Genomic DNA, 57671 nt, shown 5'->3' on the forward strand with positions numbered 1-57671 from the left:
GGTCAAAAAAATCAAACAAAAATCTATAAGAGTTTCTAAATCAATTTTCAATGAATAGCTTATTTAAAATCTTTATTATTACATAATGTATTAAAAGCTTAAAAGAAAAATATTTTATTGGAATAAGGTGGCTTAGCTTTACGCACATGCTTGGAACCCTATATTATAAAAATGTATGTAGATGATTAAATTTAAAAAATTTGTATAAATTTTAAAGATTTTAAGCATAGTAAATACTTGATAGTATTATTGAATACATACCAAATAAAAGGACGGTGAAAAAAGAATACATGTGTATAACGGATTATATATTAAAGATGGTTGTAAAATATAAGCAACATAATATATCTGCATTAGCATCACAACTTGCTTATGATATGTTATTATCATTTTTCCCATTTTTAATATTTTTACTTACATTATTAGGTCATAGTTCTTTAGAGCCAACGGAGGTTTTGATAGCATTAAAAACAGTTATGCCAAATGAAGCATATATGCTAGTGGAAAACACTGTAAGGAGTGTTTTGCAAACTAGAAATAGCGAATTATTATCATTTTCATTAATATTTACATTGTACACAGCTTCAAGAGGTTTTAGAGCAATAATGTATGGTTTGAATAGAGCATATGAAACGAAAGAAAAAAGAAATTATATTAATATTATTTTAATGTCTATAGTATTTATGATTGGTCTTATAGGAGTTATTATGTTTGTTTTGGCATTTTTAGTATTTGGAGAGGCAATAAGTAATGGCTTAAAAAATTGGTTAGATTTAGAATGGGCACTATTTGATTATATTAATTTAATTAGGTATCCAGTGGCATTGTCGTCAATGATATTTGTTTTTGCTGCGATGTACCGTCTTATACCAGCAAGAAAGTTGAGTTGGGGTGAGGTAGTACCAGGAGCTGTATTTACAACGGTTGGATGGTTAGTGTCAAGTTATGTATTTTCTTTTTATGTAAATAATTTTAGTAATTATTCATCAGTATATGGAACAATAGGAGTTATAATAGTTTTAATGTTATGGCTATATATTACATCTATAATAATCTTATTAGGGGGAGAGTTAAATGCAATATTGCGCCATGAAAAAGAATTAAAGTGCGGATTCTATAGTGACAAGAATAAAAGAATAAAAAAAATTAAATATTATTAAATATTATTAAATATTATAAGTAATATACAGAAGAGACTATCAAACTTATGTGCATTGATGTGCATTTCATAAGATTTGATAGTCTTTTTTTTATATTTAAATATAAAAAATAGATATTACTCATAAATATATAATATATGGGATTTAAAATATAGGGATTCAAATTAATGTTCTAAGCTATTATTGTTATAAAAATTAGAGATTTTTAAGGTAACTAAAAAGTATATATGGTTAATGGTTTCAATTAAAATAAAAAAATTGATGTATAAATTTAAATGAGAATTTGTTTCCCTATATAATATTTTAAATATTAAATTCTTATAGTGATGGTTTGAGGAGGAGTATATGTATCCATTGAAATTTTTCCCTATATATTTTAATAAAATTTGGGGTGGAAGAGATATTGAAAGTATAAAAAAAGATGCTCCAGAAGGTAACATTGGTGAGTCTTGGGAATTGTCCTGTCATCCTAATGGTGAAAGTATAATAAGCAATGGAAAATATAAAGGAATAAAATTAAAAGAACTAATAAAAGAAAATAAAAAAAATATAATAGGTAAAGATATATCAGAAGATAAATTTCCCATATTAATCAAATTTATTACTGCTAATGATAATCTTTCTATTCAAGTTCATCCAGATGATGTATATGCTGAAAATTTTGAAAATGACAATGGAAAGTCAGAAGCATGGTATATATTAAAAGTTAAAAATAATGGAAAAATAATTACAGGATTAAATGATGTTGAAAAACATGATATTAAAGAAAAAATAGTTAATGGAAAATTAGAAAATCACTTAAATTATACACAACCTAAGGAAAATGAGCTTTATTATATAGAGGCAGGTTTAATACATGGAATAGGTAAAGGAATAACCCTTCTTGAAATACAAGAAAGTAGTGACTTAACTTATAGGGTGTATGACTATAATAGAGGTAGAGAACTACACATAAATAAAGCTACTAAAGTAATAAATGAAAAATTAAAATGTGAAAAGATTATTCCTAAGAAAAAAATAATTAAAAGTAATATTTGTTATGAATTTGGCGATTTTAAATCTTTTTCTATAAAAAGGTATGATATAAACAAGAACTTACTAAGAACAAGTAATAAAGATGGATTTAATGTATATATATGTGTTAGTGGCAAGGGAGTAATAACTTATATGGAGGGTACAGAAACTATAAATTTAGGTGAATTAGTAATGATTCCATCTTCTTTAGGTGAATATTGTATAATAGGGAACTTAAGCCTTATAGAAGTTAGTGTATGATGAGTAAGGAGAGATAAAAAGTGAAAATTACAAAGGCTGTTATACCAGCGGCAGGTCTTGGTACTAGATTTCTACCCGTTACCAAAGCTATAGCAAAAGAGATGCTACCTATATTAGATAAACCAACGATACAATATATAGTAGAAGAAATAGTAGATGCTGGAATTAAAGATATACTTATAATAACAGGTCATAATAAGAAGGCGATAGAAGATCATTTTGATAGAGCTTTGGAACTGGAGATAAATTTGAAAAAAAATAATAAAAGAATGTTATTGAATGAGATAAATGATATAACCAATATGGCTAATATACATTATATAAGGCAAAAAGAGCCTAAAGGATTAGGGCATGCAATATTATGTGCAAAGTCATTTATAAAAGATGAACCATTTGCAGTGCTGTTAGGAGATGATATTGTTTATAGTAAAGAACCTTGTATAAAACAACTAATAAATCAATTTAATGAAAAAAAATCTACAATTTTAGGTGTTCAAAATGTTGAAAAAGATGAAGTGTATAAGTATGGAATAGTAGATGGCGATATAGAAAATGATAGATTGTACAAAGTTAAAAGTTTAATAGAAAAGCCATGTATAGAAGTAGCTCCTAGCAATATTGCTATATTAGGAAGATATATCATAACGCCTGAAATTTTTAGTATATTAGAAAATATAAAACCTTCTAAAAATAATGAAATACAATTAACTGACGCATTAAATGAACTTTCTAAAAAAGAATCAGTTTATGCATATAAGTTTATTGGAAAAAGATATGATATTGGTGATAAATTAGGTTTTTTAAAAGCTAATATAGAATTTGCCCTAAGAAATAATGATATAAAAAATAGTTTGAAAGACTATTTAAGTGATTTAGATTTTAATAATTATAATATTTAATAATTATATAAAGAAATAAAAACTATGAAATTTTTAGAAAATCTCATAGTTTTTTATTTAGAATAAAGGATCTTTAGGTGTTGGTGTTATATCATTATATATATAGTCATGAATTTGTTTAGCCGTTTCAGCTTCATCAAAACTTAAATACCAAACACCATTGACTACCTTTCTATCGCAGTAGCCATCCAATGGGAAACGCTGTTCATCAAAAGAGGATATAGAATTTAATGCAGATTTACCTAAGGTAAGCATTTCGCTTTTAGATAGACTAGTAGTTACCATTTCTGCAAGAGAAGAAATAGCACCAGGAATATCTGTTAAGCCCATATTCAATGCTTTTTCTATCAATAATTCACAAACTTCTCTTTGACGTTCGGTTCTTTCAAAGTCTCCATTACCTATTTCTCTTATTCTTGTATATGAAAGTGCTTGGATACCAGTTAATGTTACTTCACCAGAAGAATTTAGTGGTTGGATAGGCTTTCCTGTTATTTCAGCAGCTTCATACTGATAATTATTTATTAAATTTCTCTCCTCTTCAGTGATAGTAAGATTTACACCACCAAAGTAATCAATTATATCTATAACAGATTCAAAATTAACAGTAATATAATTTTCTATATCTAAATTAAAAGTTTGATTTATAGTTTTTACAGCTAATAAAGGACCACCATATGCATATGCATGATTTAGTTTTTCGTAACCATGACCATCAATATTTACATAACTATCTCGCATAAGTGATGAAAGTTTAATTTTATTTCTAGTAGTATCAAGTGTAAGTATTAACATGGCGTCAGAACGTCCATTTTCATTGATAGATCTATTATCTATTCCAAAAACAGCAATATTCACTATTCCATTAGTTGCCTTTACATCATCTATTGATTTATCATCACTATCAGAAGTTGATATACCCAATTCTTTTTTATCTTTTGTAAATTCAACAGTTTTAATTTTATTTAGTAAAGAATATCCATAAACACTAGAAAAAATTATAAGAACACCTATGATGGATAATATAATTAGAGTTATGGTTTTTGTCTTTTTTTTCATTTCGTAATCCCTCGATTCTATGTAGTTTTGTAAGAACCATTAAAAATTATACATATCTTAATATTATACATAAGTTTTTTTCAATTAAGTTACAACTTAAGTTAAATTATTGTTAATTATGAATCAATAATAATTTGATTATATATTAAAGTCGATAAATACCATGAATTTTGTTGAAAAAAGTAGTAAAAAATTTATTAAAATATTAAGAAAATATTGTAAAATAATAATGGAGTTAGTTAATTATTAAAATACATATTTTAAGTATTGCTTTATTACTATATAAATATAAGCTAAATTTAAAATTAATTACTAAATAATTAATCTATTCATAATATTTTTATTTTCAAAAGAGTTCTTAAAAAATAAACTAAGAGAGAAATTTGTTACTATAGTAGTCTAAATGATTTTCAACTTATAGATAATTTGCTTTGTAAATTGTAATAGTATAGGAAGCTACTGTTTTTATGATAAGGTATATTTAATATTATTAGGAGAAAAGAGGATAGCAATTAACAGAAGTATACACTAATATGTGTTTTATTTAAACTAAAAAACTCTCACTTGATAAAAGTATAAGTTTGAATTAAAATTTTGAACTCTATAGATATACAACGAAAAACACTTAGAAATATATAGATTATAAGGTTAAGTATCAAGAGAATATAAAATGGTATAGGGGGGTAGGGGTTATAAGAAAACTTATTAAAATAAGAATGTTAAAAAATAAATATTATATATAAGAATTAATGGGGGGAAAAACATTTATTTTATAACTTATTTAAAGTTTTCTATAACCAAAAAGTATGATTATAAAAGATGAAGATATGTTCTTTTTAGAAAACTTAAATAATCCAATATGTATTTTATCTAAAAAAAACAATGTTTTATATAAAAATAAAAGTTTTAAAAAGTTAATGAATGAATTGAAAGAAAAAGATGAACTATACAATGAATATATAGAAATATTAAGCTATGAATATTTAAAGAATTTTAAAAATATGGGTGATTTTAAAATACAAGTTAAATCTAAAGATGAAAAAGAGTATTGCTTTAAAATTATTATTAATGATTCAATATACAATAAAAATCCAGTTTTACTGATTTCAGTTGAAAAAAAACCTATAGCAAATAAGTGCCATCTAAATGGATATGGTATGATTAAAGGGGAAGAATTTATTTCAGATTATTTTAAAATTCATAGAAGATGTATACAAAAAGAGTCTGATATAAATGCTGTTATTAATTCCGAAATGGTAAATAAAGTTCTATTATATTCACCCAATATAATAATGATAAAAAAGGATAAAAAAATCATATTTGCAAATAAGGCAGCACAGCATTTACTAAGTATAAGTGATGCATCAGAGATTATAGGAAAAGAATTTTATGAGGTAGTTAATCTTGAAGCTAAGGAAAAAAATTATAGTAAAAATATTTTTGAAAATGAATATTACTATTATAATGCATTACCAGTATCTCAGGTAAAGCTAAAAACTTTTAAAGGAAAACAAATTTATGTTGATGTTTGCTTTATGTCATTTTTTGAAGATGAAGATGAATTTAGTGTATTAATAGCAAAAGATATCAGTAAAAGAGTTAAAATTGAAGAAAGTTTAGTAAGAAATGAAGAGTATTATAAAAAGTTACTTGAATTTTTACCTTATGGGGTAGCAATAGTAAATAATAATAAAATTACCTTTTCAAATGATAGTTTTGCAACTATGTTGGGAGAAAAAACAATACAAGATACGTTAAATAATGATTTAGCACAATATATAAAAGATGAAGATAAAAAAATAATAAAAAATATGCAAAAGAATATATTTGGTGAATTAAAGCAAGTAGAATTTACAGAAATGAAACTGTTAAGAAAAGATGGAAAAGAACTAGATATAGAACTAGGCGCATCTCCGTTCTTATTTGAGAATAATTTGTCGGCTATATTAGTTATGTGTGATATAACTGAAAGAAAAAATGCAGAACGAGACAAATTTAAATTAAAACAAGCACTAAAATATGATAGGTTAAAAACAGAATTTATAGCTAATATATCACATGAATTAAAAACGCCACTAAATATAATACTTAGTATAGTTCAATTATTTGAATTAAAGAAGAGAGGCAATGAAAATATAGATTCCATTACAGGCAAAAGATACTTGCAAGTTGTAACGCAAAATTGTTACAGATTATTAAGATTAATAAATAATTTAATAGATATAAGTAGGATAGATGTAGGACATTTGAAAATGAACTTTGGAAATTATGATATTGTAAAAATAGTTGAAGATATAACAATGTCCACAGTAGAACATATTGAAAGTAAAAATTTAAAATTGATTTTTGATACAGAAATAGAAGAAAAAATAATCGGTGTTGATAGAGAAAACATGGAAAGGATAATGTTAAATTTACTCTCTAATGCAATTAAATGTTCAAATGAAAACGGAACTATTTGGGTTAATATATATGATAGTGGTGATTTTATAGAAATATCTGTTAAGGATAATGGAGTGGGAATTCCAGAAGAAATGCAGGAAAGAATTTTTGAAAGATTTGTTCAAAGTTCTCCACTGTTTACAAGAACTTATGAAGGTAGCGGAATAGGGTTATCATTGGTTAAAGCATTAGTCGATGCTCATGGCGGTAAAATTAGAGTTGAGAGTAAAGTAGGAGTTGGAAGTGAATTTGTGGTTAGTCTGCCTAATAGATTATCTAAAAAAGATCCTACATTTTTACAATCTAAATTAATAGAGGATAATAAAAGTAATAATGTAGAAAGAATAAAAATTGAATTTTCAGATATATACAACTAAAATTTAATACTATAAATTAATTACACCTTTGATTAAAAAATAAAATATTGGATAGAATTTTAAAAAGTTAAAGTTAAGTTTTATGAATGTCAGAACTTAAAAATTCTTAAAACAGGATATTGTTAAATGGAGGGTGTTTTATGAATAGGATTGTTTTAGTAGGAAGGTTAACTAAAAAACCAGAAATTAGAGTTGTTGATGAAAAAAACAATAAAGTTTTTACAAGAATAATGTTAGCAGTAGACAGACCATATAAAACAGCAAGTGGAGAAAAAAGTGTGGATTTTATTCCAGTAGTTTTATGGGGGAAAAAAGCAGAGATAATATGTGAATATTTAGATAAAAATAATCTTATAAGTGTTACTGGAAGATTGCAAACTAGAAGTTTTGAAAACAATGACGGTCAGAAAAAATATATATCTGAAGTTATTGCAGATGAGTTTCAATTTATGAACACTAAAAAAGTTGAAGAAAGTATAGTATAGAAAATAAATGTCTGTAGGTTCAACCTATAGACATTTATTTTTTATGTATAAATAAAGGGTTTTAAATACAGAAGATAAAATATATAATATTAGCATATAGTTTTAAAATATAAAATATTTAAATAAATGAATTATATAAAATTTAAAATTTCGTTAATTTTATTCATGAAATGGATTAAATATTTATATGTTAGAAAGATATGAATTAAATTAAAGTTAATTTCAATTAAACCAATTTATATAGTTCATTTATTTAAGATATGCAGCCTTGGGGGGAGTATTTATGGATATTAAAGTATTTGGAGAATTTAAAAAAAAAGTAAAAGAAAATGTAGGAAAGGTTATAGTTGGAAAAGAAGAAAATATAGATAAAATTATAGTAGCTTTTATAACTTCGGGGCATGTGCTTTTAGAAGATGTTCCTGGACTTGGAAAAACTAAACTTGCTAGAAGTTTATCTAAAACTATGGGATGTACATTTAAAAGAATACAATTTACGCCTGATTTATTGCCATCAGACTTAACAGGTATTTACTTCTATAACCAGAAGGATCAGGAGTTTGAATTTAGAAAGGGTCCTCTTTTAAGTCAGATAGTTTTAGCTGATGAGATAAATAGGGCAACACCAAGAACTCAGTCGGCTTTATTAGAGTGTATGGAAGAAAGACAAGTAACTGTTGAAGGAAATACAATAAAATTAGATGAGCCATTTTTTGTAATTGCAACTCAAAATCCAATAGAGCAATTTGGCACATTTCCACTACCAGAAGCCCAACTAGATAGATTTTTCATGAAAATTTCTATGGGATATCCGAATTATAATGAAGAAAAAAGTATGATGGAAAGATTTATGGAAAGTGATCCACTTGATACATTAAAATCTGTTATAACATTAGAAGAAATAAAATATGTTCAAAACAACTATTGTAAAGTTCATATAAGTGATGAAATTAAAGATTATATATTAAATATTGTAGTGGCAACTAGAAATAATACGGATATAGAATTGGGGTGTAGTCCTAGAGTTACTCTAGGATTGATGAAAGGATGTCAGGCTTATGCAGCAATAAGTGGAAGGGATTATGTGATTCCGGAAGACGTAAAGGCGTTAGCTGTATCGGTGATGGCTCATAGAATTGTTTTAAAAAGCGAAATAAATGTAGAAAAGGATAAAGCAAATAACGTAATAAACTTAATATTAAGTACAGTAAAAACTCCAATAGAAACTATTTAGGAGTTGATAAATATGATTTCATTATATGTATTTATGTTTTTATTTGCTACTGTGTGTGTTTATTTAGCATATATTACAAGACAAAATGGCTTTGAAAATTTAAATATTTTTAGAAAAGTACAGAAAAATAAAATAATAGAAGATGAAAAATTTAATATATCTATTATTATAGAAAATAATAAAAAATTACCGATTGCCTTTTTAAATATTGCAGAAAATATTCCAGAAGGTATTAATTACTATGGAGAGAACTTAAATTTTAAGGAAGGTCAAGTTTTATGGCATAACAGTAGTTATAGTATAGGATCTTATAAAAGAAAAGTTAGAACTTATACTTTGTGTGGTAAAAGAGGAACTTATTTAATAAAAAATATGAAGGTGACAATAGGAGACTTTTTTGGATTAAATACCAGTGTTAAAGAAATTGAGGACTATATAGAAATATTAATTTATCCTAGAATTAATCCATTAGGAGATTATAATTTTGATATAACCAATTTTAATGGAAATGATACTGTTAGAAGATGGATTCAAAAGGATCCATTATATATTAAAGGGATAAGAGAATATAATGTAGAAGATAGGATGAAAGATATACATTGGAAATCAAGTCTAAAAATGAGTAAGCTAATGGTTAAAGATTATGATTTTACATCTGAAAGAGAACTAGTCATAATATTTAATGTTCAATGTGCTGAAAAGGCTTGGCAGAATATACAAAAGAGCGTTATAGAAGAGGGGATAAGGTTGCTAGGAGCATTTTCTAATAAAGCATTAAAAGAAGGTATACCTACAGGAGCATGGACCAATGCACAATTATTATCCTATGTTGAAAATTATCCATCACAGATAAAACCAGAACTAAATAGTTTCGGAAAAATAATGGAAATGTGTGCACGAATTGATTACTCAGCGAAAAAAAAATTTGTAGACTATTTAAAGCAAAATATTAAAAACTTCTATAATAATTGTACTTACGTAATAATAACGCCCTATTTAGATGAGGAAAGTTGCAAAATACTATCTGATATAGTTAAGAAAAATGTAAACATAAAAATAATTGATATATCTCAATCAGCTAGTGTGTTAAATATACCAGGCATAGAAAGACTCTCATTTAAGGGGGGAAGAGTATGAGTTGGTTTAGACAGGTAAAATTATTATATATGGCCACATTAAACATTATGTATTTCTTATTAGGCAACTTAATTTCAAACATATTAATAGATAAAAACTTATCATATTATTTAATATTATTTACAATAGCAACAACTGTATGTGCATTAATATGTATTGATAGAAATTATAATAAAAAATTAGCTATATTTATTCCATTTTTAGTTACACTACTAATTTTAAGATTTTTAATTAATGATAGTAGCTATATAATTGTAGCTATATACTTTATAGTAATATATTTGTTTAACTTAGAAAAAATAGATGAGCCAATAACATATATTGATACTAGAAAAACATTTATTTATATTATGTTATTATCTTTATTAATTTTGTGGTTGGCAAATATTTTCTTGTGGAAAAATATAGTAGCATATTCATTTCGAGCATATATTTTTTATTTGGCATTAATGATTATCACATTTAGAGAACTTTTAAGGTATGAAAATAATATATTTAATGAAAAAGCTAAATATTTTAATTTATCTATTGTAGCAGTAATTATTATAATGAGTTTAGATCCTGTAATGAAGTTTATTAATATTACATTTTCTAAATTATTAAATGTAATTTGGTCATTAGTTATAGGTATAATAGGTTTCATTAGCAAAGTTGTAGGCGTTTTAGTTGAATTTGTGGTAAGAAATTTAAGAAATATAATACTGAAAAATGATGGTTCAATAGAAGATTTGAACTTGTTTCAGAATCAAAAGGTTTCTAATGAAATAAAAAATATATTTGATAATAATATACCAGTTAATAGTGGATTAGATATAGTAGTGAAATTTTTATTTGCAATTTTAACTATAGTAATTGTTTATAAAATGTTTAGTAAAATACACATACTTAAAAAGAAAGTAGATAAAAATTATATAGAATATGTAGAAAATATAAAAAAAGAAAATAGAAATAAAAAAAGTAAGTTAAAAAAAATAAAAGAGTTTTTAAAAATAAGAAAATCAGTAAAAGAAGAGATTTTTTATACTTATAAAAAATTTGAAAAAATTGCAAATAAAGTAGGTATTTTTAAAAATTACATGACAGCTACTCAATTAAAGAATGTAGTAAATTTAAAATTTGATAATATGGAGGGTTTAGAAGATATGACTAACATATATAATGAGGCTAAATTTTCCAATCATCATATACCAGAGGAGGAACTAAAAAAGATAAAAGAAGACTATGCAAATGTAAAGGAACAACTAGAAAAGTAATAAATTTACAAAAAGGTGTAAGGAGTTTACAAAAAGGTAGGGTGAAGCTTGTACAAAAAGGTAAATTTGATAGTACAAAAAAGTTTCTACAAAATTAGTCAATTTCGACAAAATAATCTAAAAAAGACTAAGAGTTAATCAATAAATATTATATCAGAGTTATAATATATATCAATAGAAACATTAATGTGTCAATTAAAAGGGAGAAAATAAAAATCTACACTACATTAAATGACATAATTTTTTTAACTTAAGTGATAAAATCATTTCATATAGAGCGTTAGTTTTTGAGGGGGTTGTATTCAGTGGTTATAGTTGAAAGTTTAAAAAATGTAGTTGAGATTGATAATGTAAAGTATGAGTATGTGTATAAACTTTTAGAAAGTGATTACAATTTTAAGAATAATGAAAAATGCAATTCATTAAAAGCATATGGAATAGAAGTGGAAAGAAAAGATATGATTAAGGGACAAGTTGTCTCAAATTATAAGGATTTTGTTAGATATGTAAGTCCTAAAAAAGAAAAAGTAACTGAAATAATAGAACTTTTAAATAACAATATAGTTTCACCTATTCACTTAATAGATGTTATAGGTGAATATGTAGACAATTATGTTAATGATTTTGACGAAGCTATAAAAAATAAAAATTTAAAAGTAGCAGTTTCATAAATAAAAGGCATATTAAATCAACTAATAGATGCATATTTTAATCTATTAGTTGATTTATATATGTTTAAACAAAAATAAGGGAGACTTCTCCCTTATTTTAGTATAAAAGTATGAATTTAAAATACTAAAATACATAAAATGTAATTTAAAATATAGAAGATATCTACTATAAAATTCAAATTTGTGATAATATAATAAAAAAAGTACAATTTTTGGTAGATAGAAAGGAGGGAAGAACTTGATTGTAGGCATTGGTGTAGATATAGTGGAAATAAGAAGAATTAAAAGTGCAATTGAAAGAAATAGCAATTTTATAAGAAAAATTTTAAGTGATGAAGAATTAGAATTTATAGCTAAAAAACCTATAAATTTTCAGTACATAGCAGGAAGATTTGCAGCAAAAGAAGCTATATCTAAAGCTTTAGGAACTGGATTTAGACAATTTGGATTAAAAGATTTAGTAATACTAAATGATGAGTTAGGTAAACCAATGGTTACATTAAAAGAAAAGGCTAATGAAGTTGCAAAAAAACATGGACAATACAAAATTCATTTAAGTATATCTCATGGAGAGGACAATGCAGTAGCCTATGCCATACTGGAGGTGAACTAAAGTGAGTGGTGGGTTAAAGGATATAAAAAACACGATAATATCCAATTTACATAGTATACATTTAAAATCTAAAAGATTAGATAGTAATCTTATTAGTGGTTGTTTTGTAGAACGAGAGATAGATGGTCATAAAGGGGATTATGGAAGGGTTTTAGTTATAGCTGGATCTAAAGGGTTTAGTGGGGCAGCATACCTTGCTACAGAAGCAGCAGTAAAAAGTGGTGCAGGTCTTGTAACATTATGTACGCATAAAGCAGTACAGGGGATTATGAGTATTAAGCTTACTGAAGCTATGACTATTAATTATGAACAAACTGACAAGATAAATAATTTAGTGGTAAAAAGTAATGTAATAGCGTTAGGTCCAGGTATGGGGAATAATAGTTTAACTTTTAATATATTAAAAGAAATTGTAACTAAAAGTGAATGTCCTTTAGTTATTGATGCAGATGGATTAAATGTATTACAAGGAAATCTTGAATTATTAGAGATGAAAAATAATGAAATCGTTTTAACGCCTCATCTTGGGGAAATGTCCAGATTGACAGGGTTAACAATAGATGAGATAAAAGAGGATAAAGTAAAAACATGCAAGGAATTTGCTAAAATACATAATATTATATTACTATTAAAGGGATATGAAACAATAATTACCAATGGTGATGAAGTGTATATAAACTCTACAGGAAATAGTGCTATGGCATCAGGGGGAATGGGGGATACACTGACGGGAATTATAGCATCTTTCATAGCTCAAGGCTATGAACCATTTAAGGCAACATATATGTCTGCTTACATTCATGGGTTTTGTGGAGATGTCTTATCAAAAGATATGTTTTGTGTAAATGCAACACATATAATTGAATTTTTACCTTATGGTATAAAAATGCTTTTAGAAAGTAAGGACGACTTTAGAGAAGAGATATTAAGCAATTAACATAAAAACATATAAAATTTATAAATAAGTTATAGTATTGGTAATTGCATAATAATATAGTAGTGTATTAATTTTAATAGGGGGTATTAAGTGAGGATTATAAAGAAAAATACACTATTAATGATTGTAGCATTTTTTATAATAGTAATAATATCTGTAATATTTTTTAAATTCAAGCCACAAAAGTCTTTAGGATACGAAGAAATGATTGAAAATTTGAAAAATATTAATGGATATACTGCAAATATAAAGATAGATATTAAAAATGCAAAGCAAAATATTACCTATGATGGAAATCAAATCTACATAAGAGAAAAAGGGGGACAAATTAAGCTAGGGGAAAATAGATGTTTTACATATGATGATAAGGGGATACATGTTAAAGATAATAATAATGGTAACAAATATGATTTACCAGACGGATTTGATGAAGTATTAAAAGGATTATTTGTAAATGAATTTATTGATCTTATTAATACAAGCAATGAAGTAGTCATAGAAAACAAGGAATTAAACGATAAGCAGTATTTAACTATTAGTTTATTATTACCTGGTTATAATAGAAATATATATAAAGGCGTAATGTATATAGATATTAAAAATGGTTTGCCACGAGAATATCACATTTTAGATGAAAAAGAAAATATAAGATTAGTATGTACTTATGACAAATTTTTAAAGCTAAAAGAAATTGAAAATTTCGAAATTAACTAAAGATAGTTACATTAAAGCCAACTAGAGGTATTATATAAGCTTAGAATAGTTAAATTTACTGTGAGGTGAAAAAAATGTTTAGGCATTTAAGACCAGTATGGGCAGAAATCAATTTAGATAAACTTGCTCATAATATGAGAGAGATAAAAAGAGTATCAAAAAGCAAAGGAATTATAGCTGTTGTAAAAGCAGATGCTTACGGTCATGGAGCTATTGATATAGCACCTATACTTTTAGAAAATGGTGCTGAAAGATTAGCTGTGGCAGTAATAAGTGAGGCGGTAGAACTTAGAAGGTCGGGGATAGACGCACCAATAATGATTCTTGGTTTTACTCCACCAAACTTAATAGATACATTATTAAAATATGATATTGAACAAACTGTTATAAATTATGAATTTGCAAAAGAGCTATCGAATATGGCTAAAAAGAAAAATAAAATAGCTAAGATTCATATAGGAATAGACACAGGCATGGGACGTATAGGTTTTTTACCTAATAAGCAAAGTATTGAGGATATAGTTAATATAAGTAAACTTCCTAATATAGAAATAGAAGGCATATTCTCACATTTTTCATCAGCAGATGAACAGTGTAAGGAGTATACAGAAAAACAACTAAGCCAGTTTAATGATTTTTATAAAGAGTTAGTGGATTTAGGTGTAAACATAAAAAGTAAACACATAAGCAATAGTGCAGCTGTTATGGATTTACCACAGTGTCATTTTGATTATGTAAGACCAGGTATAATTTTATATGGATATTATCCATCAGATGAAGTTATGAAAGAAAAGTTGGATTTAAAACCAGTTATGGCTTTAAAATCTAATATAGTACATTTAAAAAACTTACCAAAAGAAAAACACATAAGCTATGGTAGGAGGTTTACAACAGAAAGAGAGAGTGTAATAGCTACTTTACCAGTAGGATATGCAGATGGTTATACTAGATTACTTTTTAATAAAGCCAAGGTTATTGTAAATGGAAATTTTGCTCCGGTTGTGGGAAGTATATGCATGGACCAATGTATGATAGATGTTACTGACATTGAAGGTGTAAAAGTTGGAAATGAGGTTATACTAATAGGTGAAGACAACCATGGAAATAAATTTGATGCCGATGATATAGCAAAACTTTTAGGAACTATAAATTATGAAGTTATATGTGCAGTAAATAAAAGAGTTCCTAGAGTGTATGTAAAAGGTGGAAAAGTAATTAAGGTTAGAAACTATGTATAACAATATAACTGTCATATTTGGTAAAAAACTGTTGTATAAAGTAAAAAGAAACCAATAATTTCTTTGACATTATGACATTAATTCAATTATAATTAAAACGGTACATAATGGTTGTTATTAGTTATATTAGGAGGTATTGATTTCCATGTCAGATTCAAAGAAATTAAATGTTGATATTTCTAAAAGTTTACTAAGAAACATAAGTAGCAATTTAACCTCAGATTATGAAAAAAAAGAAGAAGCAATAGACGATTCAATCATATTATATATAGAAGACGATTTTTCAATAGAATTCATAGAAAGTATGAAGAATGGATATATTGAAATGGCTGATATAAATTTAGAGATGTCTGAATTGGGATTAGAACAAGATGTTTGTGATTTCATAGAATATGAATCAAGGCTTTAGGAGAGTGAATTGCCTAATGACAACTGTTGTGAAAAGAGGAGATATATTTTATGCAGATTTAAGTCCAGTTGTTGGATCGGAACAAGGAGGTGTGAGACCTGTTATAATTATTCAGAATGATATAGGGAATAGATATAGCCCTACTGTAATTGTAGCAGCAATTACCTCGCAAATTAATAAAGCTAAGCTTCCAACTCATGTTGAGATATCTTCAGAAGACTATGGATTAAATAAAGATTCTGTAGTTTTATTAGAACAAATAAGAACCTTAGATAAAAGAAGGTTAAAAGAAAAGATTGGTCATATGACTAAAGAGGATATGGAAAAGGTTGATATTTCATTAATGCTTAGTTTAGATTTGAAGCATAAAAATAAAAATAATTAAAGTTTATATAACATAAAAAGCAGTTAAGTATAGTAATTATATTCTATATTTTAACTGCTTTTTTATATAGGATTGGAAATTTGAAAAGATTTTTATCACAAAACTTGGATAATTCCAGAATGGTAAAAACTCTAATTAAAATTTATTAAGTGAGAAATATTAAGTATAGATTATGAAATGTATTTATTAAAAATTAAATGTGTAAAATAAATTGAAATAAACATGTCAGAGCCTTTATGTATAAGTTAAAATGTATTTTTGAAATCTTATTTTATAATTAAAGTGGTATTTTATATATTAAAATAAATTAATATGCAAATAATAAAAGGGTTAGTTTACTATTTGTAAATATAAATAGTTGTTAAAAGGTAGAAAATTGTTATAATATTTAATAGAAGATAATCTAGGAGGTATTGGTATGGAAAAAACACTAGACCAATTACAAAATATTGCTAAAGAAATAAGAAAAGACATAGTTACAATGTTAACTGAGTCAGCGTCAGGTCATCCAGGTGGATCATTATCATCAGTAGAAATTTTAACTACTTTATATTTTAATGAAATGAATATTGATCCTAAAAATATACATGACCCAAATAGGGATAGATTTGTTCTTTCAAAAGGTCATGCAGCTCCAGTACTATATAGTACGTTAGCAGAAAAAGGATTTTTTGAAAAAGAAGAATTAATGAGTTTAAGAAAAACAGGAGCAATGCTTCAAGGACATCCAAATATGAACTATGTTCCTGGTGTTGATATGTCAACAGGATCTTTAGGTCAAGGTGTATCAACAGCAGTTGGAATGGCTTTGGCAGGAAAAATAGATGAAAAAAGTTATAGAGTCTATACTGTTTTAGGTGATGGAGAGCTTCAAGAAGGTCAAGTGTGGGAAGCTGCAATGTGTGCTGCTCATTATAAATTAGATAATTTAACTGCATTTGTAGATTTTAATGGACTACAAATAGATGGGGATATATCTAAAGTTATGAATCCAAATCCAATAGCTGATAAATTTGAAGCTTTTGGATGGAATGTACTAGTTTTAGAAGATGGTCATGATTTAAAAGCTATAAAAGAAGCTATAGAAAAAGCAAAAACTGTTAAAGGACAGCCTACAATGATAGTATGCAAGACTGTAAAAGGTAAAGGCGTATCATTTATGGAAAACCAAGCAGGTTGGCATGGATCAGCTCCTAGTAAGGAACAATGCGATTTAGCATTAAAAGAAATAGGAGGGGAAGAGTAATGAGTAAAATAGCTACAAGAGAAGCATATGGAAAAACACTTGCAAAAATAGGTTTAGAAAATGAAAATATAGTTGTTTTAGATGCAGATTTATCAAAATCAACTAAAACAGCAGATTTTAAAAAAGTATGCGAAGAAAGATTCTTTAATATGGGTATAGCAGAAGGAAACATGATGTCAGTTGCAGCTGGATTAGCTAGTTGTGGCAAAATACCTTTTGTAAGTACATTTGCAATGTTTGCAGCAGGTAGAGGATTTGAACAAATAAGAAACTCTATATGCTATCCAAAGTTAAATGTTAAAGTTTGTGCAACACATGCTGGATTAACTGTTGGAGAAGATGGAGCGTCACATCAAGCTATTGAAGATATAGCACTTATGAGAAGTATACCTAATATGGTTGTTATAAGTCCTAGTGATGCAAAAGAAGCAGAAGCTGCTATAGAAGCAGTTGCTAAGTATAATGGTCCTTGTTATGTTAGACTTGGAAGAAGTGGTGTTCCACAAATAAATACAAAAGAAGATTACAAATTTGAAATAGGTAAAGCAATTAAATTAAGAGAAGGAAAAGAGGCAACTATAGTAGCAACAGGAATAATGGTTGATGCTGCTTTAGAAGCAGCTAACATCTTAAGTGAAGAAGGAATAAAAGCTAGTGTGTTAAACATACATACAATTAAACCTATAGATGTAGAAGCTATTTCAAATGCTGCAAAAGAAACAGGAGTAATTATTACAGCTGAAGAGCATAGTATTATTGGGGGATTAGGTTCTGCGGTTGCAGAAGTAGTTACTTCATCATATCCAGTTCCAGTTTTAAGAGTAGGTGTAAAAGATACATTTGGTGAAAGTGGTAAGCCTGTTGAATTATTAGAAAAATACGGATTGACAGCAAAAGAAATAGTTAAAGCTGTAAAAAAAGGATTAGAACTAAAATAAAAAATTTAAATAAAAAGAAATGCTACATAATATATGTAGCATTTCCTTTTTTATTAATAAAATAATATAGATTTTACTATGGCAAAAAATTCTCTTGTAAAATAGTTAGGTTTTAACAATATATTGCTGTCACTATTATAAAAAGTTACATTTTTATAATTATTTTTTTTGCTTAATATATAGGTTCTAAAACAGTGAAAGTCACTGGTCACTATTTTAATTTTTACCTTGGAAAAATTATTGTTATAATTTAGAATTTTAATTTTTGAATATTTTAGGTTTTCAAAAGTGTTTTTAGACTCTTCTTCTAAAATTAATCTCTTTTCATCAATTCCACTATTAATTAAATAAGTTTTCATTGCTAAGGATTCAGAAATGGTTTCATTGTAACCTACACCACCAGATAGGATTATTTTACATTCATTATTATAATTGTTAACATAGTAAATAGCAGAATCTAATCTATATTGTAATGTTTTGCTAGGTTTGTTATTTTTAAGACCAGCGCCAAGAATTAAGACATAATCGCAATGTAAAACATTTTTAGAAAGGCTAAAATAGATAATAAAAATTTCTAAAATAATAAATAGTATAAAAAGTAATATTAAAAAAGGATACAAAATCTTAAAAATAGTAGTATTAATTAAAAAATCTTTATTATAGTAATATAGAATTAGGATTAATCCTAAAATAAATAAATTTATACTAAAAGAAACTTTACCAAAATGCAAGTTTATTAATAGAAAATATATTATTAAAGTAATTCCTATTATTAAAGCAATTATAGACATGAATTTTATTCTCCTTATTATAAATATTTTAAGGTAATATAATAATATTCTATAATAATATTTTATTACTTTAAAGGATAAAGGTTATAAGATGAAAAATTTTAATATATTAAGTTAAATTACTATTCAATTAACAGAAAATAATGACTTTTACAAAACAATATGATAAAATAACTTAAAATTATAAAAAAGGTACGTTGAGAATTACTAGGAACGAAGTGAGTAGTAATAACCATAACTGTTAACTATTAACTCTTAACTAAAACAATCTGTTAGTTATTGATAAAATATTAATTTGAGTTTTCTCATTTGATAAATGAATAAGTTTAAAATTTAACTTGAAACCCTATAGTGAAACAAAAGTTTGAATTTTGGATTCTTATTTATCAATATTATGATAAAATTATTTATATATTAACAGTAAATTACAATTTGGGGGGACTAAGATGAATTATGAAAATAAATTATCAAAAACAAGATTAATACTTAAAGATCTTTTTAGAAGTTTTAAGATATCGATTATAGTTTATTTAATTATGGCTATATTAGGAGCTGTAATTGGGGTATTATATTGTTTATTAGGAGAGACACAGCTATCACTTAATGAAGTGTTTAAATTTATTATGTTTACTGGAATTTGGTGTTCGTGTTTTGGACTAGCCATATCAGCAATTGCTTTTATGAAACCAAGTACTATGGAACCATTAAATCATCAAAATAAATGGCGTGAGTATTATGGAAAGTTTAACCTAATAGGAGCTATATTGTCTACAAGTGTATATGTGTTAAGTTATTCATTAATATTAGATGTAATAATGCATAAGGTATAAAGGATATATAAATAGTGGAATATGATTTACATATTTGCCACTATTTTTTTTCCTATTTCTATTGCAATTCGATAAAATTTTTTCTATTATTAAACAATATAATAGAAAGTTGTGCTATAATGAAGTGAATAAAAGTCCAATGATTGTTATTTTCATTAAGATAGGAGTGTGAAGACTAGGAAATGATAGAATTTAAAAATGTTACGAAAGTGTATAACAATAATGTTTTAGCATTATCAAATTTAAATATAGAAATTAATAAAGGTGAGTTTGTTTTTTTAGTAGGACCAAGTGGATCGGGAAAATCAACTTTTATAAAAATGCTATTAAAAGAGGTTGATCCTACTGCAGGATCAGTAATGGTAGATGGAACTGATTTAACAGAAGTAACACGCAAGCAAATTCCTTTTTACAGAAGGAAGATAGGTGTTGTTTTCCAAGACTTTAGGCTAATACCAACTCTAAATGTTTATGAAAATGTTGCCTTTGCATTAAGAGTTATAGGTGCATCTGATAAAGAAATACATAAAAAAGTACCACTAGTATTATCTATGGTAGGGCTTTCTAAAAAATATAAATCATTCCCAAATGAATTATCTGGGGGAGAGCAACAAAGAATATCAATAGCTAGAGCTATTGTTAATAGTCCGGCACTTTTAATTGCGGACGAGCCTACTGGAAACTTAGATCCTGAGACTTCATTAGAAATAATGGATATTATAAGTGATATAAATAGAGCAGGAACTACAGTTGTTATGGCTACTCATGCTAAAGATATTGTTGATACAATGAAGAAAAGAGTTATAGCTATAGAAAAAGGAACTGTAGCAAGAGATGAGGAAAGGGGTAAATACGGATATGAAGCTTGATTCAGTTAAATATTTTTTTAAAGACTCATTTAAAAGTATTATTAGAAACAAAACATTAAGTATGGCATCCGTTGCCACTGTTGCAGCTACATTTTTTATATTTGGTATAGTATCTCTTGTAATAGTAAATGTAAATAAAGCTGTAGATGAATTAGGCTCTAAAGTAGAAGCTAGAGTTTACTTGAAAGATGATATAAAAAAAGAAGAACTAGAAAAGCTTGAAAAAACTTTAAAGGCTACACCTGGTGTAGTAGAAGTAAGACTTGAAAGTAAAGATCAGGCTTTAGATAATGTAAAAAATCAATTAGATGATACAGAAAAATCTTTAATGGCTGGATTTGATAAAAAGAATCCATTTCCAAGTTCATATATAGTTAGAGTTAAAAATCCAGAGGCTATAGATAATGTTGTAAAATCAATTGATAGTCTTTCTGGAATAGAAAAAGTTAAAGATGCTAGGGACTTAATAAGTCAAGTAACTAAGATAACCAATTCAGTTACTATAGCTGGGTTAATTGGGTCTGCTGTATTCATATTAGTGTCATTATTCCTTATAGGAAATACTATAAAAATAACAGTATTTTCTAGGAAACGTGAAATTGGAATAATGAAATATGTAGGAGCAACTGATTGGTTTATAAGATGGCCATTTATAATAGAAGGTGTAATACTCGGTGTAATAGGAGCATTATTATCAATTCTAATTGTATTTTGTGGATATGCTCTATTACAATCAAAATCCGCTAATGCATTTTTAGGATTTTCACTTATATCAAGTAGTTACATATTTAAAGTTCTAATATGGGAATTTATATTAGGAGGAATTTTAATAGGTTCTATAGGAAGTATATTATCTATGAGAAAATTCTTAAAAGTTTAGTTCGAAATTTTAGTTTTAAAGTGCTATCTAATTAAAGATAGCACTTTTTTTATAAATAAATAGTTAATAATAAATTATTTTCTATTTAAAACATATACTATACTAGTACTTTAAAAATAAGTAGTAGAAAATATATATAATGTAAAGATTAATAAAAAAATGTTATAATTATTAAGTATTTACATAAATAATATATATATGTGAATTTAAGGAGTGAAGAAAATGAGTGATGAAAAGAAAGAGTTAGCTCACATAGGGGAAAATAATAAGAAAAGTAATAGACGAAGTAAATCCATTACATATACGGTGCTATTATTAATTTTAACTAATATAATTACTGCATTTGTAGTTACAATGGGTTCAGTTAGATTACCTAATGGAAAAGTTGTAGTAAGTCAAAAGACCTTTCAAAATATCTTAGCTTTTGAAAAGTTATACACAGTTAAGGATAAAATAGATAAATATTATATAGGAGAAATAAATCAAGACAATTTAATAGAGGGTGCGGCTAAAGGAATGGCTGCTGCACTTGGCGATCCGTATACAACATATATGAATCAAAAAGAGTTCACTGAGTTTACAACTCAAACTGGAGGAAGCTATGTTGGGTTAGGGATACAAATAGGGGTTAAAGAAAATAATATAGTTGTAGTATCAACATTTGAAAATTCTCCTGCAAAAGAGGCGGGAGTTATGGCTGGTGATATTATAATGTCAGTAAATGACACACCAGTAACAGGTAATGAGGTAGATAAAGCGACATCTATGATGAAAGGTAAAGAAGGAGAAACTGTAAAATTAGTTGTTTCTAGAGCAGAAGAACAAATGAATATAGATGTAGTTAGAAAACAAATAGATTTAGTTACTGTAAATTATGAAATGATTGAAGATAAGGTAGGATATATACAAGTATCTATGTTTGATGAGCATACAGCTAAAAACTTTGAAAATGCTTTAGCTAATTTATCAAAAGATGGCATGAAAAGTTTAGTAATAGATTTAAGAGAAAATCCAGGTGGACTTTTAGACCAAACAGTTGAAATGAGTTCACAGTTCGTAGAACAAGGGAAAACAATAGTTTACACTGAAGATAAAAATGGAAATAGAAAAGATTATAATTCAGTAGGTGGAAATAGTATAGGAGTCCCTATTACTGTATTATGTGATGGAAATAGTGCTAGTGCATCAGAAATATTTATAGGAGCACTTAAAGATTATGGTGTTGCAACTATTGTGGGTGAGAAAACTTTTGGTAAAGGTGTAGTTCAAACTACATTTTATAGAGATCAAGATGGATTTGGAGATGGTACTGCATTAAAAGTTACTATTTCTAAATACTTTACTCCAAATGGAAAAAACATTCATGGTTTAGGAATAGAACCAGATGTTAATGTTAAATATCCAGATGAGCTAAAAGAAAAAGCTTATTCTAGAGAGAATGATCCACAACTTAAAAAAGCCTTAGAAATAGCAAGAGAAAAAATAAAATAGTTTACAAGAATAACTAGTTAGTGATGAGATGATTTTTAAATACAATACATAGAAAGGTTTATTTTTATAACCCTTTCCATGTATTATGAAAATAACTCATTAATTAACTGGTTATTTTTATATAAGGGATATTAAATAAAATAATAGGTAAAATTATTTGTTTATATTGTGAAATTCTATAGGGAAGCAAGCTCTCATTTGAATTTATTCAATAACTTTAAAATATTTTTATATAAAATGTAGTATTGAATTATAAGTACTTCGGAGCATGTCTCACTATTTTGGGTATCCAAGTTCTGAAATGGATGATTTTAAAATTCAACTTGGAACTATACACATGAATAAAAGCTAATAATAATGACTGCATTACTAAAAACAGGTTATAATGTTTTTCACAAAGTACACTTTAAAATTTTTATATAGTATTTTTTATATGTTTGAAATAATTTTAAGTATATAATTTTAAAATTAATTATACTAAAAATAAAAATATAAGTTATAATTAATAAAGATTATTGAACAATTATTTGTTTTAGCAAATATTTATGATATATTAATATAATTATAGCGACAATTGTAAATTTACAACATGATTAGGGGGATTTTTATATGGAACTTTTAAAACACACTTTAACTCAAGTAGCATATGCACTTGTAAATCCTACATATTCAATGTTTTTAATATTACTTGGATTTATTTTCTATTTAAAAAATAAAAGAAATAATAAAATTGAATATATGGTGATGGGACAAAAAAATGTTTCTGCCTTTGAGTTAACAATATCCCAAATTGTTATAGGAATATTTGGAGGAGCATTAGCTAGTATACTTATAACTCTTTTAGGTATTAATTTTGATGCACAGTCTAATGTATATATTATATTTATAATATCCATAATTCTAATGATGGTTAATCCGAGATTTATATGTCTTTCTTATTCAGGTGCTATTTTAGGCCTATTCTCTTTGATATTTTCATTAATAGGAGTACTTATAAATAAACCAGAAATTAATATTTTTGTAGTGGATATAATTAATTTAGTAGCTTTAATTGGTATTATGCATTTTGTAGAAGGTATTCTAGTTATGGTTGACGGAAAAAGAGGTGCTATACCTATTTTTGGAAGTAGAGATAATAAAATTGTAGGTGGTTTTGCTTTTAAGAGATTATGGGCTCTTCCAGTAGTATTACTTATGGCTATAGCAAATAATCACGGTGTTACAGGCGATGTTATTAATACTCCAATTTGGTGGCCTTTATTAAATCATAAAGAAAATAAAATTTTATTTGAAACAGTAGTACTAGCGGCACTTCCCTTATATACTGTAGTTGGTTATACATCAGTTACTTTTACAAAAACAAAAGGGAAAAAGACGTTGATGTCAGGATTATATATATCTTTATACGGATTAATATTAATAATATTGGCACCTATTGCAAAAATAGGAGTTATAGCTAAATTTTTGTTAATATTGTTTATGCCAATAGCTCATGAATTAATGTTAAAAATTCAAAGGAAAAGAGAGGTTAATGGAGAACCTATATATATTAGTGATAATGAAGGAATTATGATTCTAGATGTTGCTAAAAATTCTTTTGGTGAAAAAATAGGATTGAGGTCAAAAGATATAATTTTAAATATAAACAATTTAGACATGAATGATGATGAATTCATTTTTAAATTTATGGAGCAAGTTCCGAACAATCTTTATATGGAAATAAAAAGAGGAACAGAAAAATTATTTATAAATGAAACTGTTGAAAAAAAAATAAGACCTGGAATAGTAATAGTTCCAAGGGTTATACCCAATAAAAACAAGGTCTTAAAAATTGAAAATACTTTTGAAGATATATTAAGAAAGATTAAGGAAAGAGATAAATCTGATAATTAATATAGAAAACTAATTACAGTAAAGAGAGGGGTATCTATATGGGTGAGTTTAAAATACATTCCAAATTTAAGCCAATGGGAGATCAACCCAAAGCTATTGAAAAGCTTACTAAGAGTATAAAAAATAGCAAAAAGTTTCAAACTTTATTAGGTGTAACTGGCTCAGGAAAAACATTTACCATGGCCAACATAATAGAAAATGTTCAAAAACCTACTTTGGTTTTAGCTCATAATAAAACTTTAGCAGCACAGTTATGTTCAGAATTTAAAGAGTTTTTTCCTAACAGTGCTGTTGAATATTTTGTTTCTTATTATGATTATTATCAACCAGAAGCTTATGTAGCCCAAACTGACACCTACATTGAAAAAGATGCCAGTATAAATGATGAGATAGATAAACTAAGACATTCAGCCACAGCTTCGTTGTTAGAGAGAGAAGATGTTATAGTTGTGGCATCTGTATCTTGTATATATGGTTTAGGTAACCCTGAGGAATATAAAAAACTTACTGTGTCAATAAGAGAAGGTATGGAAAAAGACAGGAATGAAGTAATTAGAAAATTGATTGATATACAGTATGAAAGAAATGATATAAATTTTGTTAGAGGAACTTTTAGAGTAAGAGGTGATGTTTTAGATATATTTCCAGTATCATCAACCAATAAAGGAATTAGAGTAGAGTTTTTCGGAGATGAGGTAGATAAAATAAGAGAATTTGATGTTTTAACTGGTGAGATAATTTCAGGAATGAAGCATGTATCTATATTCCCAGCATCACACTTTGCTACTTCAAAAGAAAAATTAGAGATAGCAATAGAGCAAATAGAAATAGAACTTGAGGAAAGATTAGAAGAACTTAAAAATCAGGATAAGCTATTAGAAGCTCAAAGATTGAAACAAAGAACTAATTTTGATATAGAAATGATTAGAGAAGTTGGTTATTGTACAGGAATAGAAAATTATTCTAGAATATTAGATGGAAGAGCAAAAGGAACTCCACCACAAACATTAATGGATTTCTTTCCAGATGATTTTCTTTTGTTTATAGATGAAAGTCATGTTACTCTTCCACAAATTAGAGCTATGTATGGAGGAGATAAGTCAAGAAAAACATCTTTAGTAGAGTATGGATTTAGACTTCCTTCCGCCTATGATAATAGACCTTTAAAATTTGAAGAATTTGAAGAAAAGCTTAATCAAGTAGTTTTTGTAAGCGCCACACCGGGCCCTTATGAAAATGAACATTCACAAGAGGTTGCAGAACAAATAATAAGACCTACAGGACTTTTAGATCCAGAAATAGAGGTAAGGCCAATAAAGGGGCAAATTGATGATTTGTATGGTGAAATTAAAGAAACAATTTCAAAAGGTTTTAGGATATTAGTAACAACTTTAACTAAAAGGATGGCAGAAGATTTAACAAAATATTTAAAGGATTTAGGCATTAAAACTACATATTTACATTCAGATATTGATACTATGGAAAGAATGAAAATAATAAGAGATTTAAGAATAGGTGAGTTTGATGTATTAGTTGGAATAAACCTTTTAAGGGAAGGATTAGATATTCCAGAAGTAGCACTTGTGGCAATATTAGATGCAGATAAAGAAGGATTCTTACGTTCTGAGACATCTTTAATACAAACTACAGGTAGGGCTGCAAGAAATTCGGAAAGTAAGGTTATAATGTATGGAGATAGGATAACAAAATCTATGAAAAAAGCTATAGATGAAACTGTAAGAAGAAGAGAAATACAAAATAGATTTAATGAAAAACATAACATTGTACCTAGAACAATAATTAAGGATATCAGAGAAATAATAGAAATATCAACAGTTGCAGAAGAAACCCTTGAATATAGTCCACAATTAGATAACAATGAAGTTGATATAACAAAAGAAATAGAAAAATTGGAAGAAGAAATGAAATTAGCAGCTAAAGATTTACAATTTGAACGTGCTGCTGAGTTAAGAGATAGAATACAACAATTAAGTAATATTCAAAAAAGTAATGAAAATAAGTAGAAGTTTAGTTGCTTTTATATGACTAGAAGAAAAATTAGAAAATTAGAGGAGAAAGTAATGAGAGATAAAATTTTTATAAAAGGAGCAAAAGTACATAATCTAAAAAATGTTGACTTAGAAATTCCAAGAGATAAGTTTGTTGTATTTACAGGACTTTCAGGATCAGGAAAATCTTCCTTAGCATTTGATACATTGTATGCAGAAGGTCAAAGGCGTTATGTTGAGTCATTGTCTGCCTATGCAAGACAGTTTTTAGGGCAAATGAATAAACCAGATGTAGAATATATTGAAGGTTTATCTCCAGCAATATCAATTGATCAAAAAACTACAAGTAGAAATCCAAGGTCAACAGTAGGTACAATAACAGAAATATATGATTATTTAAGATTATTATATGCAAGAGTTGGAACTCCTCATTGTCCTAAATGTGGAAAAGTAATAACTCAACAAACTGTAGACCAAATGGTTGACCAAATAATGAATTTAGAACATAGGACTAAAATACAAATTCTAGCACCTATAGTTAGAGGTAAAAAAGGAGAACATGTAAAAATCATAGAAAATATAAAAAAGAATGGTTATGTGAGAGCTAGAATAGATGGAACTATAGTAGATTTAATAGAAGAAGAAATAAATCTAGAAAAAAATAAAAAACATACTATAGAAGTTATTATAGATAGACTAGTTGTAAAAGAAGATATAGAATCAAGGTTAGCGGATTCTATAGAAACTGCCTTAAAATTAGGAGAAGGTCTAATTATAGTAAATGTAATAGATGGTGAAGATATATTATTTAGTGAACATTTTGCTTGTATAGAATGTGGAATTAGCATAGGAGAAATGTCACCTAGAATGTTTTCATTTAATTCTCCTTTTGGAAAGTGTGATAAATGTGATGGTCTAGGTACATTGATGGAAATAGATGAAAATCTAATAATTCCTGATAAAAGCAAAAGCATACTTGAAGGAGCAATAGTTACATTTGGAGATAGTAGTTTAAAAGAAGATTCATGGACATTTTCTATATTAAAGGCTCTTAGTAAAGAATATAAATTTTCTTTAGATACACCAATAGAAAAATTACCAAGAGAAGTCTTAGATATAATATTATATGGAACTAATGGGAAGAGAGTAAAAGTAGAATATACTAAAGAATTTAGGACAGGAATATATAATCATGATTATGAAGGAGTAATAAATAATTTAAAACGTAGATACTTTGAGAGTAATTCTGATTATATAAAAAGAGAAATAGAGCAATATATGAGTGATAATCCATGTCCAAAATGCAAAGGTGCACGTTTAAGTAAAGAAGCATTATCTGTAACAGTGGGAGAAAAAAATATATTTGAATTTTGTATAATGGCTATAAATGATGAATTAAAATTCTTAGATGAATTAAAATTATCAGAGAAGAATAAAGTTATTGCAGAACAAATTTTAAAGGAAATAAGAAGCAGATTAACATTTTTGATAGATGTAGGATTAAACTATTTAAACTTAACGCGTTCTTCTGGAAGTTTATCAGGAGGAGAGGCACAAAGAATAAGATTAGCAACTCAAATAGGATCAAGTTTAATGGGAGTATTATATATACTTGATGAACCAAGTATAGGACTTCATCAAAGGGATAATGATAGATTAATAAAAACACTTAAACATTTAAGAGATTTAGGCAATACATTAGTTATAGTTGAACATGATGAAGATACTATGAAAGCTGCAGATTTTATAGTAGATATAGGTCCTAAAGCTGGAGAACATGGTGGAAACATTGTAGCTGCAGGAAGTATTGAAGAAATAATGAAATGCGATAATTCTATAACAGGTCAGTACCTAAGTGGTAAAAAGAAAGTGCAAGTCCCAAAAGAGTTTAGAAAACCACAGGATAGAAAAATAACAGTTGTTGGTGCTAAACAAAATAATTTAAAAAATGTAACTGTAGACTTCCCACTAGGAGTATTAGTATCTGTTACAGGTGTATCCGGTTCAGGTAAAAGTACACTTGTTAATGAAATATTATATAAAGGATTAAATAAAATTTTAAATAATTCTAAAAAAATACCTGGATTATATAAAGAAATTAAAGGCTATGATCAAATAGATAAAATTATAAATATAGACCAAAGTCCAATAGGAAGAACACCAAGAAGTAATCCAGCAACATATACAGGTACCTTTGATTTGATAAGAGAAGTGTTTTCTACTGTTCCAGAAGCTAAGATGAGAGGATATAAACCAGGGAGATTTAGCTTTAATGTTAAAGGTGGTAGATGCGAGGCATGTAAAGGCGATGGAATAATAAAAATAGAGATGCAGTTCTTATCAGATGTTTATGTGCCATGTGAGGTTTGTAAGGGAAAGAGATATAATAGAGAAACTTTAGAAGTGAAATATAAGGGCAAAAGTATAAATGACATATTAGAAATGACAGTGGAAGAGGCAATTAAGTTCTTTGAAAATCACACAAGAATAGTTAATAAGCTTGCAACTTTAATGGATGTTGGATTAGGCTATATAAGGTTAGGTCAACCTTCAACTACATTATCTGGAGGAGAAGCGCAAAGAATAAAACTTGCATATGAATTATCTAAAAGAAGTACAGGTAAAACATTATATATATTGGATGAGCCTACTACTGGATTGCATATAGATGATGTAAATAAACTAATAGGAATATTACAAAGACTAGTTGATAGTGGTAATACAGTAGTTGTTATTGAACATAATTTAGATGTTATAAAGTGCTCTGATTATATTATAGATTTAGGTCCAGAGGGTGGAGAAAAAGGTGGAACTATATTGTGCACAGGAAGTCCAGAAGATATATGTAAGTGTAATAGTTCTTATACAGGACAATATCTAAAAAAGATGTTATAATTGACATGAAAAGCAATAAAAACTAATAAAATACTGAATAAAACAGCATTAAAAATGTTGTTTTATTTACTATAAGGAGTAATGCCTATGGCCAATTTAAGTTTTATATTTAAAATAATAATCGTTATAATAATTTATTGTATTATTTTTTATGCTCTAAAAATTATGTACAAAGATGTAAAAAATGAAGGCAAAAAGAAACCGAGAAAAACTAGTAGACTTAAATTTGGATTAGAGATTATAAAACAAGGACAAAATCCAAATTTACAAGAAGGTTCTGTTATCCCATTAAATGAACAACTTACAATGGGTAGGGCAGAAGACAATACTGTTGTTCTAAAAGACAAATATGCATCGTCTCATCATATGAAAATATATATGAAAAATGGTGAGTACATATTAGAAGACCTGAAAAGTACAAATGGTACCTTTGTAAATGATAGAGCAGTCTCCAATAAAATAGCCTTGAAAAAAGGATATATAATTAAAATTGGATCATCAGAATTTAAAGTTATTAACTAAAGATGGTGAAAGGAGAAGGTTATGCATAACTTAAAAGAAGAAAAACGAGTCTTAAGATTTACTTATTTATTAACAGTGATACTCTTTGTTAATGTAACCGTAATTTCACCAACCTTTGATAAGGTATCTCTTGTTATGGGAGGTATGATGTGTGGGCTATTAGGATATTCCCACTTTATAATAAGAAAATTTTATCCTGATGGAGATAAATATATATTATTATTTTCTAATCTTTTGGCGGTTATAGGAATAGCAATGCTTTCAAGATTAGATATTCCTATATCAGGAGGTGCTTTTATTGAAGAAGGAACTAGAACATTTTTGGCTGCAAAACAAATAATATTTTTTACTATTGGAATAGCAGCATTTATAATGGTTGTTGTAATACTTCCAGATCTTAAAAGTTTTAGTAACTATAAATACATTTATTTGGTTATAACAATAGTATTTATGTCAATGGGTACACTATTAGGTCAAACAATTGGTGGAGCAAAGAACTGGGTATCAATAGCTGGATTTACTTTTCAACCATCTGAGTTTGGTAAAATAACTTTAGTAGCTTATTTAGCATCTGCTTTAAAGGATTATGGACAGGTGCCTAGTTATGTAAGAAGGCTTTTTAATAAAGCAAATTCAAAATTAGAAAGTAAAAAAGAAGAGATAAAACAGTTACAAGAAACCAGTGCTGAAAATAATGAAGAAATAAAAAATGAAGAAATAAAAAATGAAAAGATAAAGAGTGAAAAGATAAAAAATGAAAAGATAAAAAATAGAAATTTAAGTGTAAATAATATACTAAGCTTAGCAGAGCCAGCGGCAGTAGTAGCAATATGTCTAATGTTTATGCTATTACAAACAGACTTGGGATCTGCATTGATATTTTTTGGAATTTCAGTAACTATGTTATACATTGCTACTTCTAAGAAAAAATATGTTTTAATATCATTAGGACTATTTGTAATTGGAGCAGTAGCAGGTTATTTCTTATTTGGTCATGTTAGGGTTAGGGTTATGATATGGAAAGATCCATGGAAGTATGGATATAATGAAGGATTACAATTAGTTCAAGGACTAATATCCTTATCGGAAGGTGGAGTTTTTGGTACGGGATTAGGTCTTGGATATCCTAAATTTGTTCCAGTTGTAACGACAGACTTTATATTTTCAGCTATATGTGAAGAAATGGGAATACTTACAGGTATAGCAGTTATGTTAATATACTTTTTATTATTTTATAGGTGTATTAGAGCTGCTATATATGTTAAAGATAAATTTTCAAGATTATTGGCGGTAGGATATAGTACTATGATAGCCTCTCAAGCATTGGTTATTATAGGAGGTGTTACTGGCGCAATACCTCTTACAGGAATAACATTGCCTCTAGTAAGTTATGGTGGAAGTTCTCTTTTAATAACTTATTTCTCACTTGGAATTATTCAAAAGATTTCAGAGGAGGGCAATAGAGATGAGTAATAATGAAAAAAATAACATAGCAGATAACATAAAAAAAGTACTTATAGTTTTTCTTGCATTTTTTATAGCTTTAATAAGTTATATAAACTATATTTATGTATTTAAAAGTGATGAATATAAAGAAAGTGCATTTAATAAAAGACATCAGGCAGAAAGAGATAAAGTACTTAGAGGAACTATATTTGATAGAGATATGAATGCATTAACTAGTAGTGAAAAAAATGGAGAGTTTGATCAAACTAGAAAATATTTATATCCAGAACAATTTGCACATGTTATAGGTTACTATGATGTAGTGTATGGGTTAAGTGGATTAGAGAAAAAATTTGATAAAGTATTAAGTGGAAATGATGAATTTTCCTTGAAAAAATACTTTGGTAAAGACGAGGATGAAGTTGGAAATAGTATTGTAACTACTTTAAATAAGCAGTTACAATTGGCAGCTTATGATGCGTTGGGAGATCAAAAGGGATCAGTAGTGGCATTGAATCCTAAAACAGGAGAAGTGTTAGCTATGGTTTCTAAACCAACATTTAATCCTAATAACTTAGAGGAAATATGGGATGAATTATCACAGGATGAAGAAACTCCGTTTTTAAATAGATCAACTGCAGGATTATATGCGCCAGGCTCTACATTTAAAGTTGTTACTGCAATATCAGCAATAGAAAACATTTCAGACATAACAACTAGAACTTTTCAAGATGATGGTGTAATATACTTTAATGATACTACTTCATTGGAAAACTATGATAGAATACCACATGGTTCTATAAATTTAGAACAGGCTTTTTCAGTATCAAGTAATGTGGTCTTTGGAACTTTAGCAATGGAACTTGGAAATGATAAGTTAAAAGAAACAGCAGAAAAATTTTATTTTAATAAAGAAATTCCATCTTCAACATTAGTATTAGAAGATAGTAGTTTCCCAACATATAAAAAATATGAGCAGGGAAATATTGCACAAAGTGGTATAGGACAAAGTGGCGTTTTAGCAAGTCCTATGCAAATGGCACTAATTGCTAGTGCTGTTGCAAATGATGGTGTTATGATGGAACCTAATGTTGTTAAGGAAGTTATAGATCCATCTGGAAATAAAGTTTCAGAAGTAGAATCAAAAGAAATAGGAGAAGTAATATCTCCAGAAACAGCACAGATTTTACAACAGTATATGAGAACGGTTGTCACTAGTGGAACAGCAACAAATGCGAATTTATGGAATGTTGAAGTTTGCGGTAAGACAGGAACAGCAGATCATGATAGTGGTGATAAAGTTCCACATAGTTGGTTTATTGGGTTTGCACCTTATGAAAATCCAGAAATAGCTTTTGCAGTCATACTAGAAGAAGGCGGAAATTCATCAAGAAATGCTGCTGAGGTAGCTAAAGACATGTTAAGTAGTTACTATGGAGAGTAAATAATAACAAAGACATATTATCTAATAATTTTAGGTGATATGTCTTTTTAAATTATGAGGATAATAATCCTTTATATGATATAATTTAATACTACTACTTTTTAATATACTTAAAGTAGTGATTTTATATACAAATTAATCTTTTGTAGTATAATTTGTATAAGATATACAATAAATCAAAACTGAATTTAAATTTATTTTGCTTTGTTTATAAAAATAGAAATTTGGTGTGAGGTGTTATATAATGACAGGAAAAACTCACCTAAGTGTAGGTGTAACAACCTTTATGTATTTTAGTGACAAATTACCCGGGAAATATGTATTATTAAGTCTATTATTTACGATTATTGGGTCTATGTTTCCTGATATAGATCACCCTAAAAGTATACTTAATAAGTATCTGTTACCATTTAGAAACAATACGACAAAAGTTGTAGTTTATCTATTTGTAGGTATTTTAATAATCTATTTAGATACAACATATAAAGGGTCTATGATATTTAAAATTATGGGAATAAGCTCTATATTAATAGCACTATCACCACATAGGACAGGATTTACGCATAGTGTTTTTGGCGCGTTAATGACTACTTTTATTGTAGCTGCATTTTCTAAAGCATACGATTTTAAAAATTTGCAATATTATTTTATGTTAGGATATATAGGACATTTAATTTGTGATATGTGTACTAGAAAAGGAGTGCCACTTTTATATCCTATAAAAAACAATAAATTTAAATTTCCTATGGCATACAGTAGTAGTTCAAAAAGAGGGAAGTTTATAGAAAATATAATTATATTAAGTAGTATAATTTATTCAACATTAAAATTGCCAACATTATTTTAACGTTATAAGTAAAAATTAAAGTACATATAGGGGAACAAAATCTAACTTTAAATTATTCATCAAATCTTTGTTATCCGTTGAGAAAAATAAGTAATAATCACCACAACGCTTAACTAGTTGATATTAACTTTTAATATTAAGTAAAGGGGTGTTAATATTGTTTGATTTTCAATTTCAATTAAAAAATCTTCCTGATAATCCAGGAGTTTATATAATGAGAAATTTTCTGGGAGAAGTTATATATGTAGGGAAAGCTAAAAATTTAAAAAATAGAGTTAGGCAATATTTTCAAAACTCTAAAAATCATAGTGAAAAAGTTAAAGCTATGGTAAAACACATTTCAGAATTTGAGTATATAGTTACAGACTCTGAAATAGAGGCATTAATATTAGAATGTAATTTAATAAAAAAGTATAGTCCTAAATACAATATTTTACTTAAAGATGATAAAAGTTTTCCACTTATAAAAATAACAATAAATGAAGAGTTTCCAAGAGTAATAGTTACAAGATCAATATTAAATGATGGAGCTAAGTATTTTGGTCCATATACTGATGCATCAGCAGTTTACGAAACATATGATTTAATAAAAAAGACTTTTCCATTAAGGACTTGTAGAAAAAATATAACTACAGAAGGAAAAAATACACGACCTTGTTTAAATTATCATATAAATTTATGTAAAGGTCCCTGTGACAAACTTATATCTAAAGAAGAATATATGGTTATAGTTAATAATGTTATAGATGTATTGAATGGAAAAAATAAAGCTGTAATAAATTTAATAAAAAAGGAAATGGAATGTGCAGCTATGAATTTAGAGTTTGAAAAAGCTGCTAGTTTAAGAGATAAACTAATTGCTATAGAAAAGATAAATGAAAAGCAAAAAATTATAAGTTCACATTTTGAAAATGAAGACTTTATTGCTATATCTCAAGATGAAAAAGACAGTTGCATTCAAATATTCTTTTTAAGAGATGGTAAAATCTTAGGACGGGAACACTTTATATTAAATGATACTGGCACAGAGGAAAAAGGTCGAGTGGTGTCAGAGTTTATAAAAGGCTTTTATGGCGGTACTGCATTTATACCTAAACAGATATATGTTACATATATAGATGATAAAGATATTATTGAAGAATATCTAACTATTAAAAAAGAGTATAAGGTAAGTATAAAAGTTCCTATAAAAGGTGAGAAGAAAAAATTATTGGATATGGTAGAAAAAAACTCTAGTCATGCTTTAGAAATGTTTAAATTAAAAGATAAAACTGATAAAGAACTACAAAGCAAAATTCTAAAAGAATTGCAAGAAGTGTTGAATTTGCAATATATTCCCATTAGGATAGAAGCTTATGATATATCAAATATAATGGGAGTGGATTCTGTTGGAACTATGGTTGTATTTCAAGATGGAAAGGCTAAAAATAGTGATTATAGAAGGTTTAAAATAAAAACAGTAGATGGACCTAATGATTACGAATCTATGAGAGAAATTTTAACACGTAGATTTAAACATGGATTAGATGAAATAAAAAAAATACAAAATAATGAGATAAATTTAACAGCAGGCAAATTTTCTGTTTTTCCAGATTTGATTATGATGGATGGTGGAAAGGGCCAAGTTAATATAGCTTTAGAAGTGTTAAATGAATTAAATATAAATATTCCTGTATGTGGTATGGTTAAAGATGATAAACATAGAACAAGAGGATTAATTTATGAAAATCAAGAATTAGATATAAAACCTAATACAAAACTTATAAATTTAATTACTAAAATACAGGATGAGGTGCATAGATTTTCTATAACTTATCATAGGTCACTTAGAAGCAAGACTACTCTTCACTCTATATTAGAGGATATACCCTATATTGGTGATAAACGTAGAAAAGAACTTTTAAAAGAGTTTATAACTGTTGAAAATATAAGAAAAGCAACAGATGAGGAAATATTGAACTTACCATCTATGGATAAAAAATCACTAGAAAGTTTAAGAAAAAATTTATAATACTTGCTTTATATATTTAAAATTTAAATTTTAATCTATATATAAAGGGATATAATAAAAATAAGATTAACTTTAGAAAAAATTTATACTTAGAGCTAAATTTGTACATATATTTATAATTCTTTAATATGTACAAAGAAAGGAGAAAACATGAAAGCTGTAGTTGATGTTCATACACATACTGTTTCAAGTGGTCATGCATATAATACTTTATTAGAAAATATAAAGGAAGCTTCAAATAAAGGGATAAAAATATTAGGTGTTTCTGATCATGGTCCAGATATGCCAGGAGGACCACATATTTTCCATTTTGCAAACTTAGATGATATTCCAAGAAAACTTTACGGAGTCAAAATATTAAGAGGTTGTGAAGCAAATATAATTGATTATGATGGAAATCTAGACATACCTGAAAGAATATCTAGAAGATTAGACTATATGATTGCTAGTTTACATGATGTTTGTATAAAATCGGGAACAATAGAAGAAAATACAAGTGCAATTATAGGAGCTATAAAAAATAAAGATGTATTTATAATTGGACATTCTGGAAATCCTAAGTTTCCTATAGATATGGAAAAGGTAGTTATAAAAGCTAAGGAAGAGAATAAAATAATAGAGCTTAATAACAGTTCTTTTGTAAATTCTAGAAAAGGTAGCGATAAGAATTGTTATAAGATAGCAGAACTCTGTAAACAATATGGTGTTAAGATGATTTTTGGAAGCGATGCACATAACTGTTTTAATATAGGTGAATTTTCAATGGTTCAAAAATTAGTTGAAGATATAGATTTTCCAAAAGAGCTTATAATGAATTATGATGAAAAAATGTTTACAGATTATTTACAAGGAAAAGGAAAAAATATATAGTAATTATTGATTAATAACATGCTAATAAATTATACTATAGATATGTAAATATTTTGTGAAAGAGGTAAGAGATGAGTCAGAAAAAAGAATTGATTAATGAATTAAAACTTGTATTAAAGGAAGAAAATATAGAATTTGATTCACCTATGAAAGATCATATAACTTTTAAAGTTGGAGGTCCTGCTGATATTTTAGTATATCCAACCAATTATGAAGAAGTTATTTCCATAATAAAACTATGTAAAAAATATGAAAGTAATTATTTTATATTAGGAAATGGCTCAAATTTGTTGGTTAAAGATGGAGGCATAAGAGGTGTTGTTGTAAAGTTTAGCAAATTAAGTGATATAAAAGTTGAAGATGATAAGGTTATTGCGCAAAGTGGTGCTAAGCTTTGTGATGTAACTAGTGAATCTTTAAAAGCATCTTTAAAAGGTTTTGAATTTGCTTGTGGAATACCTGGAAGTATAGGCGGCGCTACAACTATGAATGCAGGTGCTTATAATGGGTGTATGGCAGATGTTGTTGAAAGTGTATTAGTAGTTGATAAAGAGGGTAATTTAATAAAACTAGCTAAAGAAGATTTAGAGTTTGGATACAGACATAGTGTGGTAATGACTCATAATTATATAGTTTTAGAAACTACTTTAAAATTAATAAGACATAATAGCGAAGATATAAAAACAAGAATAGATGATTTAACAGATAAAAGAAATTCTAAACAACCATTAGAGTATGCTTCAGCAGGTAGCACTTTTAAAAGACCAGAAGGATATTTTGCAGGTAAATTAATACAAGATGCAGGGTTAAAAGGAAAAGGTGTAGGAGGAGCGGAAGTTTCTACTAAACATTCAGGGTTTATAATTAATAAAGGAAATGCAACAGCAAAAGATATATTAGACCTTATATCTATGGTTCAAAAAGAAGTTAAAGAGCAATTTGATGTTGATTTATATCCGGAAGTAAGAATAATAGGTGAAGATAAATAAATTATAATAAATTAAAAGCAACTGCTGATGCAGTTGCTTTTTTTATAAGCTTAAAACTTCTTTTAATGCATTTATAAATACTATGTTTTGCTCTTTAGTACCTATACTTAACCTTATCCAACCAGGCATTCCCAAGAAACTTCCAGGTCTTATTATAACACCACGTTTAAGTAACTCATTAAATAAATTTATATCATCTTTTTTAGTATCAAACATTATAAAGTTTGTATTACTTTTAATATATTCTAAACCTAGATTTTCAAGTTCTTTATATAAGTATTCTTTACAATCTTTATTAGTGTTATGAACTAATTTTATAAAATCTTGGTCCTCTAATGCGGTAACAGCTGCCTTTTGTGCAAATAAGTTTACATCAAAAGGTCCAATAACTCTATTGAAATATCCACCAAGTTCTTTGCTTGCAATACCATAACCACATCTTAATGCCGCTAAGCCATAAGCTTTAGAAAATGTTCTAAGAATTATCATATTTGGATATGATGGTAATAAACTTAAAGAATCAGGATAATCATCATCAGTTACATATTCTATATAAGCTTCATCCATAACTACTATTACGTGTGAAGGTATTTTTTTAAGAATATTTTCAAGTTCAGACTTAGTAAATATTGTGCCTGTAGGATTATTAGGATTACATAACCAAATAATTTTTGTTTTTTTAGTAATTGCATTAACCATAGCATCTAAATCTAAACCATGATTCTTCATTGGAATTTGAATAACTTTTCCACCCATAAGTTTAGTGGAATCAATGTATCTTGAGAAAGTTACTTCACCCATTATAGATTCATCACCAGAATTTAAAAAAGTATTACAGATAACTTTTATAAGTGAATCTGAACCTGTACTACAGAAAATTTGATCAAAATGAACATTATTTTTTTTAGCTATATTATATTTTAATTCATAGTTAGAAGCATCTGGATACATATTAGCCTCATCTATCATATTTTTTAAAACAGCTTTGACTTTTTCAGAACAACCTAATGGATTTTCATTAGATGCTAATTTTATAACTTCATTTAAACCTAGTTCTCTCTTTACTTCATCTATAGGCTTACCTGCTTTATAGACATTCAAGTTTAGTATTTCGGATCTAACTGCATAATTCATAATATAACCCCCTTGTTGTTTTTTGAAAATTTAGTTTATTCCTCTGCTATAGATTTTACTATTAAAATAAAAATTTTCAATAATATTACAAATTATTAAAAATTTATTAACTTTTACTTTTAGTAGCTAAAAATCAGTACTTTAACGTGATATATAATATAATTATTTTTTGAAATTCATTAAAAAAATTAAAGAAATAGGAAGTATTTTACAAGTAAACTATGGAGAATTTATAGAAGCTACTTTATTATTTAATAATGGAATAAATATGCTTAAAAGGATATAGGTATTACTATAATGGATTTTATTTTTTTAAATTAAATATGTTATAATATTATAATGTATGATTATATAAATACAATTTTAAAAAGCTATAAAGTATTACTATAATATTTATTGATTTTTTTATTAATAAATATTATAGTATATTAGTTAAAAAATTAAGAATAGAAATTTAAAAAAATCAGAAACAAATTAAAATGGAAGCTATATTACTATTTAGGGATACAATTTAAAAAATTTAAATATAAAAAGGATGGTTTAGTATGAGATTTGTTATAGTTACTGGAATGTCAGGGGCAGGAAAAACTCAAGCTATGAGAAGTCTTGAAGATTTAGGATATTTTTGTGTAGATAATTTACCGCCTACATTAATTCCTAAGTTTGCAGAGGCATGTTATCAAACAGAAGGAAAAATAGATAAAATAGCTGTAGTAGTAGATATAAGAGGAAGAAAATTTTTCGATGACTTATTTGCAAGTTTAAAGGTTCTTAAAGAACATGGATATAATGATTATGAAATGCTATTTTTAGAGGCTACAGATGAAGTTTTAGTTAAAAGATATAAGGAATCTAGAAGAAAACATCCTTTAGCACCAGATGGAAGAATATTAAATGGTATAACTATAGAGAAGAAAAAATTAAAAGAAGTTAGAGAAAAGGCTAACTATATAATAGATACAACTAAACTTAGCAATAAAGAATTAAATGAAGAAATAATAACTATATTAGGAGAACAAGGACAAATAGAAACAAAACTTTTTGTAAATGTACTGTCCTTTGGCTTCAAATATGGAATTCCTGTAGATGCAGATTTAGTTTTTGACGTTAGATTTTTACCCAATCCATATTATATTGCAGAACTTAAGCCATATTCAGGTAAAGATATTCCAGTTAGGGAGTATGTATTAAGTAAAGATGAAACTAAAATATTTATCGATAAGTTAAATGATATGTTACATTTTCTTTTACCAAATTATAAAAAAGAAGGTAAAAGACAGCTTATAATAGCAATTGGATGTACTGGAGGAAGACATAGGTCTGTAGCAATAGCAAACAAAATTCATGAAGTTTTAGAAAATAGTGGGTATACTGTTACTATAGACCATAGAGATATAAATGAAGATGTTAGTAGAGGAGCTGGAAAGCTATGAGGCTCAAGTACTGGCTTAGGCCAGGTTTAGGGATTAAAAGATGGGTGTTTTATATTATATTAGGCTCTTGTTTATGTGCATTTGGAGGTTTGAAATTAGTAGATTCAATAAGAGATAAAAACGTTGATTTTATGTTTTTATTTGTAGGATTAGTAGGATCAGCAGTATTTTATTATGGACTAACAAGATATGGAGCAAAAATGTTGTCTTTAGGAAGCTTGGACATAGGAAATGATGGAATAGAAAGTAAATCACTTCCAGAAATTTTATATGAAAGAAAGGTTCTTATTAATGGTCCTAAAATAGTAGTTATAGGGGGAGGAACAGGACTATCTACACTACTTAGTGGTTTGAAAAAATATACAAGTAATATAACGGCTATAGTTACCGTTGCAGATGATGGTGGTGGTTCAGGAATATTACGAAAAGATTTAGGTATGTTGCCACCAGGAGACATAAGAAACTGCATAACAGCATTAGCGTATACACAACCTGTTATGGAGGATTTATTTAGGTATAGATTTAAAGAAGGAGCCTTAGAAAATCAAAATTTTGGGAATCTATTTTTAGCAGCTATGCATGGAATATCAGATAATTTTAATGAAGCTGTGAAGAAAACGTGTTCGGTTTTAGCAGTAAAGGGAAGGGTAGTACCTGTAACTTTAGATAATATAACTTTATGTGCAAAATTAAAAAATGGAAAGATTGTAAAAGGGGAGTCTAATATACCTAAGGAATGTATAAAAGACAATACAAGCATAAACAAGGTGTATATAGAACCATCTAAAGCTAAAGCTATAGATGAGGCTATAGATGCTATATTAGAAGCTGATGCAGTTGTTTTGGGGCCAGGTAGTCTATATACAAGTATAATTCCTAATCTTTTAGTTGACGGAATTACTGAAGCTATAGAAAAAAGTAATGGCCTTAAAATATATATATCAAATATATTAACTCAAATGGGTGAAAGCGATAATTATTCTGTAGAAGATCACATAAAAGCAATATATAAGCACTCATCAGATAAAGTTATAGATTATGCAATAGTAAATGATGCAGAGTTAAGTGAAAAAGATAAAGCAAAATGTGTACATGATGATTATTACTTAGTAAAACAAGATAATAAGAAAAATAAAAAGATGAAAATTCAATATATAAAAGGAAATTTTATAAAGTTAAATGAAAAAGGTCATATAAAGCACAATGAAGATAAGTTGGCAGCAACTTTAGTAGAAACAGTACTTAGAAAAAGTTTATTTTATGATGATAAAAGAATCATAGAGTTTTTTTATTTATCACACATGTTAAAAGAATCTAGAAAGAGTAGGGAGAAAAAATAAAGATGTCATTTTCACTAAAGGTAAAAAATGAAGTTTGTAGATATGTAGAATTAAGTAAAGAAGAAGCTGTAGCAGAGCTTTCAGGTATAATGAGAGCTAGCGGCACATTAGGCATAGGGGCTAATAGGAGCTTGAATTTTAAAATTATAACTGAAAATCCTGCTATAGCTAGATTGATATTCAAGTTGTTAAAAGAGCATTTTGATATACACACTCAAGTAATAGTAAAAAGAAGTAACTCATTAAAGAAAAATAATGTTTATATAGTTATGATAAAAGAAGACATGAATGTAAAACAGTTACTTTTAGATGTGGGTATACTTACTGAAGAAAGTTTTTTTAGTTTAAATTATACAATTTCTAAAAAGATGGTTGAAGATATTAATGCTAAAAGAGCTTACATAAGAGGTGCATTTCTAGGAGGAGGTAGCATAAGTAATCCAGAAAAAACATATCATTTAGAATTTGTAACTCATAATTTAGATTATGCTAATGAATTAAGTACATTAATAAATGGATATGGATTGTCTTCTAAAGTTATACAAAGAAAAAGTAGTTATGTTGTATATATAAAAGAGGGAGAACAAATTGTAGATTTATTAAATATAATAGGTGCTCATAGTTCTCTTTTAGAATTAGAAAACATAAGAATAATGAAAGAAATGAGGAATAATGTAAATAGACTTGTTAATTGTGAAACTGCTAATTTAAGTAAAACTGTAAATGCGGCAGTAAGACAAATTGAAAGTATAAAGCTTATTCAAAGGGAAATAGGGCTTAATAGACTAGCTAAGAATTTAAGAGAAATAGCAGAACTAAGATTAGATTATCCAGATGAATCATTAAAAGAACTAGGTGCTATGCTTAATCCACCTGTAGGTAAGTCTGGGGTAAATCATAGATTAAGAAGAATTGAAAAAATAGCTGAAGAACTTAGGAAGGAAGAATGGTAGTTTATGTCAAAACATGAAGAAATTATAAAATTCATACTTTCCTTAGATATAGGGACCAAAATTTCTGTAAGAGGAATAAGTAATGACTTAGGAGTTAGTGAAGGAACAGCATATAGGGCTATAAAAGAATGTGAAGCCATAGGAATAGTAAATACAATACCTAGGGTTGGAACGGTGAGAGTAGAAAAATTAGAAAAAAGACATATAGATAAACTAACATTTAAAGACGTTGTAGCCATTGTTGAAGGCACAATTTTAGGTGGGAGTGCTGGGTTAGAAAGAACGTTAGAGCGATTTGTAATAGGTGCTATGGAAGTTGAAAGTATACATAAATATATAGATGCAGATTGTTTATTTATTGTTGGAAATAGAGAACTTGCTCAAAAACTTGCTTTAGAAAAACAATGTGCAGTTTTAGTAACTGGAGGTTTTGAGTGTAGTGATAAAATAAAAGAATTGGCTAACAAAAATGGACTACCATTAATATCATCAACTTACGATACCTTCACAGTAGCAAGTATGATAAATAAAGCTTTGTTTGAAAATAACATAAAAAAAGATATAATTTTAGTAGAAGATATTATGGGGAATAGCCCTACTTGTCTTAGTAGTGGTGATACTATAAAAACTTTAAAAAAGTTAGTGCGAGAAACTGGTCATGAAAGATACCCGGTAATAGATAGTGAGACAAGGGTCGTAGGAATTGTTACATTAGCAGATTTACCTAATGATACTAGCGATGAAGATATAATAGATACAATTATGGTGAAAAAGCCTATAGTCGTAATGCCAACAACTACACTTGCTTATGCTGCTCATATAATGGCATGGGAAGGTATAAAGTTATGCCCTGTTGTAAATAGAAATAAGTTAGTTGGAGTTATTTCACGTGAAGATGTAATAAAAGCTATGCAGATAGCTATTAGACAGCCACATGTTGGTGAAACTATGGATGATTTAATAATAAAAAATTTTAAATTTGAGGCAAGTAAAGATAAGGTTCATTTTTGGGGTGAGATTATTCCAGAAATGCTGGATTCGCTAGGAACAGCTTCATGGAATGCATTAAATATGCTACTATCCACTATGGGAACTATGGCTTTAAGACAAAATAATATAAACGCCAATATTGCAATAGATAGTTTTTCATCATATTTTATGAAACCTGTTCAAATGGGAAGAGTTATAGATATTTATGCAGAAGTTGTGGATGTAGGAAGATACTATTCAAAAGTAGATATATCTATTTATAATAGTGATAAATTGTTAATAGCAAAGGCAATGCTGTCAGCTAAAATGTTAAAAAAATAATATTTTGAGGCATATGAAAAGAAAATAAGATACCAAAAATTCGAAGGATATTTATAACGAGACAAGGAGATGAAATTCAGTCATAGTGGTGCTATGTCTGGATTTTAATGACGAAGTGTTCGTGGCAAATAGGCGAGAATACTGGTTTATTATTTATTCGATTTTGCCTAAATAAGGGGATGATTATATGTTTACACATATAGTATTTTTTAAACTAAAAAATCCAAGTGAAGAAAATTTAAAAAAAGTAAAAGAAATATTTTTAAGTATGAATGGAAAAATAGATTGCCTAAAATACTTAGAAGTAGGAGTAGATGAATTACATACAGAAAGGTCTTATGATATTGCACTTGTGACAAAATTTAATTCCTTAGATGATATGAATACTTACCAATCTCATCCATATCATGTCAATCATGTTTTAGCTCCATTAAAAGAAATGGTAGAGAGTTCTAAGGCTATAGATTATCATAATTAAATGACGAAAAAGCTATTTAAAATATAATTTGCTATATATTTTAAATAGCTTTTTAAATTATATAGGGAAACAAGCTCTAATTTGAATTTATTCAATAACCTTAAAATATTTTTATACAATATACAGTGTTGAATTCTAAGTAATTTGGAGCATGTCTCACTATTTTAGGTATCCAAGTTTTGGAATGAGTAATTTTAAAAGTAAACTTGGAACCCTATATAATAAAATATCAAAATCTAAATTTAAATATATAATTGTTTCAAATTTCGACAAATAATATACAATATAAGTTAAAATACGTAAAAGTGTTACAATATTTAATTAAATAGTGTATAATTATTACAAAAACATTTCATTAAGGGGGATACTTATGAAAGGAAAAGAAAGTTTAAAAAAATGTTCGTTTTTGCTAGCATTTATAATGATGTTTTCTCTTGTTTTCCAATTTGATGCAGAAAACGTATTGGCTAGCGAAAGTGAAAAGGTTATCAATATTTTAAGTTTCAATGATTTTCATGGTGCATTACAAGAATCAGGAAAAAATGTTGGAGCAGCAAAATTAATAGGAGAATTAAAAAAGTTTAAAAGTGAAAATCCTAATACTGTAGTAGTAAGTGGTGGAGACCTATTCCAAGGTAGTCCTATGTCTAACTTGAAAGAAGGACAACCGGTGGCAGATATGATAAAAATATTAGGTCTTAAATATTCTGCATTGGGAAATCATGAGTTTGACTGGGGAAGAGATAAGATACCTAATTGGCAAGAACAAGGAGATTTTAATTTTTTAGCAGCAAATCTTTATGATGATTCAACTAATGATACAGTTTCATGGGTGAAACCATATGCTATAGAAGAAGTTGATGGTGTAAAAATAGGATTTATAGGACTTATAACACCAGATACTGCAATTGCAACTAAAGCTGAAAATATTCAAGGACTAACATTTAAAGATCCAGTAGAAATCGCTACACAATTAAGCAAAAAATTAAAAGAAGAAGAAAAAGTAGATGTTGTTATAGCGCTAACACATATAGGTGGAAAACAATCTGAAGATGGAAGTATAACAGGTGAAGTTGCAAATTTAGCATCGGTAGAAGGATTAGATGCTATAGTATCAGCTCATTCACATACTAAAATTTCAGGAATAGTAAATGATGTGCCTATAGTACAAGGTATGAATAATGGTAGAGCAATAGCAAAACTTCAGATAAGTTTAAATGAAGATAAAACTATAAAATCTATAGCACCGTCTGTAGATGTTTTATATGAAAGAGCAGATACATTAATTGAAGATGCAGAAACTAAAAATATGGTAGATAATTATTTATTAGATTTAAAACCATTATTAGATGAAAAAATAGCAGATTTAACAGTAGACTTACCTCATGATAGAAGCAAGGGATTAACTGAACTTGGTGAGTTTGTAAGTAAAAATTTAGCAGAAGTTGCAGGTACCCAAATTTGTGTCATGAATGGTGGAGGAATAAGAGCACCATTATCAAAAGGTACTTTAACTATGGGAGACATGTATACAGTATTACCTTTTGATAATACACTTGTAACTATGGAAATAAAGGGTTCAGATTTAAAAAAAGTTATAGAAAATGGAATAGCACCAGCTAACTATGGTTGGGGTCAATTCTATGGTTTAAAGGTATATTATGAGCCAAGTAAAGAGTTTGGAGATAGAATACTTTCAATGGATTTATTAGATGGAACACCAGTAGAAATGGACAAGTATTACACATTAGCAACTAATGATATGATCTACGGTGGTGGAGATAATTATGACTTTTCAGGAGCCATAAATGTTAAAGATACAATGGTTCCATTAAGAGATTCTTTAGTAGAAAAATTCAAAACAGAAGGTACATTATCACATACTTATGGAAATAATCTTGTTGAAGGACCAAAACCTGAAGAAAAACCTGAAGAAAAACCTGAGGTGAAACCAGAAGTAAAACCAGAGGCGAAACCACAAGTAAAACCAGCTACTAAACCTTCTTCAAATAATAAAAAGAAAGAAGGTAAATTACCTCAAACAGGTGCCGCAAGAGGAAATACTGATATGTTAATGTTAGGATTTATATTAGTATCTTCAGCAGCATTTATAATGATAGTAAGCAAGAAAAAAGATAAAAACGATGTTGCATAAGTATAATTAAAAATAAGTTAAAGGTGGATAATTAATAAGATAAAGATTAATTATCCACTTTTAGATACATAAATTAATAAATCTATTATGATGGGGGATTCTTATGTTTAAAAAATTAAAAGGAAAAAAGCAAATAGCAATAGTTGTAGCTTTATCTATTGTAACTTCATTAACTTTAGGAAGTATTCCAACGAAGGCATTTGCTAATGATGAGGTTAAAGAAATTCAAGTTTTAGGAACATCTGATTTGCATGGATGGTTTATGTCTCATGATTATGCAAGTAATGAAGAACAAAAAAAAGGTGGGTTAACTCAAATATCATCATTATTTAAACAGCTTAAATCTGAAAATCCAAATACAATAATAGTAGACGCAGGAGATACCGTACAAGATAATATGTCAGACTTATTTATAAATGATGATATACATCCAATGTTATACGCTATGGACGAGATTGGTTACACATCTTGGACATTAGGAAATCATGAGTTTAATTATGGTGATAAAGTTGTAGAAAAAACAGTAAATAAGCCTAGAAAAATGAAGGTTTTATGTGGAAATGTTTATAAAGCAGATGAAAGCTTATTAGGTCAGCCATATGTAGTTGAAGAAATAGATGGGGTAAGGATTGCTAACATAGGTATGACTACACCAAATATACTAAAATGGGATGGTCCTAAGTTGCAAGGGTATAAAGTTACTGATCCTGTAATTGAAACAAGAAAAGCAATAGATAAAATAAAATCTAATAATGAAGCTGACGTAATAATTGCAACAGTTCACATGGGTAAAGATAAAGAATATATTGATGGGGATAATGCAACAGATTTAGCAAATGCTTGCCCGGAATTAGCAGCTATAATATGTGGTCATGCACATTCAAAAATACCAGGAGATATTGTAAATGGAGTATTAATAACAGAACCAGGTAAACAAGGGGAACAAGTTTCGAAAATTAATTTAAAAGTAATCAAAAATAAAGATGGAAAATATAGTGTAATTGATAAGCAATCTGATATTGTAAATGTAAAAGATTATCCTATTGATCAAGAATTAAATGAAAAACTTAAACCTTTCCATGATAAAGCAGTAGAAGAAGCTACTCAAGTTATAGGGACTTTAACAGGCGGAAATTTAGCTCCACAAGATGAGATTAAGGGAATAACTCAAGGACAAATACAAGATACTGCAGTTATGGATTTAATACTAAACACACAGCTACATTACACGAAGCAACATATTCCAGAGGGAGCAAGGAATATTACTTCAGCAGCATTATTTAGTCCAAGTGCTAATATTAATGAAGGAACAATAAGAAAATGTGATGTGGTTAAAATATATAAGTTTGATAATACATTATATACTTTAAAGATTAATGGAACTCAACTTAAAAAATATATGGAATGGTCAGCAAATTATTATAATCAATATAAAGATGGAGATTTAACAGTATCCTTTAATCCTGAAATGAGAGGATATGAATATGATATGTTTGCGGGAGTTAATTATGACATTAATATATCTAAGCCAACTGGACAAAGAATAGAAAATTTAACTTATGAAGATGGAACTAAAGTTAATGATAATGATGTGATTTACTTAACAGCTAATGATTATAGAACAAGTACTAGACTTTTAGGCGATTTATTTAAAGATGATAATGTAGAAGTTATACACAAAACAGCAGATGATGAAGTTAGCGCAGTTAGAGATTTAATAAGAGAATATATAATAAATGAAAAAGGTGGCAAAATACAACCTGATGTAGATAATAATTGGAAGATTACAGGTTATAATTTTGATCCAGATAAAAGAGAGGCTGCAGTTCGCCTTATTAATGAAGGAAAAGTAAATATACCTACAAGTGAAGATGGAAGAAGTCAAAACATAAGAAGTATAACATGGGATGATATAAAAGATTTTGTACCAGAACTAGAAAACCCTAAGGATGATTCAAAAGAAAATCCTAATGGAAAACCAGAGATTAAACCTGAAGAAAAACCAAATAAGGACTCTAGTAATAAAGAAAGTAGCACAAATAATAAAAAGAATAATGATAAAACTTTACCACAAACAGGTTCAAAATATGGTACTAAAGATATGATTGAACTAGGAGTAATATTTTTAATATTAGGTGGTGAAATTATTTTGTATATTAACAAAAATAAATTTAAGAAAATAGGCTAGTTTATAAAATAGATAGTAAATTTTTATACAATTTACTATCTATTTTTATGTTAAAAAAACTTTTCTGTTGACATAAAAAATCCTTTTAAATATAATAGGAACAATAACCTTCGTATAAGTCTAATAATATGGGTTAGACGTTTCTACAATACTACCGTAAATAGTATAGCTATGAAGACAGAATATACTTGGCTAAGTTTATTATTAATTGAGAAGTATATAGTGTTACAAGCTTTAAATTAAGTTTGTTAAATAACTAAAAGCTTGCATAACTTTTTAGGTCTATTCAGATTTTAAAGCAATTTTAAAAGTGAACTAGAAACCTTATATAAGTTGAAAAAAGTCACTTATAGTCTTATATCCACGAAGGTTAAATATTTTATAAGGTGGATTGAATAATGAAAAAAAAAATATTAAAAGGACAAATTCGAAGCTCAATAAATAAAGAGTTAAGTGATTTAGTAATAAAGAATATAACAGTAGTTGATGTATTTCAAAATGATACATTTATATGTGATGTAGCGATTAGAGATGGATATATAGTTGGTCTTGGGGAATATAATGGAAAAGAAATAATAGATGGAACTGGAAAATATATATGTCCAGGGCTTATAGATGGACATGCACATATAGAATCATCATTAACAACTCCAAATGAATATTACAAGGCTGCAGTTAAACATGGAATAACATCAATGGTTACAGACCCTCATGAAATAGCAAATGTTTTAGGTACCAAGGGAATAGAACTTATGATGGAATTGAGTAATGATTTACCATTAGACTATTATTTTATGTTATCTTCTTGTGTACCTGCTACGGGATTTGAAAGTTCAGGGGCAGTTTTAGAAAGTGAAGATTTATTACCTTTATATGAAAAAGATAATGTTTTAGGTTTGGCTGAAGTTATGAATAGTCCAGCTGTATTTAACTGTGAAGATTCAATGATTAACAAAATATGTGATGCAAGAGAGCGAAATTTAGTAATAGATGGTCATGGTGCTGGATTTAATGAATATATGATAAATGCATACACTACTGCAGGTATAACAACAGATCATGAGTGTCATAATGCAAAAGAAGTTATTGAAAGACTTAGAAGAGGAATGTATGTTTTAATAAGAGAAGGAACAGTTGCAAAAAATCTTAAAGAATTAATAAAAGCAACTAGTATATCAAATTCTAGAAGAGTATGTCTATGTACAGACGATAAACACATAGATGATTTGATAAAAAATGGAAGTATAGATCATTCTATAAGAATGGCTATAGAATATGGTTTAAAGCCAGAAACTGCTATACAGATGGCCACTTTAAATACTGCTGAATGTTATAAAATAAAAAATAAAGGGGCAATAGCACCAGGGTATATAGCAGATTTTTTGATTTTAAGTGATTTAAATAATTTCTTAATCGATATGGTATATAAAAATGGAAAAGTTGTTTTAAAGGATAATAAAATAGTTTGGGACTTAAAAAATAAAACTTATAATTTTGATGAATATAATAGTGTTAAATTACCATATTTAGATTTAAAAAGTTTCTCCATAGATTTAAAAAATAAAAATTATATAAATGTCATAGGTCTTATACCAAATAAATTAGAGAGTAATCATTTGAAAATAAATAAAAGTGAATTAACAAATAAAGAAAAGTTTGAAAGTGATATAACTAAGGATTTATTGAAGATAGCAGTAATAGAAAGACATAAAGGAAATGGAAATATTGGGTTAGGTATAATAAACGGATTAAAAATACAAAAAGGAGCTATAGCTACAACTATAGCCCATGATTCTCACAATATGATTGTAGCAGGGTGTAATGATGAGGATATATTATTTGCAACTAAAGAACTTGAAAAAATAGGTGGAGGGATAATAGTTGCACATAATAATAAGGTGTTAGCGTCTATACAATTAGAAATAGGTGGATTGATAACAAAAAGAAGTAGTGAAGATGTAGTTAGGGATTTAAATAATTTACATAAAGCAGTAGAAAAAATTGCGCCGGATATAGATTTTAATCCATTTTTAACATTATCATTTTTATCATTACCAGTAATACCAAATTTAAAAATAACAGATAAAGGTTTATTTGATGTAAAAGAATTTAAATTTATAGATGTTGCACAGTAGTAAATAAGTATGAAAACTTAAACTTCAATTTATTTGTGTTTAAATTATAATTTATGAAATCAATGCTTAGGGATGGTAAATTAATTATCATTTTTAAGCATTTTTTAAATAACAATTGGATTTGTAAACTATTTTTATATTTATAATATTATAAATTAAAACTTAATTTTATACAAAATATACCAAGTTACATTAATATATTTTCAAGTTTGACTGTAACTTGTATAATAAAAAGGGGTTTTGAATTGATTGTTTATGAGTTTATTTAATAAACATGTAGAAAGGTAAGATGAGAGTGAAATTTTTAAAAAATTATAAGTCATCATTAATTTTACTTGCATCAATTTTTATTGGTGGAATTATAGGATTAACGATGGGAGAAAAAGCTATAGTTTTTGAGCCTTTTGGAAATTTATTTTTAAATTTAATATTTTCATTATTAGTACCTATAGTGTTTTTTAGTATATCCTCTGCTATTGCTAACATGGATAATTCTAAAAAGCTTGGTAAGATTTTAGGAACGACTATAGTAGTTTTTGCTATTACTGCTACTATTGCAGGCATTATAGGTGTTGTAAGTTTTAAATTATTTGACCCAACTAAAGGATTGGATCCATCTATATTTAAAGAGATTATGAGTAATTTTGAAGGTAATGCAACTGAACATGTTGGTATATTTGAAAAAATTGTTTCCAGTATAACGGTAAAAGATTTTTCAGAGTTATTATCAAGAAGTAATCTTCTTGCATTAATAATATTTTCTATGTTAGTTGGATTTGCTACAATGTTATCTAAAGAAGATGGTAAACCCTTTGCTTCATTTTTAAATAGTGGATCAGTAGTAACAATGAAAATGATGAGTTTAATAATGTATTATGCACCAATTGGACTAGGAGCTTACTTTGCTTCAGTTATAGGGCAATTAGGTAGTCAAATTTTACAAGGGTATGCTAAAGTATTTGTATTATATTTAGTTATAACAGTTATATATTACTTTGGATTCTTTACTTTTTATGCTTACGTAGCAGGTAAGAAAAATGGTATAAAATTGTTTTGGAAAAATGCAGCAGAACCATCAATTACAGCAATTGCTACTTGTTCAAGTGCAGCGTGTATTCCTGCTAATATTAGAGCAGCAAAAAAAATGGGAGTTTCAGATACTCTTGCTAATATTATTATGCCATTAGGAGTGAACATACACAAAGACGGCTCCGTAGTAGGTGGTATATTTAAGATAATGTTCTTATTTGGGATATTTGGAAGAAGTACTGATGATTTTGGTACATTATTTATAATTTTAATTGTTGGTCTTTTAATTGGAGCTGTAGTAGGTGCAGTTCCAGGTGGTGGAGCAATTGGCGAAATGCTAATTCTAAGTATATTTGGATTTCCACCAGAAGGATTAGCTATTATGCTTGTTATAGCAACAATTATTGATGCGCCTGCTACACTTATAAATTCAGCAGGAAATACAGTTTGTACAATGCTAATATCAAAATTTGTAGATGATAAATAAATTATTACAGAAAACAGGAAATTTAATTATATTAAATTTCCTGTTTTTATACCCTAAAATTAGTAATGTATATAAATTTGTGTAAAAAAAGAGTTTTTAAGTATAATAGATACAAAAGGTAATATATATTGTAAAATTATAATATAAAAAATAATATTAAGTATAATACTATAAGCAGATATATAATAAACAGAATTTAAGGTTATTATTAAAAGTGTATTGATTGAAGGAGGAAATGTAATGATAAAGGTAATGACTGTGTTTGGGACAAGACCGGAAGCAATAAAAATGGCACCTTTAGTAAAAGAATTAAATAGTAGAGAAAATATTAAAAGTGTTGTTTGTGTTACTGCACAGCATAGAGAAATGCTAGATCAGGTGTTAACTGCATTTGATATAAATCCAGATTATGATTTAAATATAATGAAAAAAGGTCAAACGTTAGTTGATATAACAACAAATGCATTACAAAAATTAAATGAGGTTATAAAAGAAGTTAAACCTGATATAGTTTTAGTTCATGGAGATACAACAACAACTCTATCTGGTAGTTTAGCAGCCTTTTATAATCAGGTCGCAGTTGGTCATGTAGAGGCAGGACTAAGAACTTATGATAAGTATTCTCCATTTCCAGAAGAAGTAAATAGACAAGTTACAGGGATAATAGCAGATATGCATTTTGCACCTACTGAAATATCTAAGAAAAATTTAATTAAAGAAGGAAAAAAAGAAGAAAGCATATATATTACAGGAAATACAGCTATAGACGCTTTAAAAACAACAGTAAACAATGAATACTATCATCCTATATTTGCGAAAATTGGAAGTGACAGAATGATTCTTTTAACTGCTCATAGGAGGGAAAATTTAGGAGAACCTATGAAAAATATGTTTAAGGCTATAAAAAGAATTGTTGATGAGTTTGATGATGTTCAAGTGGTTTATCCTGTGCACTTAAATCCTATTGTAAGAGAAATTGCTAATGAAGTTTTAGGTAATAATCAAAAGGTGCATCTTATTGAACCTTTAGAAGTATTGGATTTTCATAATTTTTTAAATAAAGCATATATAATAATGACTGATAGTGGTGGAATTCAAGAGGAAGCACCATCACTTGGAAAGCCTGTTTTAGTTTTAAGAGATACTACAGAAAGACCTGAGGGGATATTAGCAGGAACGTTAAAATTAGCAGGAACAAAAGAAAAAAACATTTATAATTTAACTAAAGAATTATTAGATAACGAAGAAAAATACAATAAAATGGCAAAGGCTAATAATCCATATGGAGATGGTAATGCTAGTAAATATATAGTTGACGATATAATAGAAAGATTTAAACAAGAATAACTTATTTGAGTATAGAATAAAAGCTATGAAATTTGTATAAATTTCATAGCTTTTATTACTAATCAACATTAAATTGATTAGTTTTGCCCATAAAATATGCAGTTTTAATTATATATTTTTCTTCTTTAGTAATTTTTCTATTAAGCATTTTTTCAAATTGATTAAGTAATCCTTCTAAATCAACCTTGGAAGTACTGTTAGTCTTTCGACTAGTACTTTTAGTAATCTCATATATGGTTGGGATAATATCATTTTTATATAATTTTTTAAATATTTCTGATGTGTATAAAGCATCATTTAAAGCATTATGAAAATTTCCATCAACAGAAATAGATAGTAAATCTATAGCTGTACTTAATCCTATAACTTTACCTTTTTTATAATTAAAGTATTTAGATGCATATTTCTGAATATCAATAAATTTTTTAGGTAATAATGAATCATCTAAATTATAATGTTTGGCATTTCTAAATAATTCTTTCATATCACAAGCTCCCCAAACAACAAAGATATCATTAGAAGAAACAAAATTAGTAAAGGAATTATAAACATCTTCAAAATTATCACCATTATTTAAAATATTAATATTTATAGAAGTTAATTTTTCAATAATAGGATTAAGTTCAGAGTATATTTGTGGTTTTATAAAAGAATTAAACCTATCAATTAAATTAAAGTTTTCATCTAATTTTACTGCTCCAATTTGGATTATTTCAAAAGGGCAGTCAGTATTAGATTTTAAATCATTTTTGCTAGTATTTGTGATTTGATTAAATTCTAAATCAAAAATTATATAATTCATTTTCTACTCCAATAATATTAAACTTATATAATAAGTATATCACTAAAAGCAGCACATTATAACAAATTTGAAAATACAAAAAAGCTAAGTTGAAAACTTAGCATAATAATTTAAAAAAGTTTTGGTTAAAAATGAAAGAACATAAAGTATATTATCTTATATAAATTATATTAAACATACCAAAAGTTTGTAAATAACCATTTGCCATCAATAAGTTGAAGAGTTTTTACTTCTTTGCCTATGTCATTTTCAGAATATACACGAGAAAAAGTTACAGTTATTTGATTTTCATTGTATTCAATATTTCTTTGAGAATCAGCATAGTTAACTCTTCTACCAGCATCTCCTATAGTAAAATATAATTTTCCGTCTTCAGTTATTAAATATTTATCTAAAAGTGAGTTTATAGTTTCATTGGTAAAATAAGGTTTTAAAGAATCAGCCATTTCTTCTCTTGAATTAAAATCAGTAACTTCACCATAATAAACATCATTTTTAATTATAATGTTTTTGGAATAATAGGCAGAGCCTTTAAATATGGACCTTAAAGCTTGTTCACCATTATTTATAAGATTCATGATTTCAGATTCAGAAATAGAAGGACTTTCTTTAACAGTTTCAGGATTTACTTTTTCTGAATTAGATGTATTTTCATTATTAGAATCATCTTCTTTTGAAAGGTTGTTAACTATAGTCTCTACATCTTTTGAACTATCATTTGATTTAGAAGCATCTTTAGATGGAATTGCTTCTTTTTTATTTGTAGAATTACTGACATCTTTTTTAGATGAATCTTTTTTTGTTTGCAAATTGACAGCCGTAGAAGTATCCTTAGGTTTTAAATTCTCGTTAGAATTATTAGAACACCCAATAAAAGTAATAGTGCATAGAGAAATTAAAATACAAATTAATTTTTTCAAAATGCTCAACTCCTAATAAATTTAAATTTATAAAGTAACATAAAAAAGTTTAAATGTATTAATTTTTATTAAAATACTTTCTTTCTCTTAGTAATATATTAATATGTAATTCACAATGTGACTAAAAAATTAAATTTTTAATAATTAATTTAGTATAAGTATATAAAAGGAAAATTAACAAAAAATTTTTAAAAGCAAGATTAAATATTATGGTATAATTTACTTAAATATACAATTGAAAGGGGAATGCCTTTATGGTCGCATCTAAACATTGATTTGTACTAACAAGTTGAATAACATTACAGAAGTATAATTTTTGTGATGTGAATTTTAAAAGAGCCTAGATTTTTAGGTCTATTTGTTATGCAAATAAATATAGGAATATAAGTTTCAAATTTAATTTATTAATAAAAATAATTTTACTAAGATTAGATAGATTAAAAATAGAACTTGGAATCCTAGGTGTTTAGAATAATGGAGGGCGATTATGAAAGGATTAAAAAATAAATATATATTATATATTATAGCTTTTTTTCAAGGGCTAGTGTTTTATGGAGCTTTTGCAACTATTTATAGATTGGATAGAGGGCTTCAGTTAAATGAAATATTCTTTTTAGAAAGTATATTTGTGTTACTTATGATGTTTTTTGAAATTCCCTGGGGTGTTGTTGGAGATAAAATAGGATATAAAAAGACTTTGAATATTTCCTTTGGATTATTTTTATTGTCAAAAGTAGCTTTTTATTATGCAAATTCATTTAATATGTTTTTATTAGAAGCAATATTAGCTGCGTTAGCTATTTCAGGTATTTCAGGATGTGATAGTGCAATATTATATGGATCTATAAAGGAAGAAGATAGCGATAAGACTTTCGGAAGATATAGTGCATGTTCTACATTAGGTTTTCTAATATCATCACTTTTAAGTGGGGTAATGGTTAAAAAATCTTTAGATTTATTAGCATTAGCTACAATAATGGCCTATGTAGTAACTTTTTTATTAAGCTTCTTTTTAAAAGATGTTAAATTTGAGAGTAATGAAAAAAAAGAAACTATAATAGAAAGTTTAAAATCTTCGTTGGTAAATAAAAAAATTTTGATTTTTATCATTTTAATAGCAGTTATTTCGGAAACTACTCATAGTGTTTGTGTATTTTTAAATCAACCACTGTATATAAGAAGTGGAATAGACATGAAGTGGTTTGGAATATTAGCGGCATTTATGCAAATTGCTACGTTTATAGCAATTAGAGCACATGTAGTGAAAAAACGTATAGGAAGAAACAAGACTTATATTGTAGCTTTAATATTAATCATTATAGCTAATACAATGTTGATAGTTACTAATATTTCTTATATAACAATAGTATTAATATTTATTATTGAAGGATCTTTTGCAATTACACAACCATTAACAGAAACTATAAAAAATGCCAGTATAGATTCTATTAATAGAGCTACAATATTATCAGCTTACGCAATGATAGGTAACATAGTAGCTGCAGTTTGTAATATAATAATAGGTTTTTTTGCGAAAATATCTCTAAATAGTGCTTTAATAACATGTGTAATTCTTAATTGTATTGTATTTTTAATAGGATATATTTTAATAAAAAACAGTAAAATATTAATCAAAAAGTAATTTAAATAATACTGTACTAAGTTGAAAATCATAGAACTTAGTACAGTTTTTTATAAAA

47 protein-coding genes and 1 riboswitch are annotated in these 57671 nt (G+C 27.2%); of the genes, 42 read left to right on the forward strand and 5 right to left on the reverse strand.

The window, feature by feature from the left end:
* The first annotated feature begins 290 nt into the window (after nt 1–290).
* The 3 genes from ACYUE0_RS05400 (at nt 291) to galU (ending at nt 3334) form a co-directional block, all read left to right on the forward strand.
* Nucleotides 291–1160, forward strand: a complete 870-nt coding sequence (locus ACYUE0_RS05400; protein WP_061996122.1) for a YihY/virulence factor BrkB family protein — start codon at nt 291–293, stop codon at nt 1158–1160.
* Between the two features lie 345 nt (nt 1161–1505).
* Nucleotides 1506–2435, forward strand: a complete 930-nt coding sequence (locus tag ACYUE0_RS05405) for a type I phosphomannose isomerase catalytic subunit (RefSeq protein ID WP_460269781.1) — start codon at nt 1506–1508, stop codon at nt 2433–2435.
* Nucleotides 2436–2455: 20 nt separating this feature from the next.
* Nucleotides 2456–3334, forward strand: coding sequence for a UTP--glucose-1-phosphate uridylyltransferase GalU (gene galU / locus ACYUE0_RS05410; RefSeq protein ID WP_460269783.1), 879 nt, complete (start codon nt 2456–2458; stop codon nt 3332–3334).
* 57 nt (nt 3335–3391) lie between these two features.
* On the opposite strand, the gene ACYUE0_RS05415 is transcribed toward galU, so the two are convergent.
* Nucleotides 3392–4393: an LCP family protein gene (locus ACYUE0_RS05415; RefSeq protein ID WP_460269784.1), complete on the reverse strand. Its 1002-nt coding sequence runs from the start codon at nt 4391–4393 to the stop codon at nt 3392–3394.
* Between the two features lie 827 nt (nt 4394–5220).
* Between ACYUE0_RS05415 and ACYUE0_RS05420 the strand changes: the two genes are divergently transcribed.
* The 14 genes from ACYUE0_RS05420 (at nt 5221) to ACYUE0_RS05485 (ending at nt 18472) form a co-directional block, all read left to right on the forward strand.
* Nucleotides 5221–7212, forward strand: coding sequence for a sensor histidine kinase (locus ACYUE0_RS05420; RefSeq protein ID WP_460269785.1), 1992 nt, complete (start codon nt 5221–5223; stop codon nt 7210–7212).
* Nucleotides 7213–7352: 140 nt separating this feature from the next.
* Entirely contained in the window at nt 7353–7697 is a 345-nt protein-coding gene (locus tag ACYUE0_RS05425) for a single-stranded DNA-binding protein (protein ID WP_061996117.1), read from the forward strand.
* Between the two features lie 283 nt (nt 7698–7980).
* Nucleotides 7981–8931, forward strand: coding sequence for an AAA family ATPase (locus tag ACYUE0_RS05430; RefSeq protein ID WP_199869587.1), 951 nt, complete (start codon nt 7981–7983; stop codon nt 8929–8931).
* A 12-nt stretch (nt 8932–8943) separates the two neighbouring features.
* Nucleotides 8944–10068 (forward strand): DUF58 domain-containing protein, encoded by a 1125-nt coding sequence (locus tag ACYUE0_RS05435; RefSeq protein ID WP_199869586.1) that lies wholly within the window; start codon nt 8944–8946, stop codon nt 10066–10068.
* On the forward strand, nt 10065–11321 hold the full coding sequence (locus ACYUE0_RS05440) for a hypothetical protein (protein WP_460269786.1): 1257 nt from the start codon (nt 10065–10067) through the stop codon (nt 11319–11321). Before ACYUE0_RS05435 ends, ACYUE0_RS05440 begins: the two co-directional genes overlap by 4 nt.
* Before the next feature lie 305 nt (nt 11322–11626).
* A complete protein-coding gene (locus tag ACYUE0_RS05445) occupies nt 11627–11992 on the forward strand; it encodes a DUF6514 family protein (protein ID WP_061996113.1) in 366 nt (121 codons plus the stop codon).
* Between the two features lie 238 nt (nt 11993–12230).
* Nucleotides 12231–12605 (forward strand): holo-ACP synthase, encoded by a 375-nt coding sequence (acpS, locus tag ACYUE0_RS05450; RefSeq protein WP_199869584.1) that lies wholly within the window; start codon nt 12231–12233, stop codon nt 12603–12605.
* Nucleotide 12606: 1 nt separating this feature from the next.
* On the forward strand, nt 12607–13542 hold the full coding sequence (locus tag ACYUE0_RS05455) for an NAD(P)H-hydrate dehydratase (protein ID WP_460269787.1): 936 nt from the start codon (nt 12607–12609) through the stop codon (nt 13540–13542).
* A gap of 90 nt (nt 13543–13632) precedes the next feature.
* Nucleotides 13633–14256: a germination lipoprotein GerS-related protein gene (locus ACYUE0_RS05460; protein WP_061996110.1), complete on the forward strand. Its 624-nt coding sequence runs from the start codon at nt 13633–13635 to the stop codon at nt 14254–14256.
* A gap of 74 nt (nt 14257–14330) precedes the next feature.
* A complete protein-coding gene (gene alr, locus ACYUE0_RS05465; protein WP_460269788.1) occupies nt 14331–15494 on the forward strand; it encodes an alanine racemase in 1164 nt (387 codons plus the stop codon).
* A gap of 145 nt (nt 15495–15639) precedes the next feature.
* Nucleotides 15640–15903: a hypothetical protein gene (locus ACYUE0_RS05470; protein WP_061996108.1), complete on the forward strand. Its 264-nt coding sequence runs from the start codon at nt 15640–15642 to the stop codon at nt 15901–15903.
* Nucleotides 15904–15919: 16 nt separating this feature from the next.
* Nucleotides 15920–16288, forward strand: a complete 369-nt coding sequence (locus ACYUE0_RS05475) for a type II toxin-antitoxin system PemK/MazF family toxin (protein WP_010294745.1) — start codon at nt 15920–15922, stop codon at nt 16286–16288.
* 418 nt (nt 16289–16706) lie between these two features.
* The gene (locus ACYUE0_RS05480; protein ID WP_061996107.1) at nt 16707–17534 is read left to right on the forward strand and encodes a transketolase; all 828 of its coding nucleotides are present in this window, start codon (nt 16707–16709) and stop codon (nt 17532–17534) included.
* On the forward strand, nt 17534–18472 hold the full coding sequence (locus ACYUE0_RS05485) for a transketolase family protein (RefSeq protein WP_460269790.1): 939 nt from the start codon (nt 17534–17536) through the stop codon (nt 18470–18472). Before ACYUE0_RS05480 ends, ACYUE0_RS05485 begins: the two co-directional genes overlap by 1 nt.
* A 53-nt stretch (nt 18473–18525) precedes the next feature.
* Here the strand turns inward: ACYUE0_RS05485 and ACYUE0_RS05490 are convergent, their stop codons facing one another.
* Entirely contained in the window at nt 18526–19263 is a 738-nt protein-coding gene (locus ACYUE0_RS05490; protein WP_460269791.1) for a YdcF family protein, read from the reverse strand.
* A gap of 446 nt (nt 19264–19709) precedes the next feature.
* Between ACYUE0_RS05490 and ACYUE0_RS05495 the strand changes: the two genes are divergently transcribed.
* The 14 genes from ACYUE0_RS05495 (at nt 19710) to murB (ending at nt 38259) form a co-directional block, all read left to right on the forward strand.
* Nucleotides 19710–20093 (forward strand): hypothetical protein, encoded by a 384-nt coding sequence (locus ACYUE0_RS05495; RefSeq protein ID WP_460269792.1) that lies wholly within the window; start codon nt 19710–19712, stop codon nt 20091–20093.
* 182 nt (nt 20094–20275) lie between these two features.
* Entirely contained in the window at nt 20276–20962 is a 687-nt protein-coding gene (gene ftsE, locus ACYUE0_RS05500) for a cell division ATP-binding protein FtsE (protein WP_061996104.1), read from the forward strand.
* Complete coding sequence (gene ftsX / locus ACYUE0_RS05505) at nt 20952–21842, forward strand: permease-like cell division protein FtsX (protein WP_061996103.1); 891 nt, start codon at nt 20952–20954, stop codon at nt 21840–21842. Before ftsE ends, ftsX begins: the two co-directional genes overlap by 11 nt.
* Nucleotides 21843–22064: 222 nt before the next feature.
* Nucleotides 22065–23333 (forward strand): S41 family peptidase, encoded by a 1269-nt coding sequence (locus tag ACYUE0_RS05510; RefSeq protein ID WP_082761239.1) that lies wholly within the window; start codon nt 22065–22067, stop codon nt 23331–23333.
* 609 nt (nt 23334–23942) lie between these two features.
* A complete protein-coding gene (locus ACYUE0_RS05515) occupies nt 23943–25226 on the forward strand; it encodes a Do family serine endopeptidase (RefSeq protein WP_242865300.1) in 1284 nt (427 codons plus the stop codon).
* A gap of 38 nt (nt 25227–25264) precedes the next feature.
* A complete protein-coding gene (gene uvrB / locus ACYUE0_RS05520) occupies nt 25265–27250 on the forward strand; it encodes an excinuclease ABC subunit UvrB (RefSeq protein WP_061996102.1) in 1986 nt (661 codons plus the stop codon).
* A gap of 57 nt (nt 27251–27307) precedes the next feature.
* Nucleotides 27308–30130 (forward strand): excinuclease ABC subunit UvrA, encoded by a 2823-nt coding sequence (gene uvrA, locus ACYUE0_RS05525; protein ID WP_061996101.1) that lies wholly within the window; start codon nt 27308–27310, stop codon nt 30128–30130.
* An 87-nt stretch (nt 30131–30217) separates the two neighbouring features.
* Nucleotides 30218–30652: an FHA domain-containing protein gene (locus ACYUE0_RS05530; RefSeq protein WP_157450905.1), complete on the forward strand. Its 435-nt coding sequence runs from the start codon at nt 30218–30220 to the stop codon at nt 30650–30652.
* Between the two features lie 21 nt (nt 30653–30673).
* Nucleotides 30674–32125 (forward strand): FtsW/RodA/SpoVE family cell cycle protein, encoded by a 1452-nt coding sequence (locus ACYUE0_RS05535; protein WP_460269793.1) that lies wholly within the window; start codon nt 30674–30676, stop codon nt 32123–32125.
* The gene (locus ACYUE0_RS05540) at nt 32118–33542 is read left to right on the forward strand and encodes a peptidoglycan D,D-transpeptidase FtsI family protein (RefSeq protein WP_061996098.1); all 1425 of its coding nucleotides are present in this window, start codon (nt 32118–32120) and stop codon (nt 33540–33542) included. The genes ACYUE0_RS05535 and ACYUE0_RS05540 overlap by 8 nt, the downstream gene beginning before the upstream one ends.
* A gap of 244 nt (nt 33543–33786) precedes the next feature.
* The gene (locus ACYUE0_RS05545) at nt 33787–34389 is read left to right on the forward strand and encodes a metal-dependent hydrolase (protein WP_061996097.1); all 603 of its coding nucleotides are present in this window, start codon (nt 33787–33789) and stop codon (nt 34387–34389) included.
* A 157-nt stretch (nt 34390–34546) separates the two neighbouring features.
* On the forward strand, nt 34547–36400 hold the full coding sequence (uvrC, locus tag ACYUE0_RS05550; protein ID WP_061995824.1) for an excinuclease ABC subunit UvrC: 1854 nt from the start codon (nt 34547–34549) through the stop codon (nt 36398–36400).
* A gap of 150 nt (nt 36401–36550) precedes the next feature.
* On the forward strand, nt 36551–37270 hold the full coding sequence (locus ACYUE0_RS05555) for a PHP domain-containing protein (RefSeq protein WP_460269794.1): 720 nt from the start codon (nt 36551–36553) through the stop codon (nt 37268–37270).
* A 71-nt stretch (nt 37271–37341) separates the two neighbouring features.
* Entirely contained in the window at nt 37342–38259 is a 918-nt protein-coding gene (murB, locus tag ACYUE0_RS05560; RefSeq protein WP_460269796.1) for a UDP-N-acetylmuramate dehydrogenase, read from the forward strand.
* Nucleotides 38260–38301: 42 nt separating this feature from the next.
* Here murB and hisC read toward each other — a convergent pair whose 3' ends face one another.
* Nucleotides 38302–39393 (reverse strand): histidinol-phosphate transaminase, encoded by a 1092-nt coding sequence (gene hisC / locus ACYUE0_RS05565; protein ID WP_460269797.1) that lies wholly within the window; start codon nt 39391–39393, stop codon nt 38302–38304.
* A gap of 545 nt (nt 39394–39938) precedes the next feature.
* On the opposite strand from hisC, the gene rapZ reads away from it, so the two are divergent.
* The 10 genes from rapZ (at nt 39939) to wecB (ending at nt 54249) form a co-directional block, all read left to right on the forward strand.
* On the forward strand, nt 39939–40826 hold the full coding sequence (rapZ, locus tag ACYUE0_RS05570; RefSeq protein ID WP_061995820.1) for an RNase adapter RapZ: 888 nt from the start codon (nt 39939–39941) through the stop codon (nt 40824–40826).
* Nucleotides 40823–42166, forward strand: a complete 1344-nt coding sequence (locus ACYUE0_RS05575; protein WP_460269798.1) for a gluconeogenesis factor YvcK family protein — start codon at nt 40823–40825, stop codon at nt 42164–42166. The genes rapZ and ACYUE0_RS05575 overlap by 4 nt, the downstream gene beginning before the upstream one ends.
* 2 nt (nt 42167–42168) lie before the next feature.
* A complete protein-coding gene (gene whiA, locus ACYUE0_RS05580; protein ID WP_460269799.1) occupies nt 42169–43119 on the forward strand; it encodes a DNA-binding protein WhiA in 951 nt (316 codons plus the stop codon).
* 3 nt (nt 43120–43122) lie between these two features.
* The gene (locus ACYUE0_RS05585; protein ID WP_061995817.1) at nt 43123–44430 is read left to right on the forward strand and encodes a DRTGG domain-containing protein; all 1308 of its coding nucleotides are present in this window, start codon (nt 43123–43125) and stop codon (nt 44428–44430) included.
* Between the two features lie 187 nt (nt 44431–44617).
* The gene (locus ACYUE0_RS05590; protein WP_460269800.1) at nt 44618–44908 is read left to right on the forward strand and encodes a Dabb family protein; all 291 of its coding nucleotides are present in this window, start codon (nt 44618–44620) and stop codon (nt 44906–44908) included.
* A gap of 370 nt (nt 44909–45278) precedes the next feature.
* Entirely contained in the window at nt 45279–47063 is a 1785-nt protein-coding gene (locus ACYUE0_RS05595) for a 5'-nucleotidase C-terminal domain-containing protein (protein ID WP_460269802.1), read from the forward strand.
* A gap of 103 nt (nt 47064–47166) precedes the next feature.
* Nucleotides 47167–49251, forward strand: coding sequence for a 5'-nucleotidase C-terminal domain-containing protein (locus tag ACYUE0_RS05600; RefSeq protein ID WP_460269803.1), 2085 nt, complete (start codon nt 47167–47169; stop codon nt 49249–49251).
* Nucleotides 49252–49341: 90 nt separating this feature from the next.
* Nucleotides 49342–49443: riboswitch (purine riboswitch) on the forward strand.
* Nucleotides 49444–49649: 206 nt separating this feature from the next.
* The gene (gene ade, locus ACYUE0_RS05605) at nt 49650–51386 is read left to right on the forward strand and encodes an adenine deaminase (protein WP_460269805.1); all 1737 of its coding nucleotides are present in this window, start codon (nt 49650–49652) and stop codon (nt 51384–51386) included.
* A gap of 295 nt (nt 51387–51681) precedes the next feature.
* The gene (locus ACYUE0_RS05610; protein WP_061995812.1) at nt 51682–52902 is read left to right on the forward strand and encodes a dicarboxylate/amino acid:cation symporter; all 1221 of its coding nucleotides are present in this window, start codon (nt 51682–51684) and stop codon (nt 52900–52902) included.
* Between the two features lie 240 nt (nt 52903–53142).
* Complete coding sequence (gene wecB, locus ACYUE0_RS05615; RefSeq protein ID WP_460269806.1) at nt 53143–54249, forward strand: non-hydrolyzing UDP-N-acetylglucosamine 2-epimerase; 1107 nt, start codon at nt 53143–53145, stop codon at nt 54247–54249.
* 58 nt (nt 54250–54307) lie between these two features.
* On the opposite strand, the gene ACYUE0_RS05620 is transcribed toward wecB, so the two are convergent.
* Nucleotides 54308–55051 carry a 3'-5' exonuclease gene (locus ACYUE0_RS05620; RefSeq protein WP_061995810.1) on the reverse strand — a complete coding sequence of 248 codons (744 nt, stop codon included), beginning with the start codon at nt 55049–55051 and terminating at the stop codon, nt 54308–54310.
* 170 nt (nt 55052–55221) lie between these two features.
* Nucleotides 55222–55971 (reverse strand): DL-endopeptidase inhibitor IseA family protein, encoded by a 750-nt coding sequence (locus ACYUE0_RS05625; protein ID WP_460269807.1) that lies wholly within the window; start codon nt 55969–55971, stop codon nt 55222–55224.
* Nucleotides 55972–56458: 487 nt separating this feature from the next.
* Between ACYUE0_RS05625 and ACYUE0_RS05630 the strand changes: the two genes are divergently transcribed.
* Nucleotides 56459–57613: an MFS transporter gene (locus tag ACYUE0_RS05630; RefSeq protein WP_460269808.1), complete on the forward strand. Its 1155-nt coding sequence runs from the start codon at nt 56459–56461 to the stop codon at nt 57611–57613.
* The last annotated feature ends 58 nt before the right edge of the window (nt 57614–57671 follow it).

This window comes from Clostridium sp. CTA-19, from assembly GCF_054767855.1.

Bases quoted from the DNA above. Each gene is read 5' to 3' on its own strand.
- ACYUE0_RS05585 (WP_061995817.1), top strand. From the start codon at position 43,123: ATGTCAAAACATGAAGAAATTATAAAATTCATACTTTCCTTAGATATA.
- ACYUE0_RS05555 (WP_460269794.1), top strand. From the start codon at position 36,551: ATGAAAGCTGTAGTTGATGTTCATACACATACTGTTTCAAGTGGTCAT.
- ACYUE0_RS05495 (WP_460269792.1), top strand. From the start codon at position 19,710: ATGAATTATGAAAATAAATTATCAAAAACAAGATTAATACTTAAAGAT.
- wecB (WP_460269806.1), top strand. From the start codon at position 53,143: ATGATAAAGGTAATGACTGTGTTTGGGACAAGACCGGAAGCAATAAAA.
- ACYUE0_RS05540 (WP_061996098.1), top strand. From the start codon at position 32,118: ATGAGTAATAATGAAAAAAATAACATAGCAGATAACATAAAAAAAGTA.
- ACYUE0_RS05480 (WP_061996107.1), top strand. From the start codon at position 16,707: ATGGAAAAAACACTAGACCAATTACAAAATATTGCTAAAGAAATAAGA.
- rapZ (WP_061995820.1), top strand. From the start codon at position 39,939: ATGAGATTTGTTATAGTTACTGGAATGTCAGGGGCAGGAAAAACTCAA.
- ACYUE0_RS05545 (WP_061996097.1), top strand. From the start codon at position 33,787: ATGACAGGAAAAACTCACCTAAGTGTAGGTGTAACAACCTTTATGTAT.
- ACYUE0_RS05600 (WP_460269803.1), top strand. From the start codon at position 47,167: ATGTTTAAAAAATTAAAAGGAAAAAAGCAAATAGCAATAGTTGTAGCT.
- ACYUE0_RS05530 (WP_157450905.1), top strand. From the start codon at position 30,218: ATGGCCAATTTAAGTTTTATATTTAAAATAATAATCGTTATAATAATT.
- murB (WP_460269796.1), top strand. From the start codon at position 37,342: ATGAGTCAGAAAAAAGAATTGATTAATGAATTAAAACTTGTATTAAAG.
- ACYUE0_RS05630 (WP_460269808.1), top strand. From the start codon at position 56,459: ATGAAAGGATTAAAAAATAAATATATATTATATATTATAGCTTTTTTT.
- alr (WP_460269788.1), top strand. From the start codon at position 14,331: ATGTTTAGGCATTTAAGACCAGTATGGGCAGAAATCAATTTAGATAAA.
- uvrB (WP_061996102.1), top strand. From the start codon at position 25,265: ATGGGTGAGTTTAAAATACATTCCAAATTTAAGCCAATGGGAGATCAA.
- ACYUE0_RS05475 (WP_010294745.1), top strand. From the start codon at position 15,920: ATGACAACTGTTGTGAAAAGAGGAGATATATTTTATGCAGATTTAAGT.
- ACYUE0_RS05420 (WP_460269785.1), top strand. From the start codon at position 5,221: ATGTTCTTTTTAGAAAACTTAAATAATCCAATATGTATTTTATCTAAA.
- ACYUE0_RS05400 (WP_061996122.1), top strand. From the start codon at position 291: ATGTGTATAACGGATTATATATTAAAGATGGTTGTAAAATATAAGCAA.
- ACYUE0_RS05405 (WP_460269781.1), top strand. From the start codon at position 1,506: ATGTATCCATTGAAATTTTTCCCTATATATTTTAATAAAATTTGGGGT.
- ACYUE0_RS05440 (WP_460269786.1), top strand. From the start codon at position 10,065: ATGAGTTGGTTTAGACAGGTAAAATTATTATATATGGCCACATTAAAC.
- ACYUE0_RS05425 (WP_061996117.1), top strand. From the start codon at position 7,353: ATGAATAGGATTGTTTTAGTAGGAAGGTTAACTAAAAAACCAGAAATT.
- ACYUE0_RS05435 (WP_199869586.1), top strand. From the start codon at position 8,944: ATGATTTCATTATATGTATTTATGTTTTTATTTGCTACTGTGTGTGTT.
- hisC (WP_460269797.1), bottom strand. From the start codon at position 39,393: ATGAATTATGCAGTTAGATCCGAAATACTAAACTTGAATGTCTATAAA.
- ACYUE0_RS05510 (WP_082761239.1), top strand. From the start codon at position 22,065: ATGAGTGATGAAAAGAAAGAGTTAGCTCACATAGGGGAAAATAATAAG.
- ACYUE0_RS05470 (WP_061996108.1), top strand. From the start codon at position 15,640: ATGTCAGATTCAAAGAAATTAAATGTTGATATTTCTAAAAGTTTACTA.
- ACYUE0_RS05575 (WP_460269798.1), top strand. From the start codon at position 40,823: ATGAGGCTCAAGTACTGGCTTAGGCCAGGTTTAGGGATTAAAAGATGG.
- ACYUE0_RS05415 (WP_460269784.1), bottom strand. From the start codon at position 4,393: ATGAAAAAAAAGACAAAAACCATAACTCTAATTATATTATCCATCATA.
- ACYUE0_RS05595 (WP_460269802.1), top strand. From the start codon at position 45,279: ATGAAAGGAAAAGAAAGTTTAAAAAAATGTTCGTTTTTGCTAGCATTT.
- ftsX (WP_061996103.1), top strand. From the start codon at position 20,952: ATGAAGCTTGATTCAGTTAAATATTTTTTTAAAGACTCATTTAAAAGT.
- ACYUE0_RS05515 (WP_242865300.1), top strand. From the start codon at position 23,943: ATGGAACTTTTAAAACACACTTTAACTCAAGTAGCATATGCACTTGTA.
- whiA (WP_460269799.1), top strand. From the start codon at position 42,169: ATGTCATTTTCACTAAAGGTAAAAAATGAAGTTTGTAGATATGTAGAA.
- ftsE (WP_061996104.1), top strand. From the start codon at position 20,276: ATGATAGAATTTAAAAATGTTACGAAAGTGTATAACAATAATGTTTTA.
- ade (WP_460269805.1), top strand. From the start codon at position 49,650: ATGAAAAAAAAAATATTAAAAGGACAAATTCGAAGCTCAATAAATAAA.
- ACYUE0_RS05485 (WP_460269790.1), top strand. From the start codon at position 17,534: ATGAGTAAAATAGCTACAAGAGAAGCATATGGAAAAACACTTGCAAAA.
- uvrA (WP_061996101.1), top strand. From the start codon at position 27,308: ATGAGAGATAAAATTTTTATAAAAGGAGCAAAAGTACATAATCTAAAA.
- ACYUE0_RS05535 (WP_460269793.1), top strand. From the start codon at position 30,674: ATGCATAACTTAAAAGAAGAAAAACGAGTCTTAAGATTTACTTATTTA.
- ACYUE0_RS05430 (WP_199869587.1), top strand. From the start codon at position 7,981: ATGGATATTAAAGTATTTGGAGAATTTAAAAAAAAAGTAAAAGAAAAT.
- ACYUE0_RS05490 (WP_460269791.1), bottom strand. From the start codon at position 19,263: ATGTCTATAATTGCTTTAATAATAGGAATTACTTTAATAATATATTTT.
- ACYUE0_RS05620 (WP_061995810.1), bottom strand. From the start codon at position 55,051: ATGAATTATATAATTTTTGATTTAGAATTTAATCAAATCACAAATACT.
- ACYUE0_RS05590 (WP_460269800.1), top strand. From the start codon at position 44,618: ATGTTTACACATATAGTATTTTTTAAACTAAAAAATCCAAGTGAAGAA.